The sequence below is a fragment of the Kitasatospora sp. NPDC048239 genome, from assembly GCF_043202015.1.
Classification (GTDB): Bacteria; Actinomycetota; Actinomycetes; order Streptomycetales; family Streptomycetaceae; genus Kitasatospora.
In genome coordinates this window covers 153,862-211,398 of sequence record NZ_JBICZP010000002.1, presented here as the reverse complement: position 1 = coordinate 211,398, position 57,537 = coordinate 153,862, and the positions used below count along the sequence as shown (strand labels likewise).

The 57,537-nt window shown below is 73.6% G+C and carries 43 protein-coding genes, 1 tRNA gene, 1 pseudogene and 1 riboswitch (1 of these 46 only partly in view); of the genes and pseudogenes, 13 read left to right on the top strand and 32 right to left on the bottom strand.

The features are described from left to right. A protein-coding gene (locus ACGFZP_RS04940; RefSeq protein WP_392928645.1) for a cystathionine beta-synthase crosses the window boundary here: on the bottom strand, positions 1–453 show its start. 948 nt of this gene lie to the left of the window's left edge; the window shows 453 of its 1,401 coding nt (coding positions 1–453); it begins with the start codon at positions 451–453; the stop codon falls past the left edge of the window. Between the two features lie 233 nt (positions 454–686). Between ACGFZP_RS04940 and ACGFZP_RS04935 the strand changes: the two genes are divergently transcribed. The 3 genes from ACGFZP_RS04935 to ACGFZP_RS04925 all read left to right on the top strand — a co-directional run bounded on the left by ACGFZP_RS04935 (position 687) and on the right by ACGFZP_RS04925 (position 4,344). Continuing rightward, positions 687–1,769, top strand: a complete 1,083-nt coding sequence (locus ACGFZP_RS04935; protein ID WP_392928643.1) for an SGNH/GDSL hydrolase family protein — start codon at positions 687–689, stop codon at positions 1,767–1,769. 109 nt (positions 1,770–1,878) lie between these two features. Then, a complete protein-coding gene (locus ACGFZP_RS04930; RefSeq protein ID WP_392928640.1) occupies positions 1,879–3,099 on the top strand; it encodes an acetyl-CoA C-acetyltransferase in 1,221 nt (406 codons plus the stop codon). A 291-nt stretch (positions 3,100–3,390) separates the two neighbouring features. Continuing rightward, a complete protein-coding gene (locus ACGFZP_RS04925; RefSeq protein ID WP_392928637.1) occupies positions 3,391–4,344 on the top strand; it encodes a hypothetical protein in 954 nt (317 codons plus the stop codon). Between the two features lie 75 nt (positions 4,345–4,419). Here the strand turns inward: ACGFZP_RS04925 and ACGFZP_RS04920 are convergent, their stop codons facing one another. The 3 genes from ACGFZP_RS04920 to ACGFZP_RS04910 form a co-directional block, all read right to left on the bottom strand. Then, complete coding sequence (locus ACGFZP_RS04920; protein ID WP_392928635.1) at positions 4,420–4,878, bottom strand: hypothetical protein; 459 nt, start codon at positions 4,876–4,878, stop codon at positions 4,420–4,422. Positions 4,879–4,977: 99 nt separating this feature from the next. After that, positions 4,978–5,889, bottom strand: a complete 912-nt coding sequence (locus tag ACGFZP_RS04915; RefSeq protein WP_392928634.1) for a Bax inhibitor-1/YccA family protein — start codon at positions 5,887–5,889, stop codon at positions 4,978–4,980. Between the two features lie 138 nt (positions 5,890–6,027). Beyond that, positions 6,028–6,112: transfer RNA gene (locus ACGFZP_RS04910), tRNA-Leu, on the bottom strand. A 376-nt stretch (positions 6,113–6,488) separates the two neighbouring features. Here ACGFZP_RS04910 and ACGFZP_RS04905 point away from each other — a divergent pair. Together ACGFZP_RS04905 and ACGFZP_RS04900 are read left to right on the top strand one after the other, a co-directional pair. Beyond that, positions 6,489–7,262, top strand: coding sequence for an ABC transporter ATP-binding protein (locus ACGFZP_RS04905; protein WP_387952117.1), 774 nt, complete (start codon positions 6,489–6,491; stop codon positions 7,260–7,262). Positions 7,263–7,309: 47 nt separating this feature from the next. Beyond that, positions 7,310–9,868, top strand: a complete 2,559-nt coding sequence (locus tag ACGFZP_RS04900; RefSeq protein ID WP_392928632.1) for an ABC transporter permease — start codon at positions 7,310–7,312, stop codon at positions 9,866–9,868. Positions 9,869–10,197: 329 nt separating this feature from the next. Here the strand turns inward: ACGFZP_RS04900 and ACGFZP_RS04895 are convergent, their stop codons facing one another. From ACGFZP_RS04895 to ACGFZP_RS04865, 7 genes are all read right to left on the bottom strand, one after another. Further along, positions 10,198–11,571, bottom strand: a complete 1,374-nt coding sequence (locus ACGFZP_RS04895) for an NAD(P)/FAD-dependent oxidoreductase (protein ID WP_387952114.1) — start codon at positions 11,569–11,571, stop codon at positions 10,198–10,200. A gap of 503 nt (positions 11,572–12,074) precedes the next feature. Continuing rightward, the gene (locus ACGFZP_RS04890; RefSeq protein ID WP_392929649.1) at positions 12,075–13,010 is read right to left on the bottom strand and encodes an exopolyphosphatase; all 936 of its coding nucleotides are present in this window, start codon (positions 13,008–13,010) and stop codon (positions 12,075–12,077) included. 2 nt (positions 13,011–13,012) lie between these two features. Further along, positions 13,013–13,681 (bottom strand): DUF501 domain-containing protein, encoded by a 669-nt coding sequence (locus ACGFZP_RS04885; RefSeq protein WP_392929646.1) that lies wholly within the window; start codon positions 13,679–13,681, stop codon positions 13,013–13,015. Beyond that, positions 13,653–14,162 (bottom strand): septum formation initiator family protein, encoded by a 510-nt coding sequence (locus ACGFZP_RS04880; RefSeq protein WP_392928629.1) that lies wholly within the window; start codon positions 14,160–14,162, stop codon positions 13,653–13,655. Before ACGFZP_RS04880 ends, ACGFZP_RS04885 begins: the two co-directional genes overlap by 29 nt. 144 nt (positions 14,163–14,306) lie before the next feature. Beyond that, on the bottom strand, positions 14,307–15,593 hold the full coding sequence (eno, locus tag ACGFZP_RS04875) for a phosphopyruvate hydratase (protein WP_387952110.1): 1,287 nt from the start codon (positions 15,591–15,593) through the stop codon (positions 14,307–14,309). Between the two features lie 327 nt (positions 15,594–15,920). Then, complete coding sequence (locus tag ACGFZP_RS04870; RefSeq protein ID WP_392928627.1) at positions 15,921–16,829, bottom strand: transglycosylase family protein; 909 nt, start codon at positions 16,827–16,829, stop codon at positions 15,921–15,923. A 5-nt stretch (positions 16,830–16,834) separates the two neighbouring features. Further along, positions 16,835–17,006, bottom strand: a riboswitch (cyclic di-AMP (ydaO/yuaA leader). A gap of 210 nt (positions 17,007–17,216) precedes the next feature. Beyond that, positions 17,217–18,767: a cytochrome P450 gene (locus ACGFZP_RS04865; RefSeq protein WP_392928625.1), complete on the bottom strand. Its 1,551-nt coding sequence runs from the start codon at positions 18,765–18,767 to the stop codon at positions 17,217–17,219. A gap of 156 nt (positions 18,768–18,923) precedes the next feature. Between ACGFZP_RS04865 and ACGFZP_RS04860 the strand changes: the two genes are divergently transcribed. After that, positions 18,924–19,358 (top strand): SDR family NAD(P)-dependent oxidoreductase, encoded by a 435-nt coding sequence (locus tag ACGFZP_RS04860; protein WP_392928623.1) that lies wholly within the window; start codon positions 18,924–18,926, stop codon positions 19,356–19,358. 140 nt (positions 19,359–19,498) lie between these two features. On the opposite strand, the gene ACGFZP_RS04855 is transcribed toward ACGFZP_RS04860, so the two are convergent. From ACGFZP_RS04855 to ACGFZP_RS04845, 3 genes are all read right to left on the bottom strand, one after another. Then, positions 19,499–20,515 carry a MazG family protein gene (locus tag ACGFZP_RS04855; protein ID WP_392928622.1) on the bottom strand — a complete coding sequence of 339 codons (1,017 nt, stop codon included), beginning with the start codon at positions 20,513–20,515 and terminating at the stop codon, positions 19,499–19,501. A 307-nt stretch (positions 20,516–20,822) separates the two neighbouring features. Next, positions 20,823–21,425 carry a hypothetical protein gene (locus ACGFZP_RS04850; RefSeq protein WP_392928619.1) on the bottom strand — a complete coding sequence of 201 codons (603 nt, stop codon included), beginning with the start codon at positions 21,423–21,425 and terminating at the stop codon, positions 20,823–20,825. Positions 21,426–21,851: 426 nt separating this feature from the next. Beyond that, the gene (locus ACGFZP_RS04845) at positions 21,852–22,073 is read right to left on the bottom strand and encodes a hypothetical protein (RefSeq protein WP_392929694.1); all 222 of its coding nucleotides are present in this window, start codon (positions 22,071–22,073) and stop codon (positions 21,852–21,854) included. Between ACGFZP_RS04845 and ACGFZP_RS04840 the strand changes: the two are divergent. Continuing rightward, positions 22,033–22,311, top strand: a pseudogene (locus ACGFZP_RS04840) (phosphatase PAP2 family protein); the annotation flags it as partial. The gene ACGFZP_RS04845 and the pseudogene ACGFZP_RS04840 sit on opposite strands and share 41 nt — an antisense overlap. Before the next feature lie 111 nt (positions 22,312–22,422). On the opposite strand, the gene ACGFZP_RS04835 reads toward ACGFZP_RS04840, so the two are convergent. The 5 genes from ACGFZP_RS04835 to ACGFZP_RS04815 all read right to left on the bottom strand — a co-directional run bounded on the left by ACGFZP_RS04835 (position 22,423) and on the right by ACGFZP_RS04815 (position 30,279). Then, complete coding sequence (locus tag ACGFZP_RS04835) at positions 22,423–23,148, bottom strand: response regulator (RefSeq protein WP_392928617.1); 726 nt, start codon at positions 23,146–23,148, stop codon at positions 22,423–22,425. A 7-nt stretch (positions 23,149–23,155) separates the two neighbouring features. Then, positions 23,156–24,574, bottom strand: a complete 1,419-nt coding sequence (locus ACGFZP_RS04830) for a sensor histidine kinase (protein ID WP_392928616.1) — start codon at positions 24,572–24,574, stop codon at positions 23,156–23,158. A gap of 188 nt (positions 24,575–24,762) precedes the next feature. Next, the gene (locus ACGFZP_RS04825; RefSeq protein WP_392928614.1) at positions 24,763–26,589 is read right to left on the bottom strand and encodes a protein kinase; all 1,827 of its coding nucleotides are present in this window, start codon (positions 26,587–26,589) and stop codon (positions 24,763–24,765) included. Then, positions 26,586–27,170: a hypothetical protein gene (locus tag ACGFZP_RS04820; protein ID WP_392928612.1), complete on the bottom strand. Its 585-nt coding sequence runs from the start codon at positions 27,168–27,170 to the stop codon at positions 26,586–26,588. The genes ACGFZP_RS04825 and ACGFZP_RS04820 overlap by 4 nt, the downstream gene beginning before the upstream one ends. A gap of 892 nt (positions 27,171–28,062) precedes the next feature. After that, positions 28,063–30,279: an N-6 DNA methylase gene (locus ACGFZP_RS04815; protein WP_392928610.1), complete on the bottom strand. Its 2,217-nt coding sequence runs from the start codon at positions 30,277–30,279 to the stop codon at positions 28,063–28,065. A gap of 227 nt (positions 30,280–30,506) precedes the next feature. Here ACGFZP_RS04815 and ACGFZP_RS04810 point away from each other — a divergent pair, with 227 nt between their 5' ends. Next, positions 30,507–31,124 (top strand): DUF4352 domain-containing protein, encoded by a 618-nt coding sequence (locus ACGFZP_RS04810; protein ID WP_392928608.1) that lies wholly within the window; start codon positions 30,507–30,509, stop codon positions 31,122–31,124. Positions 31,125–31,378: 254 nt separating this feature from the next. Here the strand turns inward: ACGFZP_RS04810 and mfd are convergent, their stop codons facing one another. Next, a complete protein-coding gene (gene mfd / locus ACGFZP_RS04805; protein ID WP_392928606.1) occupies positions 31,379–35,005 on the bottom strand; it encodes a transcription-repair coupling factor in 3,627 nt (1,208 codons plus the stop codon). Between the two features lie 670 nt (positions 35,006–35,675). On the opposite strand from mfd, the gene ACGFZP_RS04800 reads away from it, so the two are divergent. Beyond that, positions 35,676–36,989, top strand: coding sequence for a nucleotide sugar dehydrogenase (locus tag ACGFZP_RS04800; protein WP_392928605.1), 1,314 nt, complete (start codon positions 35,676–35,678; stop codon positions 36,987–36,989). Positions 36,990–37,113: 124 nt separating this feature from the next. Here the strand turns inward: ACGFZP_RS04800 and ACGFZP_RS04795 are convergent, their stop codons facing one another. Beyond that, the gene (locus ACGFZP_RS04795; RefSeq protein ID WP_392928603.1) at positions 37,114–37,455 is read right to left on the bottom strand and encodes a beta/gamma crystallin domain-containing protein; all 342 of its coding nucleotides are present in this window, start codon (positions 37,453–37,455) and stop codon (positions 37,114–37,116) included. 388 nt (positions 37,456–37,843) lie between these two features. On the opposite strand from ACGFZP_RS04795, the gene ACGFZP_RS04790 reads away from it, so the two are divergent. Beyond that, entirely contained in the window at positions 37,844–38,560 is a 717-nt protein-coding gene (locus ACGFZP_RS04790) for a hypothetical protein (protein ID WP_392928602.1), read from the top strand. Positions 38,561–38,620: 60 nt separating this feature from the next. Here ACGFZP_RS04790 and ACGFZP_RS04785 read toward each other — a convergent pair whose 3' ends face one another. From ACGFZP_RS04785 to ACGFZP_RS04755, 7 genes are all read right to left on the bottom strand, one after another. Beyond that, positions 38,621–40,120: a hypothetical protein gene (locus tag ACGFZP_RS04785; protein ID WP_392928600.1), complete on the bottom strand. Its 1,500-nt coding sequence runs from the start codon at positions 40,118–40,120 to the stop codon at positions 38,621–38,623. A gap of 265 nt (positions 40,121–40,385) precedes the next feature. Continuing rightward, positions 40,386–43,136, bottom strand: coding sequence for an SUKH-4 family immunity protein (locus ACGFZP_RS04780; RefSeq protein ID WP_392928598.1), 2,751 nt, complete (start codon positions 43,134–43,136; stop codon positions 40,386–40,388). A 177-nt stretch (positions 43,137–43,313) separates the two neighbouring features. Next, positions 43,314–44,315 carry an SMI1/KNR4 family protein gene (locus ACGFZP_RS04775; RefSeq protein WP_392928596.1) on the bottom strand — a complete coding sequence of 334 codons (1,002 nt, stop codon included), beginning with the start codon at positions 44,313–44,315 and terminating at the stop codon, positions 43,314–43,316. A gap of 195 nt (positions 44,316–44,510) precedes the next feature. After that, positions 44,511–45,623 (bottom strand): DegT/DnrJ/EryC1/StrS family aminotransferase, encoded by a 1,113-nt coding sequence (locus ACGFZP_RS04770; RefSeq protein WP_392928594.1) that lies wholly within the window; start codon positions 45,621–45,623, stop codon positions 44,511–44,513. A gap of 188 nt (positions 45,624–45,811) precedes the next feature. Continuing rightward, a complete protein-coding gene (locus tag ACGFZP_RS04765; protein WP_392928592.1) occupies positions 45,812–46,963 on the bottom strand; it encodes a DegT/DnrJ/EryC1/StrS family aminotransferase in 1,152 nt (383 codons plus the stop codon). 51 nt (positions 46,964–47,014) lie between these two features. Beyond that, on the bottom strand, positions 47,015–47,995 hold the full coding sequence (locus tag ACGFZP_RS04760; RefSeq protein ID WP_392928590.1) for an NAD-dependent epimerase/dehydratase family protein: 981 nt from the start codon (positions 47,993–47,995) through the stop codon (positions 47,015–47,017). Then, positions 47,992–49,305 carry a Gfo/Idh/MocA family protein gene (locus tag ACGFZP_RS04755; protein ID WP_392928588.1) on the bottom strand — a complete coding sequence of 438 codons (1,314 nt, stop codon included), beginning with the start codon at positions 49,303–49,305 and terminating at the stop codon, positions 47,992–47,994. Before ACGFZP_RS04755 ends, ACGFZP_RS04760 begins: the two co-directional genes overlap by 4 nt. Positions 49,306–49,669: 364 nt before the next feature. On the opposite strand from ACGFZP_RS04755, the gene ACGFZP_RS04750 reads away from it, so the two are divergent. Further along, positions 49,670–50,131 (top strand): YwqJ-related putative deaminase, encoded by a 462-nt coding sequence (locus ACGFZP_RS04750; RefSeq protein ID WP_392928587.1) that lies wholly within the window; start codon positions 49,670–49,672, stop codon positions 50,129–50,131. Between the two features lie 44 nt (positions 50,132–50,175). Then, on the top strand, positions 50,176–50,721 hold the full coding sequence (locus ACGFZP_RS04745) for an SUKH-3 domain-containing protein (RefSeq protein WP_392929644.1): 546 nt from the start codon (positions 50,176–50,178) through the stop codon (positions 50,719–50,721). 96 nt (positions 50,722–50,817) lie between these two features. Here the strand turns inward: ACGFZP_RS04745 and ACGFZP_RS04740 are convergent, their stop codons facing one another. Then, positions 50,818–52,086: a sensor histidine kinase gene (locus tag ACGFZP_RS04740; protein ID WP_392928586.1), complete on the bottom strand. Its 1,269-nt coding sequence runs from the start codon at positions 52,084–52,086 to the stop codon at positions 50,818–50,820. Positions 52,087–52,346: 260 nt separating this feature from the next. Here ACGFZP_RS04740 and ppc point away from each other — a divergent pair, with 260 nt between their 5' ends. Beyond that, complete coding sequence (gene ppc, locus ACGFZP_RS04735; protein WP_392928585.1) at positions 52,347–55,145, top strand: phosphoenolpyruvate carboxylase; 2,799 nt, start codon at positions 52,347–52,349, stop codon at positions 55,143–55,145. A 185-nt stretch (positions 55,146–55,330) separates the two neighbouring features. Here the strand turns inward: ppc and ACGFZP_RS04730 are convergent, their stop codons facing one another. The 3 genes from ACGFZP_RS04730 to ACGFZP_RS04720 all read right to left on the bottom strand — a co-directional run bounded on the left by ACGFZP_RS04730 (position 55,331) and on the right by ACGFZP_RS04720 (position 57,177). Beyond that, on the bottom strand, positions 55,331–55,663 hold the full coding sequence (locus ACGFZP_RS04730; protein ID WP_392928583.1) for a hypothetical protein: 333 nt from the start codon (positions 55,661–55,663) through the stop codon (positions 55,331–55,333). A 142-nt stretch (positions 55,664–55,805) separates the two neighbouring features. Continuing rightward, positions 55,806–56,387 (bottom strand): aminoacyl-tRNA hydrolase, encoded by a 582-nt coding sequence (gene pth, locus ACGFZP_RS04725; RefSeq protein WP_392928581.1) that lies wholly within the window; start codon positions 56,385–56,387, stop codon positions 55,806–55,808. Positions 56,388–56,580: 193 nt separating this feature from the next. After that, a complete protein-coding gene (locus ACGFZP_RS04720) occupies positions 56,581–57,177 on the bottom strand; it encodes a 50S ribosomal protein L25/general stress protein Ctc (protein WP_392928578.1) in 597 nt (198 codons plus the stop codon). Between the last annotated feature and the right edge of the window lie 360 nt (positions 57,178–57,537).

Sequence of the window (57,537 nt, the reverse complement as noted above, 5' to 3'; positions counted from 1 at the left end):
CGGGTTGGAGTACTGGTCCGGCTTCCAGGCGTTCGGGGTCTCCCGGACCAGCCGGTCGGAGACGTTGTAGTACGAGTCCGGGTGCTCCGGGGCGACGGCGGTCGGACAGACGACCACCTCGGCGCCGTACGCGCGCAGCGTGTTGATCTTGTCAGTGGACACCTTGTCCGGACAGACGAAGATGCACTTGTAGCCCTTCTGCTGGGCCACGATCGCCAGCCCGACACCCGTGTTGCCGGAGGTCGGCTCCACGATCGTGCCGCCGGGCTTGAGCGCGCCCGAGGCCTCCGCGGCCTCGATCATGCGCATCGCGATGCGGTCCTTGACCGAGCCGCCGGGGTTGAAGTACTCGACCTTGGCCAGCACGGTCGCGCTGATGCCCTCGGTGACCTTGTTCAGCTTGACCAGCGGCGTGTTGCCGACCAGGTCGATGATCGAGTTGTGGTACCGCACGGGGGTCCTCCCGGTCTGTGGGCATGCAAGTGCATTCGGTACTGCAAAGCCTAGGGCGTGCCACCGGCCCCAGCCCGCCCTTGCGTCACACCGCCCCCGGACCGGCCGCCGGGCGGCCGCCCCACGGATGGCCCACGCCCGCCGATAGCTTGCGGCCGGGGACGGGTAGGAGGGGGGTGCAGGCAACGGGAGCGCCCCGCAGGGGCGGCACGAGGACGTGGAGGGGGCACCGGATGTCAGGGACACAGGAGTCGCGGGCCCGGGTGGCCCGCCGGATCGCCACCGCGGCGGCGTACGGCGGCGGCGGGCTGGGCCTGCTGGGGGTGGGCCTGGTGGGCCTGCTGCTCACCGAGAGCAAGCTGGCCGTGCAGGCCATCGGCATCCTGGAGGGCGACCCTCCCAAGGCCGACGGCGTCTACGGCGAGGCCTTCGCGGACACCGGCACCGAGCCGCAGCCACCGCTGGTGCTCGCCTTCCTCGGCGACTCCACCGCCGCCGGCCTGGGGGTGCTGCGCGCCCGCGAGACCCCGGGCGCCCTGCTCGCCGCGGGCCTCGCCTCGGTGGCCGAGCGGCCGGTCCGGCTGATCAACGTGGCCCGCTCCGGCGGGCGCTCGGCGAACCTCTCCGGCCAGTTGGAGCTGGCCCTGCCGCACCGCCCCGACATCGCCGTGATCATGATCGGCGCCAACGACGTCACCCGGCACAGCCCGGCCCAGCTCGCCGTCCGCCAGCTCGGCGAGGCGGTCGCGGCGCTGCGCGCCAACGGCTGCGAGGTGGTGGTCGGCACCTGCCCGGACCTCGGGACGATCAAGCCGGTCCACCCGCCGCTGCGCTGGGTGGCCCGGCGCCTGAGCCGCCAGCTGGCCGCCGCCCAGACCATCGCCGTGGTGGAGGCGGGCGGCCGGACGGTCTCGCTCGGCTCGCTGCTCGGGCCGGAGTTCGCGGCCCGCCCGGAGATGTTCGCCGCCGACCGCTACCACCCCTCGGCGCAGGGCTACGCGACCGCCGCGATGGCCGTCCTGCCCTCGCTCTGCGCGGCGCTCGGCCTGTGGCCGGAGGAGGACCGCCCGAGCGGCCCGGTGCCCGGCGACACGGTGCTGCCGGTGGCGGTGGCCGCCGCGGCCGCGGCCGACCGGGCCGGCACCGAGGTGGCCGCCGTCGGAGCCGAGGGTGCGGCCCGGCGCTGGGCGCTGCTGCGCCACCGGCTGCGGGTCGGCCTGCCCGGCTCCCTGGCGGCCGAGGCGACCGTCGCCCGCCCGCCGGAAACGGACGGGAACACGTCGGCGAGCTCACACGCCGGGGCGGGTGACGCCTGACCTACCAGGCGGTAACTTTCCTCCCGGGCGTCCGACCGTCCCGCCCGGCCGCCCGTCGGCCCGGGACGGGGCGCCCCCAGCCCGAAGGTCACTCAGCGAGGAGCACGCCATGCCCGAAGCCGTCATCGTCAGCGCCGCCCGTTCGCCGATCGGCCGGGCGTTCAAGGGTTCGCTCAAGGACGTCCGCCCGGACGACCTGACCGCGCACATCATCGGCGCCGCGCTGGCCAAGGTGCCCCAGCTCGACCCGCGCGACATCGACGACCTGATGCTGGGCTGCGGCCTGCCCGGCGGCGAGCAGGGCCACAACCTGGCCCGCATCGTGGCCGTCCAGATGGGCATGGACTACCTGCCCGGCGCCACCATCACCCGGTACTGCTCGTCCTCGCTGCAGACCACCCGGATGGCACTGCACGCGATCAAGGCGGGCGAGGGCGACGTCTTCATCTCGGCCGGTGTGGAGACCGTCTCGCGCAGCATCAACGGCACCTCGGACGGCATGCCGGGCACCATGAACCCGCTCTTCGACACGGCCCAGGCCCGGACCGCCAAGCGGGCCGAGGTGGGCGGCGGCGAGTGGCACGACCCGCGCGAGGACGGCCTCGTCCCGGACGCCTACATCGCGATGGGCCAGACCGCCGAGAACCTGGCCGCGCTCAAGGGCATCACCCGGGCCGAGCAGGACGAGTTCGGCGTGCGCTCGCAGAACCTCGCCGAGGCCGCCATCAAGGCCGGCTTCTGGGAGCGCGAGATCACCCCGGTCACGCTGCCGGACGGCACCGTGGTCAGCACCGACGACGGCCCGCGCGCGGGCGTCACCGTGGAGGGCGTCTCCGGCCTGAAGCCGGTGTTCCGCCCCGACGGCACCGTGACCGCCGGTAACTGCTGCCCGCTGAACGACGGCGCCGCCGCGCTGGTCATCATGTCCGACACCAAGGCCCGCGAGCTGGGCATCACCCCGCTCGCCCGGGTCGTCTCCACCGGTGTCAGCGGCCTCTCCCCCGAGATCATGGGCTACGGCCCGGTCGAGGCCTCCAAGCAGGCGCTGCGCCGCGCCGGGCTGAGCATCGGCGACATCGACCTGGTCGAGATCAACGAGGCCTTCGCCGCCCAGGTCATCCCGTCCTACCGGGACCTCGGCATCGACCTCGACCGGCTGAACGTCAACGGCGGTGCGATCGCGGTCGGCCACCCCTTCGGCATGACCGGCGCCCGGATCACCACCACCCTGATCAACTCCCTGCAGTGGCACGACAAGCAGTTCGGCCTGGAGACCATGTGCGTCGGCGGCGGCCAGGGCATGGCGATGGTCATCGAGCGGCTCAGCTGACCCTCCCGCGTCAAGCCCGCGCGGTCCAGACCACCCGTTTGGAGTGACGCAGAGTAATTGAGGGCTGGATCACACCGCGAGGTCGATCCGGCCCTCTTTCCTTTCGAAAACGGCCCGGAAATCGACAGTGCGGAGCGGATCAACTCCGCAGCGTAGAACGGTGTTACCTAACAATTTGGGGACAAGTGCGAAAGTCACGGACAAATTAGACATTCGCCACTGCGGTAACACCCCCGCATGCGGCAGTGTGGAGAGGTAACCCCGTTCCACTCCTCCCTAGGAGTACGTTCCGTGAGCGCCGTCTACACCATCCTGCTGCTGATCCTGATCACCGTGTCGACCACCGTGCTGTTCCACGTCCGGGGGCTCTCCCGCCGGCTGGACGCGCAGGCCCCGGCCGAGCCCGCACCCGTCGACGAGGCCGCGATACGCCGGGCCGTGACCGAGGCCCTCGCCGCCGACCGCGAGCGCGAGATCACCGAGGCCCGTGCGTTCTGGGCCGAGCAGGAGGCCCGCGCGGCCGAGGACGCGCCGCTGTTCGACTCCCCCTTCGCGAGCGTGCTCGGCAGCACCGAGGAGTGGCCGCTCTTCTTCCCCCGGCCGACCGGCCCGCAGGACGCCGTCGACAACTCCGGCACCATGGACCCGGAGTTCGGCGAGGCGCTGCGCTCCGCGCTGGAGGACCTGATCAACGAGGGCGGCACCGGCCCGGTCGACCCGGGAGCGGGCCCCGAGGGCGGCGCCCCGCTGCGCCCCGGGCACCCGGCGGGCGCGCCCGCCGCCGAGACCGGCGGTGACGCCCGGGCCCGGCGCGAGGCGGACCTGCTGGCCACCGGTCTGGAGGCCGGGCTGCTGGACACCGAGTCGGCCGTCGAGGAGGCCCCGGTGGCCGCCCCCGACCCGCGCCGCCACCCCTCGCACCCCGACTTCGTGCCCAGCCAGGCGCCGTCCCGCGAGTGGACCGACACCCGGCTGGCCACGCTCGCCGAGGAGTGCGTCGCCCTGACCGACGTCCGCCCCGGCCCGCTCGGCACCCTGGACGTCTACGCCTTCGCCGACGGCACCACGCTCTGCGTGGCCCCGGGCGACCGCGAGGCCGCCTACCGGCTGATCGACGCCGTCCGGGCCGGCGAGGACGTCCGACTGCTCGGCGGCTCGCGGTTCTCCGGCTCGTACTCGCTGACCTTCTCCACCGACGAGGACGCCGTGTACGTGCTCGCCGACCGGGTGGTCGCGAGCATCTGACACCTCACCAGGAGGCCGGCCGGATCGGGGGGTTACCGATCCGGGCGGCCTTTCGCCTGTCCGGGCCCGCGCCGCTCAGGCGCAGAGGCCGGCGGTGGCGGCCACCTCGGCCAGGGCCCCGGCCAGCACCGCCGCACCGTCGACCCCCGCACCGTCGCCCCCCGCACCGTCGCCCCCCGTGCCGTCGACCCCCGTGCCGTCGGCCGTGGTGCCGTTGAAGGCGGCCGGTCCGTCCGCCGGTCCGGGCAGCAGCACCCGGGCACCCTCCGGCAGGACCGCCAGCGCGGCCGCCAGATCGTGCCCGGCCACCGCGAGCTGGTCGCCGACCGCGAACGCCCCGGCGTCCGGGAAGTCCCGCACCGGCAGCCCCTCCACCGCCTGCGCCGCCCCGGCCAGCCACCTGGCCAGCGCCAGCGCGGCCGCCGCCCGCGAGGCGTGGCCGGGCACCGCGCCCAGCAGTCGGCTCTGCGGCATGGAGCGGAAACGATCCGCCAGGGAGTCGACGGCTTCCACGAGGGGCGTTGCTTCGGGCATGCGGCGAGCCTAACGAACGCCGCCGGGCCCCGGAGCGGGAGGCTCCGGGGCCCGGCGGGCCGTGCACAGTGCGGTGGGGCTACGAGGGCCGGACAGGGCCTAGTCGTCGCCGCGCAGGCTCGCGATCAGCCGCAGCATCTCGATGTAGATCCAGACCAGCGACAGGGTCAGCCCGAAGGCGGCCCGCCAGGCCTCCTTCTGCGGGGCGCCCTGGGCGATCGCCCGCTCGATCTCGCTGAAGTCCAGCGAGAGGTAGAAGGCGCCGATGGCGATACCGACCAGCCCGACCACGACGCCCAGCGGGCCCTGCCAGAGGTTCAGGCCGGAGCCGAACACCCCCGCGAGCACGTTGACCAGCATCAGGATCGCGAAGCCCATGCCGATCGCGATGCCGATCCGCTGGTAGCGGGCGGTCACCCGGATCCGGCCGGACTTGTAGGCGAGCAGCATCGCGGCGAAGACCGCCGCGGTGCCCAGCACCGCCTGGATCGCGATGCCCTCCCAGATGGTGTTGAGGAAGTGCGTCATCGCCCCGAGCGCGAAGCCCTGCAGACCCGCGTACACGAGGATCAGCGCCGGGCTGACGTTCGGCTTGAACGTGATGAACAGGCCGACCACAAGGGCGATCAACGAGGCGCCGGTCGCGTAGCCGTAGTTCTCGGTCGGCAGCACGAACCAGGCGACCGCGCCGGCGGCGACCAGGGTGAGCAGCGTCATGGCGGTACGCGCGACCACGTCGTCGAGCGTCATCCGACCCGTCGCCAGCGGACCGGCCGACGGCGCCTGGTACATCTCGACGAGCTGCTCGTCGGTCAGCGGGCCCTGTCCCTGCGGCTGCTGGCCGTACGGGCTGCCCGCGTACGGGTTGTTGCCGTACGGGTTGCCCTGCCCACCGGGCTGGTTCGCGTACGGGCTCCCGGCCGGCGGGGCCTGCGTGGTGCCGAAACCCGCGTAGCCGGGCTCGCGGGTGAAGGATCCCTCCCGCGAGAAGACCGGGTTGCTGCTTCTCATTGCTCATTCCCTCCGTGGCGGCACTGGCGCCGCCCGAAGCACAAGGGTAATGGCTTGGCAAAAAAATAGGGATACGCCGCGAGGAGGATCTACCGGGGGGCGCTCGGCGGGGACGCCCGGCGGCGCCCCCGCTTCGAGTGGTGCCCGGAGCCGGACTCGAACCGGCACGGCCTCACGGCCAAGCAGTTTTAAGCTGCCCGTGTCTGCGTTCCACCATCCGGGCGCGCTGCGGACCGGCACCGCCGCCGGCCGGAGGTAAGCCGCTCCGGGGCGGGCCACCCCTGAGCCTAGTCGCCCGCCTCCCCCTTTCGCATGTTCCCGGCCAGGGAAGTTGTCATGTTTCCTTGCCATCTGACGAACAGTCCGTGATTTGGCCACCGGAAGCGTGGGTTCCGGCCAACGGCCCCCGCTCAGGGTCCGTGTCATACCGGAGGATGAGGCCTTCATCAGGGCGTACGCCCAGCGGCGGTCCCGCCAACCGTCCCGCGGAGCGACGAACAACCATGATCACGTAGCGGAGTATGGGGATACCGCCGGAACCCCCGGGGATCCGGCCGTCCAGCCCCTCTCCCCCAGTCCGCTACACAAGGAGCACCCCCGTGACCACGTCGACCGCAACCGCCGTCCGCACCGGCCGGGCGGCCGCCCGCGCCACCGGCCTCAACAAGGTCTACGGGGAGGGGGAGACCCGCGTCGTCGCCCTGGACAACGTCAGCGTGACCTTCCCGCAGGGCGAGTTCACCGCCATCATGGGCCCCTCCGGCTCCGGCAAGTCCACCCTCATGCACTGCATGGCCGGCCTGGACACCGTCACCTCCGGCTCCTCCACCATCGGCGACACCGAGCTGGTCGGCCTCAAGGACAAGCAGCTCACCCAGCTGCGCCGCGACCACATCGGCTTCATCTTCCAGGCCTTCAACCTGCTCCCCACGCTGACCGCGCTGGAGAACATCACCCTCCCCATGGACATCGCCGGCCGCAAGGCCGACAAGCCCTGGCTCGACCGCGTCGTCGACACCGTCGGCCTCTCCGGCCGCCTTTCCCACCGCCCCAGCCAGCTCTCCGGCGGCCAGCAGCAGCGCGTCGCCTGCGCCCGCGCCCTCGCCGGAAAGCCCGACATCATCTTCGCCGACGAACCGACCGGCAACCTCGACTCCCGCTCCGGCGCCGAGATCCTCTCCTTCCTGCGCAACTCCGTACGCGAACTCGGCCAGACCGTCGTCATGGTCACCCACGACCCCGTCGCCGCCGCCTACGCGGACCGCGTCGTCTTCCTCGCCGACGGCCGCATCGTCGACGAGCTCACCAACCCCACCGCCGACACCGTCCTGGACCGCATGCGCCGCTTCGACGCCAAGGGCCGGACGAGCTGACGCTCCGCCGGTAGCAGCCCGTCCCTCCTCGAAACCCAGGACACCCCATGTACCGCACCGCACTGCGCAATGTGCTGGCCCACAAGGGCCGACTCCTGATGACGGCTCTGGCCGTCATGCTGGGCACCGCCTTCGTGGCGGGCACCATGGTCTTCTCCGACACCTTCGGCAAGGCCATGGAGGACAGCAACTCCAAGAGCTACTCCGACGTGTCGGTGCAGATCGTGGACCGGGCCGCCGGCTCCGGCGCGAGTGCCCGGGACAAGAGCGAGAAGAGCCAGGCCACCCTGACCGACGCGACCGTCCAGCAGCTCGCCGCGCTGCCCGGCGCCGCCGGCGCCCGCGGCGTGGTCAGCGGCTTCACCGGCGTCGCCGACCGCAGCGGCAACCTGATCGGCCAGGCCTGGACCTCCAAGGGCGCCAACTTCGCCCCCGGCCCGGACGGCAGGGACGCGCGCTACCCGATAGCCGAGGGCCAGGGCCCGAAGACGGCCAAGGAGATCGCACTCGACCGCAAGACCGCCGACAAGGGCGGCTACAAGGTCGGCGACACCGTCCGCGTCGCCTCCAACGGCCCGGTCGTCGAGGCCCGGCTGACCGGCATCTTCACCACCGACGACCCGGTGGTCAACACCGGCGGCACGCTGACCCTGTTCGACCGCGGCACCGCCCAGCAGCTGCTGCTGGAGCCCGGCCGCTACAGCAGCATCGTGCTCACCGCCAAGCCCGGCACCACCGAGGACGCCCTGCTCGCCCAGGCCCAGCAGAAGCTCCCGACCGGCCAGCAGATCCACGTCGAGACCGGTCAGCAGCTCAAGGACGAAGACCAGAAGATGATCGCCCAGGGCACCGACGGCATGCGCACCATGCTGCTCGCGTTCGCCGGGATCTCGCTCTTCGTCGGCATCTTCATCATCGCCAACACCTTCACCATGCTGGTCGCCCAGCGCACCAAGGAGCTCGCGCTGCTGCGGGCGATCGGTGCCAGCCGCAAGCAGGTCACCGCGTCCGTGCTGATCGAGGCCCTGGCGATCGGGACGGGCTCCGCCGTGGCCGGCCTGGTGGCCGGCGTCGGCATCGGCGCCGGGATGCAGTCCCTGATCGGCGCACTGGGCACCGACATGCCCTCCGGCTCGCTGGTGATCAAGCCGCTCACCGTCGTGGTCACCCTGGTGGTCGGCGTCCTGGTGACGGTGCTCTCCGCCCTGCTGCCCGCCCTGCGCGCCGCCCGGATCGCCCCGGTGGCCGCGATGAGCAGCGGCGACCAGCCGAGCAGCCAGAAGAGCCTGGTGGTCCGCAACGCGATCGGCTCGGTCGGCGCGGCCGGCGGCGTCGCCCTGATCGCCTTCGGCGCCTCCACCGGCAACGGGGACGGCCGGATGCCGGTCGCCCTCGGCGCCTTCCTGACCCTGGTCAGCGTCTTCGTCCTGCTGCCGCTGCTCTCCCGGCCGGTGATCGCCCTGCTCGGCCCGGTGCTCGCCAAGCTGGCCGGCACCCCGGGCACGCTCGCCCGGCGCAACGCGGTGCGCAACCCGCGCCGCACCGCCTCCACCGCCGCCGCGCTCACCATCGGCCTGACCCTGGTCTCCGGCCTCACGGTGATCGGCGCCTCGGTCGGCGGCGCGCTCGACAAGGCCGTCACCAGCTCGATGAACGCCGACTACCTGGTCTCGGCCGCCAACGGGATGAGCCTCTCGGCGAAGGTCCCGGCCGAGATCGCCAAGGCCCCGGGGGTGGCGGCCTCCTCGCCGCTCACCACCGTCTACTGGGACCTGAACGGCACCCAGAAGTCGATCACCGGCCTGAACACCGACAGCTTCGACAAGCTCGTCGCGGTCAAGCTGACCAGCGGCTCCACCGCCGGGCTCGCCAAGGGCCAGATCCTGGTCGACGCGGACTACGCCAAGAAGAACACGCTCAGCCCCGGGTCCACCATGACCGTCACCTACTCGGACGACAGCACCGGGCAGGTCACCGTCGGCGGTGTCTACGAGGCGAGCGCGATGCTCGGCCCGGTCATGATGGCCAACTCGGAGATCGCCAAGCACGAGCCCGAGCCGTACATCAGCGACGTCCTGGTCAAGGGTGCCGACGGCGCCTCCGGCTCGCTGAAGCAGGCCCTCAAGGACGCCACCGGCGCCAACCCGGTCATCGAGGTCAAGTCCAAGCAGGACGTCCGGGACGACTTCAGCCAGATCATCACCTTCGCCCTGAACATGATGTACGGCCTGCTGGCGATGTCGGTGATCGTCGCGATCCTCGGTGTGGTCAACACGCTGGCGATGTCGGTCTTCGAGCGCAAGCGCGAGATCGGGATGCTGCGGGCGATCGGCCTGGACCGCGGCGGCATCAAGCGGATGGTCCGTCTGGAGTCCGTGGTGATCTCGGTCTTCGGCGCCGGCGTCGGCCTGCTGCTCGGCTGCTTCATCGCCTGGGCGATCAACGGCACCCTGAAGTCCAGCATGACCGGTCTGACCACCGTGCTGCCCTTCGGCCAGCTGCTGCTCTTCCTCGCCCTGGCCGGTCTGGTCGGCCTGGTGGCCGCGATCTGGCCCGCCCGCCGGGCCTCCAAGCTGGACATCCTGGAGAGCATCAAGACCGACTGACCCATCCGGGCCGCCCCACCGCCCGGACCGCCCGGACCGCCACCCAGGCGGTCCGGGCGGTGGTCCGTTCCACGGGCCCGCACCACCGGACCGCTCGCGCGATCCGCTCGCACGATCCGGCCGCACGGACCGCTCGAACGGTCCACTCGCACGGTCCGCACAAACGGGAAGTCCCCCACCGGAGGGTTCGGTGGGGGACTTCCCGTACTTCTGTACTCCGCCCGGTCGCACGGCCGGCTGAGCACCACGGAGGTCGTGGTCCGGCGACGCTGCCGGGCGGAGGGCCTCCGACTCATTTCCCGGTGCTCCCACACCGGGATCTCAGTCGCTTACTTGCTGGTGGCGAGTTCCTTGTCGGCGGCCGGCTTGGCGGCCTCGACGGGCTTCGGCGCGGGCGCCGCAGCCTCCTGGAACGCCTCGAACGGCTTCTCCATCTGGGCCAGGCCGACGGCCTCGCGCTTCAGGAACACGGCCAGGGTCCAGTCGGTGAACACGCGGACCTTGCGGTTCATGGTCGGGACCATGGCGCCGTGGTACAGGCGGTGGAACCACCAGGCCGGACGGCCCTTCAGCTTGTACTTGCCGAAGAGGATCGCCACACCCTTGTGCAGACCGAGACCGGCAACCGCACCCAGGTTCTTGTGCTTGTACTCCTGCTGCGGGAAGCCGCGCATGCCGGAGATCACGTTGTCGCCGAGGACGGCGGCCTGACGGACGGCGTGCTGCGCGTTCGGCGGGCACCAGGCGCCCTCACCGGCGGCGAGGTCCGGGACCTGCGCGTTGTCACCGGCGGACCAGACGTAGTCGAAGCCCTGGACCTGCAGGGTCGGCGCGGTGTCGACGTGGCCGCGCGGGCCCAGCGGCAGGCCGAAGTTGGCCAGCACCGGGTTCGGCTTCACGCCCGCCGTCCACACGATGGTGGAGGCGTCCGCCTCGACGCCGTTCTTCAGCACGACGTGCTGGTCGACGCAGGAGTCCATCGAGGTCTCGATGTAGATCTCGATGTTGCGCTCTTCGAGCTTCTCCTTGGTCCACAGACCGAGGTCCGGGCCCATCTCCGGGAGGATGCGGTTGGCCGCCTCCACCAGGATGAAGCGCATGTCGTCGCGGCTGACGGTCCGGTAGATCTTGGCGGCGTCGCGCGCCATGTCCTCGATCTCGGCGATCGTCTCGACGCCGGCGAAGCCGCCGCCGACGACGACGAAGGTCAGCGCCTTGCGGCGGACCGCCTCGTCGGTGGTGGACTCGGCCTTGTCCAGCTGCGCCATGACGTGGTTGCGGAGGCTGATGGCCTCTTCAACCGTCTTCATGCCGATGCCGTGCTCCGCCAGACCCGGGATCGGGAAGGTGCGGGAGACCGAGCCGGTCGCGACGACCAGGTACTCGAAGGGCAGCTCGTACGAGTCGCCTGCCGCCGGCTGGATCGTGGCGACCTTGCGGGCGTGGTCCACACCGGTGACAGCACCGGTGAGCACCTCCGCCTTCTTCAGGGCGCTGCGCAGCGGGGCGACGAGGTTGCGAGGCGCGACGTTGCCGCCGGCCGCCTCGGGGAGGAAGGGCAGGTACGTCATGTACGACCGCGGGTCGACGACCGTGACGGTCGCCTCCCCGTAGCGCATCTTCTTGAGGATGCGCATCGCGGCATACAGGCCGACGTAACCACCGCCGACAATGAGGATGCGAGGACGCTCCGTGGTGCTCATATCCGAAAGTATCCAGCACCGCCCGGAGCAGCCTTCGTGAGCCCGGTCACAAGCTCCTGGACACCCTGTGCTACACTTCGCGGCCCCTTTTCAGGGTGCCGGGTGCCGGACCTCCGACCGAAGGGGCGTCCGGCGGGCACCCGGGCGGGAATGACCCGGCTGAGCAGCAACGATCCGTACCAGGCCTGGGTTCCCGCATGTGATTTCGATTTTCAAACCTGCAGGGGGGTGCCACCTGCGATCCAGCGGTCGGCGCGCCGAGCAGGCCTTCGGTCCCACATTTCGGACGTAGCGGACCATCGGGTGCAACGAATGGCCCGATCGCCATGTGAAGAAATTCACGAACTTTCCCGCGGAGCCCCGGGCGCGGCGCGGCCCCGGGCCCCTGAACGGGGCTCCGGGGCCGAAAACGTAAGGCCCGCACACGGTCTGGAGACCGTACCGGCCGCACTCCGCCGTACCGGCCGGGAGGCCCCCGGGGGGCGGCCCGGCCGGTCCGCTGCTCAGGAGGCGATGCTCCAGGCGATGCCGTCGAGGATGTCGTGCTCGCTGACCACCAGCTCGGCGGCGCCCGTCCGCTCCATGATCTCCAGCAGCTCCAGCGCACCGGCCGCGATCACGTCCACCCGGCCCGGGTGCATCGACGGGATGGCCGCCCGCTGGGCGTGGGTGGAGCCGAGCAGGTCGGCGGCGATCGCGGCCACCCGCTCCCGGCTGATCCGCGAGTGGTGGATCGCCTCGCTGTCGTACGCGGGCAGGTCCTGGGCGATCGCGGAGACCGTGGTGACCGTCCCGGCGAGACCCACCAGGGTGGCCGCACCGGTCAGCGGGACGGCCTGCTCGGCCTTGTCCAGCTCGGCCCGGACGTGCGCCCGGGCCTCCTCGACCTGCTCCGGCGTCGGCAGCTCGGCGCCGCCGAAGTGGCGCTCGGTCAGCCGGACGCAGCCGATGTCCACCGAGCGGGCCGCCTGGACGTCCTGCGCCCCGAGTACGAACTCGGTGGAGCCGCCGCCGAGGTCGAAGACGAGATAGGGCGCCGGGAACTGACCGCCGGTGAGCTCCTTGGTCGCCCCGACGAAGGAGAGGTGCGCCTCCTCCTCGCCGCTGACCACCTCGGGGCGGACACCGAGGACGTCGTGCACGCCCTGGGCGTACTCCTCGCTGTTCTCGGCGTCCCGGGAGGCGCTGGTGGCGACGAAGCGGATCCGGTCCGGGCCGACCCCGTGGGCGGCGATCACCTCGGCGTACTCACGGCAGGCCGCGAAGGTGCGGGCCAGCGCGTCCGGGTGCAGCCGACCGGTCCGGTCCACGCCCTGGCCGAGCCGGTTGATGACCATCCGGCGGTCGAGGTCGGTGATCTCCCCGGTCTCCGGGTCCAGGTCGGCGACCAGCAGCCGGATCGAGTTGGTGCCGCAGTCGATCGCGGCGACCCGGGTCATGCTCATTCGCCGGCCTCCTCGGCGCCCTCGGCCGCGGCGGCCTTCTTTGCCGCGCGCTCGGCGGCCTTCTGCTGCTTGGCCGCGATGACCGCCTCGTGGTCCTGCGCCTTGGCGCGGTTGCGCGCCACCCGCTCACCGGCGGCCTCGACCTCGGCGGCGGAGACACACGGGCCCTTGGCCCACCAGTCCTCCAGCATGCCGATCGCCTCGTCGCCGAGCGGGTTGACGCCCTCGCCGGCCGCCAGCGAGTGGCCGACCAGCACGTGCAGGCACTTCACCCGGTCCGGCATGCCGCCGGCGCTCGGGAAGCCCTCCAGCACCTCGATGGCGTCGCGCCGGGCGATGTAGTCCTCGTGCGCCTTCTGGTAGGCGGCGGCCAGCTCCGGGTCCTCGGCGAGCCGGGCGGTCTGCTCCTTCATCACGCCGTCCGCCTCCAGGGTGCCGATCAGCGAGGCGGCCTTGGGGCAGGTCAGGTAGTACAGGGTCGGGAACGGCGTACCGTCCGCGAGCCGGGGGGCCGTCTCCACGACGTCCGGGTTGCCGCAGGGGCAGCGGTGCGCCACCCCGCGCAGGCCGCGCGGGACACGGCCGAGCTGCGCGGCGATGGCCGCGACGTCGGTGTCGGAGACGTTGGGGTGGTTCTCAGTGGTCATGGGGGGAGCTGTCTCCAGCGGAGGCGGGGGCGGGGACTGTTGGGGCGGGCGGGGCGAGGGCGGCGGTATCGGCGGCATCCACCGAGTCCCAGACGCTCGCGTACCAGGGCTTGGCGGCCTTCACCGGCCCGGTCGAGCCGGACGGACCGGACGAACCGGGTGCGGAGGGGTTGGCGGGGGGCGGTCCGGCTGGCGCGGAGGAGCCGACGGCACCCTGGCCGGCCGGGGGCACCGAGATGTACGGGGTCTCCCCCGGCATCGCGTAGTGCAGCCGGGCGCGGGCCTGCGCCTTGACGTACTCCGGGTCCTGCCAGCGGGCCTTGTCCCGGCGCAGCTGCTCGACCTGCTGCCTGGCGTGCTCGGCCTTCGCCCGCTGGGCGGAGATCTCGGAACGCTGGGAGATGAACTGCCGCGTCGGATAGGCCAGGATCGCCACCAGCGAGCAGAGCACCAGGACGAGGACGGTCGCCCGGCTCGTGAAGCGAGGCCGGGCCGCCAAGCCCGGGATCCTCCAGCCTGCCATCTCCCGTATCCCCTCCTGGTCGCGACGGTGCCCCGCCGCCCACCCTACGGGGTGAACGGCGGGGCACCGGTCAGGCGTGCGCTACCGGACGGGCTCGGCCCCCGGGCTCGGCCGTCGTGCTCAGCCCTCGTGCTTGAACCGCGGGAAGGCGCCGCGGCCGGCGTACTCGGCGGCGTCGTCGAGGATCTCCTCGATGCGCAGCAGCTGGTTGTACTTGGCGACGCGCTCGGAGCGGGCCGGGGCGCCGGTCTTGATCTGACCGCAGTTGGTCGCGACGGCCAGGTCGGCGATGGTGACGTCCTCGGTCTCGCCGGAGCGGTGCGACATCATGCAGCGGTAGCCGTTGCGCTGGGCCAGCTCGACGGCGTCCAGGGTCTCGGTCAGCGAGCCGATCTGGTTCACCTTCACCAGCAGCGCGTTGGCGGTGCCGGTCTCGATGCCCTTGGCCAGGCGGGCCGGGTTGGTGACGAACAGGTCGTCGCCGACCAGCTGGACCTTGTCGCCCAGCTTGACGGTCATGGCCTTCCAGCCGTCCCAGTCCGACTCGTCCAGCGGGTCCTCGATGGAGACCAGCGGGTACGCGGCGACCAGCTCGGCGTAGTACTCGATGAGCTCGGCGGCGGAGATCGCCTTGCCCTCGAACTGGTAGGCGCCGTCCTTGTAGAACTCGGAGGCGGCGACGTCCAGGGCCAGCGCGATGTCCTTGCCGGGCACGTAGCCGGCCTTCTTGATGGCCTCGGTGATGAGGTCCAGGGCCTCGCGGTTGCTGTCCAGGTTCGGCGCGAAGCCGCCCTCGTCGCCGAGGCCGGTGGACAGGCCGCGCTCCTTCAGCACGCCCTTGAGCGTGTGGTAGACCTCGACGCCCCAGCGGACGGCCTCGGAGAAGGACTCCGCGCCGATCGGAGCGATCATGAACTCCTGGATGTCGACGTTGGAGTCCGCGTGCGAGCCGCCGTTGAGGATGTTCATCATCGGGACGGGCAGGACGTGCGCGTTCGGGCCGCCCAGGTAGCGGAACAGCGGCAGGTCGCTGGCCTCGGAGGCGGCGTGCGCGACGGCCAGCGAGACGCCCAGGATGGCGTTGGCGCCGAGCGAGGACTTGTCCGGGGTGGCGTCCAGGTCGAGCATGGCCTGGTCGATCAGGCGCTGCTCGGTGGCGTCGTAGCCCACCAGCTCCGGGCCGATCTGCTCGATGACGGCCAGGACGGCCTTCTCCACGCCCTTGCCGAAGTAGCGGTTCTTGTCACCGTCGCGAAGCTCCAGGGCCTCGAAGGCCCCGGTGGAGGCACCCGACGGGACAGCGGCACGGCCGGTGCTGCCGTCGTCGAGGCCGACCTCGACCTCGACCGTGGGGTTGCCACGCGAGTCGAGAATCTCACGGGCTACGACGACATCGATGGACGGCACGAGGCATCTCCTAGCGGAAGCAGGGGTCCCGCTGACGGTGGTGATGTCGGCGGGACGATTGCGGAGTCGTTACGAACCAGAGCCTAACCGCACGGGCTCCCAGGGCCACGTCGGCCTCGGTCCCGTCTCAGCGTGTGGCCTGGCTACCCACCGGTAGTTCACCTGGTTGACCGATGGGATGTACCCAGAGGCGGACGAAGGGGGCCGAACCGGCCCCCTTCGTGACACCGCGTCGGTGGTCGCGGCTGCGGAGCTCGCGGGGTGCCGCGCTCCTGGCTGCCGTGGGCGCCGTGGTTGCGGCGGGTGCGGGCGGCCGGGGTGCGGCGGTCAGCCGAGGGTGAGCACCTGGCCGGGGACGATCAGGTCCGGGTCGCCGCCGACGGTGCCCCGGTTGCCGTCGTACAGCGCCTGCCAGCCGCCGGAGAGGTTCTGGCCGGCGGCGATGGTGGACAGCGTGTCGCCGGACTGGACGGTGTAGCCGTGACCGCTCCTCGGCGCGGCGGCCTGGGCGGCGGGAGCAGCCGGAGCGGCCGGGGCGGCGGCCGGGCGGGTGTCCTGGCTCGCGCCCTGGTACCCGGCCTGGCCGGCGTACTGCTGGTAGACGCTCTGGTGGCTGGTCCAGTACCAGGCGCCGTTGTTCTGGTACCAGAACACCTTGGCGTCGGCGTCCCAGCCGGACTGGCCGGAGAAGCCGGGGGTCTGGGTGTACTGCTGCACGGGCTGCTGCGCGGCGGGCTTCTGGGCCGCCGGCTTCTGGACCGGCTTGGGGGCCACCGGCTGCTGGGCGGCGGGCTTCTGAGCCGGCTTCGGGGCGGCGGGCTTGGCGTCCGTCGAGGTGTCGACGGAGGCCGGCGCGCCGCCCTTGCTCAGCCCGGCCTTCTGCGAGCAGACGGGCCAGGCGCCCGGGCCCTGCGAGGCGAGGACCTTCTCGGCCACGGAGATCTGCTGGGCCTTGCTGGCCTGGTTGGCCTGCGGGGCGTAGGAGCCGCCGCCGTACGCCTTCCAGGTGCTCGGGGTGAACTGCAGACCGCCGTAGAAGCCGTTGCCGGTGTTGATGCTCCAGTTGCCACCGCTCTCGCACTGTGCGACCGCGTCCCAGGTGGAGACGGGGGCCGCCGAGGCGCCGGTGGCGGAGAGGAGCGGCAGTGCGAGTCCGACGCCTGCCACGCCTGCGACGGCGATGGCCTTCTCGGTCTGGGTGCGACGACGGTGACGGCCGGTTCCAACGAACAGCATGAAGGTGTCCCTCTCCGCACGCCTGCGAGGTGAGCTGTCGGGTTCGGACCGGGAGGTGGCCCGGCCGCGTCGCGCGGAAGGCTGTCAGCCCGCGCGGGCGGCTTCACCCCAAGCCGTGGGGAACGGCACTAAACCTGGGTCCCCCGCCCCTGCCCAAGGGTCTGGTCGGTTTCCCGTGAAGCGGCGGGCAGGATTCGGCGTTCCGCACACGAGGTCCGCAGCTGCGAACTTCAGGGAGAGTAGACAGATCCTCACATCAATCACAAGCTCATATCGCCGGTATCACATAGAAATTACGGCGCGTGGCCGATCGCCTACCAACGGAGCAGATATGTCCGGATTGATGGCGGTTCAGATCGGCCATACCGGGGTAGCGGCGACGTCCCGTCAGCGCGTCGAGGTCTCGGAGGGGTCGCCGGACGGGTCCTCCGGCGGGCCCTCGGACTGCACGTCAGCCGATGTGCCGACCGGGATCTCCGGCGTGAATTCCACCGGCAGTTCGCGAAGCCCGCGCATGATCAGACCGCCCCGCCAGCGCAGGTTCTCCGGAGTCTCGGCGAGCCTCAGATCGGGCAGCCGGGTGAACAGGGTGGACAGCGCGGCGCGGCCCTCCAGCCGGGCCAGCGGAGCGCCGATGCAGTAGTGGATGCCATGGCCGAAACCGAGGTGCGGGTTGTCGGCGCGGGCCAGGTCGAGGGTGTTCTCGGCGGCGAACCGCGCCGGGTCCCGGTCCGCCGCCGCGAGCACCACCAGCACCGGGTCGCCGACCGGGATCTCCACCCCGCCGATGGTCAGCGGACTGGTCGCGAACCGCCAGGTCGCCAGCTCCACCGGCCCGTCGTAGCGCAGGAGTTCCTCGATGCCGGTGTCCAGCAGGCCGGTCTCGCCGCGGGCGATCGACCCCTGGAGCAGTGCCCGCTGGTCCGGGTTGCGGAACAGCGCGTACATGCCATTACCGATGAGGTTGATGGTCGTCTCGAAGCCGGCGAACAAGAGTACGAAGCACATCGCCGCGGCCTCGTTCTCGGTCAGGTGCTCACCGTGGTCGCTGGCGCGGATCAGGCCGGAGATCAGGTCGTCGCCGAGGTCCGCCCGCTTGCGGTGGATCAGGTCCGCCAGGTACGCCCGCATCCGCTTGACCGCGCGCGCCACGCCGCCGCGCGGGCCTCCGCCGTGGCGGATCATCATCCCGGCCCAGTCCCGGAAGTCGTCCTGGTCCTCGGGCGGCACACCGAGCAGGTCGCAGATCGCGTAGATCGGCAGCGGGAAGGCGAACTCGTGGATCAGATCCGCCGAGCCGCGCTGCGCGAAGCCGTCGATCAGCCGGTCGGTGAGCTGCTGCACCCGGGGCTCGAACGCGGCGATCCGGCGCGGCGTGAACGCCTTCGACACCAGGCGGCGCAGCCGGGTGTGGTCCGGCGGGTCGATGTTCAGCAGGTGGGTCATCAGGTCGGCCTGGCGTTCGCCCGGGATGCCGACCCGTCCGGTGCGGTGCGCCTGCCCGCTGTGGTGGGCGGGGTTCTTGGAGAGCCTGCTGTCGGCGAGCGCCTGCCTGGCGTCGGTGTACCTGGTCACCAGCCAGGCGTCCACCCCGCTCGGCAGGGTGGTGCGGTGTACCGGCGCGTGCTCGCGCAGCCAGGCGTACGCCGGGTAGGGGTCGGCGGCGAACTCCCACGTGAAGAGTGGGGGGCGGGGGGTTTCGGCGGGGGGTCCGGGGGTGTCGGCCTCGGGAGTGGAGGCTGCGGAGGTCGGGGCCTCCGGCGCGGGGGTCTCGGAGGTGGGGGTCTCCGAGGCGGGGGTCTCCGAGGCGGGGTAGGCGGCGACCGGGCAGGTGGGGGCCGGGGAGGCAGGGGCCGGGGAGGCAGGGGTCGACGGGCTCGGCTGGGCCTGGCTCGGTCGGCCCCCGCTCGGCTGGTCGGAATCGGGCTGAACTGGCATGCGACGACCGTATCCGGTGGATGATCGTCGACCGTGAGGCGTGAGCCTGGTCACCTGAGGGGTAATCCCTGTTGCGGAGGGTCAGGACCTGCCTACGATCCTCCGACGGAAATCGTGGGCGCCGGTGCGGAGTCGCCCACCAGGGAGGAGCCCAGCATGCGGGTAACCGGGGCGGTCGTAATCATCGCCGTACTGGAAGGCGGGTCGGGTGCCGACCTCGCCCGCCGCTTCACCGCCGCCGGCGCCGCCGGGGCACTCATCGCCGACCAGCGGGTCGGCATCGCGGAGGACCTCGCCGCGGAGCTCGATCGGCCGGGCTGCCCGGTCGTCGGCGTGTCCGCCGACATCCGGCGCCCGAGCGACGTCGCGGCCCTGGTCGACACCGCCGAGAAGCACCTCGGCCCGATCGACCTGTTCTGCGTGGCCGGGCCCGACGGCGAGCGGATCATCTCGCTCGCCGAGCTGCCCGCCCACCTCGACCTGGAGCGCCTCGTCGAGCTGGTCGCCCTGGTCGGCGAGGCGATCGGAGAGGTCATCGGCCAGGTCGTGCCGCGGCAGCGCCGGTCGGTCGAGGACCGGGCCGCCGTCTAGGACCTGTCCGTGTCCGGTACGCCGTGAGGGCGCGGCCCGAGGTGTTTCCTCGGGCCGCGCCCTCACGGCGTGTCGTCACTGTGTGCCCTCACCGCGTGTCCTCACGGCGTGTCCTCAGGACGTGTCTCCAGGACGTGTCCTCAGGGCTTGAGGCCCTCGGCCGCCCGGACCGCGTCCCGGTAGCCGCGGGCGGCTGCGCGCAGTGCGGCGTCCACGTCCACATCGGCGTCGTGCGCCCGCTGCGCCACCGCGAGCAGCAGCCTGCCCGCCGACTCCGCGGTGAGCGCGGCAGGCAGCACGTACTCCTCGTCCGGTACGCCCGTGAAGCCTGACCGGCGTACCCGCGAGACCAGCTTCGCCGCGTACGCCAGCGACGGGAGCCCGGCCGGGACCCCGTCCAGCACCGACTCGCGATCCGACTTCTCGGCGGCCTTCAGCTGCTCCCAGTTCGCCTCCACCTCGGCGGCGCCCTCCGCCTCGACGTCGCCGAACACGTGCGGGTGGCGGTACATCAGCTTCTCCACGATGTCGCCGGCCACGTCGTCAACGGAGAAGGGGTCGGTGGGGTGCTCCTCGGCGATCCGGGCGTGGAAGAAGACCTGGAGCAGGACGTCCCCCAGCTCCTCGCGAAGGGTGTCGCGATCCCCCTCCTCGATCGCCTCGACCAGCTCGTAGGCCTCCTCGACCAGGTACTTCACCAGGCTGCCGTGGGTCTGCTCGGCGTCCCAGGGGCAGCCGCCGGGCGAGCGCAGCCGGTCCATGACGGAGGCCAGGTCGAGCAGCCGCGCGCCGGGCAGGTCGTACGAACCGGGCAGCACCTCGATCTCCGGCACCTCGCCCGCGTGCTCGACCGCGAGGCGCGCGAGTGCGTCGGTGAGCCCGGGGTCGCCGTCCGGACTGCCCAGCCAGACCACGGGACCGGCCTCCGGGGACCCTCCGGTCAACAGCCGGGCGAGGGCCGGCGCGGAACCGGGCGCCACGACCTCCACCTCGACCCCGGCCTGCCGCACCGCCGCCAGCTGGGGGTGCTCGGCGTCCCCCGCCAGCACCCGGCCGGCCGTACGCAACGCCTCCCAGGCGGGCCACGCCAGCAGCCCGGGAGCCACCCGGTGGGTGGTGGTGAGCAGGATCAACTTCGCGCCCGGAAGATTCGTCACGCTCCGAACCTACCCGGCCGGGGCGGCGCCCTGCGCGGGGGTTTCGGCGGTCCTGCCGCGCGCGGCAGGCTGCGGTGGGGGCGAGGCGGGTGGGGGGTGGCGCGGCAGTACGGGCAGTGGCGACAGTGCCGGGCGGCGGCGACGGCAGTGGGCGGGCGGCTGAGCTCAAAATATGTAGACCGGTCTACCGACTTTGTCCTCTGTAGACCGGTCTGCTGATTCCAGCATCTATAGACCGGTCTACAGATTCTTCCCGCCTTCTCAGATTCTGTAGACCAGTCGAGATATTTTCTCGCCCGGGCGGTGGTCAGCCCTGCGGAGTCAGCCAGGGCGGGTTGTCCGGGAGCAAGGCGACGTGCTCCGGGTCCCAGATGCCGTAGCGGGGGTTGACGCGCAGATGCAGGGCGATGGCCGCGTCGGCCAGGGCCCGGCGGACGACCGCGTCACCCGCCAGGGTGGTGGCGTCCTGGCCGGCCTCCGCGGCAAGGCGGCGGAGGCCCAGCTGTCGGCGGTAGTAGGCGTTGATCGCCCCCTCCGGCACGCCTTCCCCGGCCAGCACGCGGCCGAGCTGTCCGGCGCCGCCGAACCTCTCCTGCTCCGCCGCCCGGGCGGCCGCGACCTCGGCGCCGGTGACGGTCAGCCGCCGGTCGGACAGTGCGCGCGCCACCACCGCGTCGAGCACCAGGTCCGTCACGGCCTGCCGCGCCGGCGCATCCGCCCGCTCGCGGGCGTCCGTCGAGGCTCCGCCCGTCCCGTCCCGCAGCTGCGCCACCCTGGCCTCGACCGCCCCGATCGAGATCCGCCGACCGTCCAGCACCGCCGCCGTTCCGGCGGTCAGTCCGCCTCCCCCGCACGCGGTCAAGGCCGAGGCGGCGAGCAGGACGCCGACGACGGCGGTCCGACGGTGCATGACTGGTCTCCCGGGTGACGGCGGCCCCCGGCCGGGCGCTCACCCGAGAGTAGGGCGGCCGGGCACCCGACGCGCGGACCGTGGCCCGAACGGGTCATCCGCGGCGGCGGCACACGGCGGCCGTCCGGGTGACCGTCTGGGTGACCGCCCGGGTGGCCGTCAACCCTGACGATCGTCCAGGTCCCGGCCTGTCTTTCGGGTCGGGTCGCCGCGCCCGCCCGCTCCTACGGTCCTGACCATGACGAACAGGGGCAGGACAACAGACAGACGGCGGCAGGGCGGCCTCGGCGTCGGCGCGCGGTCGGCGGTGGCGGTGGCGCTGCTCGGGGCGGGTACCGGGGTGGTCGGGTGGCTGGCCCCCGCACGACCACCCGACGGTGCCGAGGATGCCCCGGCGCGGGTGCTCGGCGGGGTGTCCGCCGAGGGCTACCGGCGGGTGGTCGAGGGCGTATCCGACGCGCCGCACTGGTTGGGCTCGCTGTTGGAGCCCGCCACCGAGGCCGGACTGCTGGTGCTGGGCCTCCTGCTGGCACTCTGCTGGTGGACCGCCCGGGGCCGGCGCTCGGTCCGCCTGGTCGCGGGCGCCCTGCTGGCCGGTCTCGGCACGGTGCTCGCGTACGGGGCGAGCGAGGTGCTGAAGCTCGTCATCGACGAGGAACGCCCCTGCCGCGCGCTGTCCGGTGTCCTCGCCGCCGCCGAGTGCCCGCCACCCGGCGACTGGTCGTTCCCCAGCAACCACGCCACCCTCGCCGCGGCCCTGGCCACCGGCCTGGTCCTGCTGCGGCCGCGCTGGGCGCTGCTGGTCCTCCCGGTGGGCGGCGCCACGGCCGCCCTGCGGGTGGCAGCGGGGGTGCACTACCCGCACGACGTGCTGGCCGGGGCCGTGCTCGGCGCCACCGTCACGGCGGCCGTGCTCATCGCCTTGCTCCCACTGGGCGCCGGGCTGGTGGGGACGCTGAGCGGCGTGCCGGTGCTCGGCGCGCTGCTGTCGGCCCCGTCAGTCGCGCGGCCCGCCCGCGCAGGTGCCGCCGACGGTCAGGCCGGCCTCGTGCGCGAGGACGGCGGCGGCCGCCCGGTTGGCCACCCCGAGCCGGGCCAGGACGGAGCTCACATGGGCCTTCACGGTGCCCTCCACCACGCCGATCCGGCGGGCGATCTGGCCGTTGGACAACCCGGCGGCGACCAGCGCCAGCACGTCGCGTTCCCGGGGGGTCAGCGCGGCCACCTGATCCCGGGCGGCGGTCCGGCGGTCGGCCGACCCGCCCGCCCCGCCGGCGGCCAGGTGGGCGACCACCCGGGCGGCCACCTTGGGTGACAGGTAGGCGGCTCCGTCCGCGACCGCCCGCACCCCGGCGATCAGCTCCTCGGGTTCGCCGGATTTGATCAGGAACCCGTTGGCGCCGCCACCGAGTGCCCGCAGGATGTAGTCGTCCTCGCCGAAGGTGGTCAGCATGACGATCCCGGCGGCGGCGCCGGCCCGGCGGATCTCGGCGGCCGCGGTGATGCCGTCGGTACCGGGCATCCTGATGTCCAGCACGACGACGTCCGGCCGGTGGCGCAGGACCAGGTCGACGGCCGCGCGACCGTCCCCGGCCTCCGCGACGATCTCGATGCCGGGGTCGGTGGCGAGCACCGCGCGCACGCCGGCCCGCACCATCGGCTCGTCGTCGGCGATCACCACGCGGATCCGTGCCGCGCCCTCGGCCCGCTCCTGGCCGCTCATCCGGCGGTCACGAGATCAGCGCGTCCACGGAGATCAGCACATCCCCCTGGAAGCAGAGCCGATAGGCATCCCCGGAGCGGTCGTTGTTGAACGGTTCGGCCGTGATCGCGTAGTACTCGCACGTCACTCCTTCTCCCCGGGGCGGCGGGCTCTTCTCCGACGAATGGTACGGATACTGACGCTCCGGCAGGAATCGCTGCACTGTGGCCCGGTCCTGGCCGACCCGCAGCGAGGCGTAGTCCGCCGGGTCCAGTACGGCGCGGCCGGTGGTGTAGATCGTCCATCCGCGAAGGACGGCGGTCAGCACCAACGCGGTGGCCAGCGGCACCAGGACGACCGCGGCCATCATCCGGCCCACCCGGTGGCGGGTGCGGTGCAGTTCACGGGCCGGGGACACGGTGGTGGGCCCGGGCGCCGGTTCGGCGCCGGCGCCGGCGCCCGGGAGTTGCGCGGAGACCTCGAAACCGCCGCCGTCGGCGCGGACCCCCTGGTTGAAGGTGCCGCCCGCCAGTCTGACGCGCTCGGCCAGGCCGATCAGTCCTCGGCCGCCTGCGCCCTGCGGAGCCGCCGGCCCGGTCGGTGACGGGCCGGTCGGTGACGGGCCGTTGGCCACTCGGATGCGGGCGCCGTCCGACGTGTAGGCGAGTTCCACCGTGACGGGTGCCCGCGGAGCGTGCTTGGCCGCGTTGGTCAGCGCCTCCTGGACCACCCGGAACGCGGCGTGTTCGGCCGCGCGCGGCAGGCCGTCCGGCTCCCCGGTGACGGTCAGCCGGACGTCCAGACCGGCCGCGACCGCCTCCCCGACAAGCTGGGGGACGCCGGTGTCGGCCGGACGGGCCGCCGCCTCGTCCCGCTCGTCCCGCAGGATTCCGATCACCTCGCCCAGACGCTCCACGGCCGCCGCCACACCCGCCCGGATCTCCCGCGCCGCCTCCCGATGCGGTGGCGCCAGGTCGGGCGCCAGCTTCAGCGCACCGGCCCGCAGGGCGATCAGGCTGAGGTCGTGGCCGAGGGCGTCGTGCATGTCCTGCGCGATTCTGGCCCGCTCGCGCAGCCGGGCCTGCTCCGCCACCAGTTGCTGTTCGCGCTCCAGCCGCTCGGCCCGTTCCCAGCCGGCCCGCACCAGCTCCTGCGACTGCCGCCAGAACCGGCCCACCATCCAGGGCCCCATCCCGGCGCAGACTGCCAGGGACACGAACGACGTCCCCGGCGCCATCCACTCGGGTATCAGCACCGCCGCCGCTACACCCCCGACGACCATCCCGGTCAGCACCACCAGCGCCGGCCGGGCCCGCTCCATCCGTCGGCCGGCCAGGAACGCCGCCGCGATCGCGGCCAGCACCCACCAGATGTCGACCAGGCACAACCCGATCGCAACCGCCGCCACCGCCAACAGCCCGCCGTCGGCCCACTGCCGTCTACTCATTCGCACAGGCACGACAGTACGGAGGGACGGGAGCGGACGGATCTGCCGAAAGTCATGCCCCGCGCCGCACAGGAAGTCGGCGGGTCCGACTTCCTGTGCGCGGCCAGTGGTGCGCAGCGCGGGGGCGCCCAGGGCGGACCGTGCACCTGGCGGCAGTGCCCAGGGCGGGCCGCCTTTGGGCGAGCGGGTCAGGAGCCGGGGGCGTAGGGGTTGCCGACCGGCCAGGGGGTGGCGCGGGGGTCGGGCGGCTGGGGGTTGTTGGTGGTGCGGTGCGGCTGCAGTTGGTCCAGGCTCTGCCGGAGACGGCGCACGGCCTGGTGGTGCGGACCGTCGCGGCGCTCCCGGTCGAAGAGCAGTTGCAGCAGCCACTGCCAGGCGCCCTCGGCGTCGCCGCCCGCCGCGAGCAGCAGACCGATCCGCTCGCGGAGGTCGAGCGCCCGCTCCGCGTCGGCGTCCAGCCCCGCGTCTAGGCGCGCGGTGTGGGCGGCGAGCAGCGCCCGGTACTCGGCGAGGGCCTCCGCGCCGTGGCCGAGCTGTTCGAGGCAGTCCGCCGCGCGGTAGCGGTGCTCCAGTCCCTGTGGCCCGTGCGGGCCTCCGTCGGCGGTGACCGCGAGGATCCGGTACTCGGGGAGCGCGTTCCGGTAGCGGCGCTCCTGGAGCAGCGTGCGGGCGTAGATGGTCCGGATGGTGCGGACGAGCGGTGCTCCGTCGCCGAGTTCCGCCTGGGCCCGGGGCAGCAGACGGGCCGCGAGGTCGAGCACCTCGGCGTGGCGTCCGGCGTCGACCAGGTCGGAGAGCCGGGCGCAGGCCGCCGCCAGATCCGGGGCGGAGGGCGCGTACACGGGCGTGGAGGCAGGGGCAGGGGTGGGGGTGGGGGCCGCGGTCGGCGGCGCGATCGGGACGGCCGTCATCAGCAGCGGCTGCGGCTCCACGCGCGCAGCCGCGGGCGCGGGTTGGGCGACGGGCTGCCGGGGCGTCGGGGCGGGCGCGGGCGCGGGGACCGGTACGGGGAGGGCGGGGTCCAGCGGGCGGGGCTGCGGCTGGTGCGGGTGGCGGTACGGGCGGGCGGGATCGGGCAGCGGGCCGTACCGGGGTTGCGGGGCCGCCTCGGCGGGCGGAAGCAGCGGAAGCAACCGCCCGTAGACCTGCTGGGCGTCGGCCGGGCGCTCGGCCGGCTGCTTGGCTAGTAGGTCCAGGACCAGCCGTTCGAGAGCCTCGGGCACCTCGGGGCGCAGCTCGCGCAGGGGCGTCGGCGGCTCGTCGACGTGTCGGCGCAGCACGCCGAGGGCGGTGGGCGCGCGGAACGGCTCCTCACCGGCGAGCATCTCGTGCAGCAGACAGCCGAGGGCGTAGAGGTCGCTGCGCGGATCGGCGGTCGCGGCCAGGGCTTGCTCGGGCGCCATGTAGGCGGGGCTGCCGATCGGGACGCCGGTGAGGGTGAGGCGGGTCGCATCGGTGTCGAGAGCGGTGGCGATGCCGAGGTCGAGCAGGACGGTCCGGCCGTCGTCACGGACCATCACGTTGCTGGGCTTCAGGTCGCGGTGGACCACGGGCACGGCGTGCACGGCGGCGAGGGCGCCGCAGAGCTGGGCGGCGACGGCGACCGCGCGCTCGACCGGCAGGGGCGAGTCCTCGGCGATCAGGTCGGCGAGGCTGAGGCCGGGGACGCGCTGCATGACCAGGTACAGCTCGCCGCCGTCCTCCCCGGCGTCGAAGACGGTGACCAGGCCGGGGTGGTCCAGGGCGGCGGTGATCCGGCACTCCCGCAGGAAGCGGCGGCGCAGCTCGTCGCCCCGACTGCCGCGCTCGGGGCTCTCGTCGGCGGGCAGGAGGAGCTCGGGGCGGAGCAGTTTGACGGCGACGGGGCGGTCGAGCCGCTCGTCGTAGCCGCCCCAGACCTGGCCCATGCCGCCGTGGCCGATCTTCTCGGCCAGGCGGTAGCGGCCGCCGATCACCCGGGAGCCGGTCGGCCCGGCACCGCTCGGGCCGGCGGCACTGACCGGTCCGGCGGTCACTGCCGGCCTTCGCGGGCCTGACGGCGCAGCAGTTCGCCCAGCTCACGCAGGTCGTCGGCGGGCGCGGGGGCTGCAGCGGGCGGCGTAGCGGGAGGCGCAGCGGCGGGCGGTGCGGAGGGTATGGCGGTGTGGGGCATGGGCATGGGCGTCGGGCCGGGGGTGGCATAGCCGGGCGCCGGGGAGTACGGCATGGCGGGGGCGGTCTGCGCGTAGGGCGAGGCGGCCGGCGGGTAGTACGCGGGTGCTGCGGGCAGCAAGGTCGGCTGCGGTCGGGCGGCGTTCCAGAGGGTTCGGCTGTCCATCAACAGGTAGTGCAGCGGGGCGCCGAACCACATCAGCAGCATCGCCGTCATGCCCGCGGTGTCCGCGGTGACCGCGCTCTTGTCGTTTCCCGCCACCCCGGCGCCGACCAGGTAGGTGAGGAACAGTCCGGCGAACACCACCGCGCCCAGGATGTCGAACCAGCGCCGCCGCCGGATCGCCAGCAGCAGCGAGGGGATCATGCCGAGCAGACCGACCGTCACCACCGGGGTGACGGCGCACAGCACCTTGCCGAGCACGCCGTACGGGCCGGCGGCCATCCCCGGACGCAGTGGCCGGGCGGCGGGCACGGGGCCAGGCGGTGGAAGGTGACCGGCCATGGGCATCGGGGCGGTCGGCTGTGCCGCATTCGGTATCCCGCCGGGGAAGGCGCCACCAGGAACCGCGCCACCGGGCGGCGGTCCGAACTGCCCGGGGTACTGCCCTGACATGTGCGCTCCTGAGCGGGTGAGAACGGTGGTCTGCCGGAGTACGGAGGAACCCAGCACACCGTACCGCCCGAGGCCGACGCGCTGGAGGGCTTCTCTCCGGGAGGGCGGCCTGCTGAGAACACGTCCCGGGTGACGGACTGTCCGGGTGGGGCACCCGGAGGGGCGCTGGCGGGAAGGAATATGTAGACCGGTCGAGACGGGAAGGGAATATGTCGACCGGTCTACATAGATGGAACCGCTGGACCGGTCTACATATTTGCCGTCACGCGACCGGCCAGGGCGTGGGCACAGCCTGGGGATTATGTGGACCGGTCTATAGAGAAGAGATAGGTCGACCGGTCTACATATTTGCTCGCCCCGCCCGCCTGCCGGTATCCGGCGGGCGGGCGGGGCGGACGCGCGGCGGGCACGACAGCCAGGGCGGAAGCGGCAGGCGGGCCAGGGCAGGCAGCGGCAGGCGGGGCGGGCGGGGCAGGCGGGAACGGCGGGCGGGGTGGACGCGGCAGGATCCGGCCCCGCGTCCGGCGGGCCCGGCCTGACACGGCGAGCCTGGCCGGGGCCCAGAGGAGGTCGGCAGAGCGGCCCCAATTGCCGTGGACCCGTCGCCCGGTCAGGCTCCGGACCGAATCCGGTCTACACCTGGTCGGACCAGGTCGCGCCCCAAGCCCGGCCCCGAGGAGCGAGCTCGGGCCCGGCACCGATCCGGCCCGGAGGAACGAGCTCAGGCCCCGGGGTGTGCCTCAGGAATGGGGAGAGTCCCCGTGGCGAGGCCGTCGGTGAGGGACTGCGCGAGGCCGTGCGCGAGTGCGGCGGCCTGCTGGAGGGTCGCGTCGAAGGTGGCGATCCGGGCGAAGGCCTCGCCGAGTCGGCGTTGGTCGGCGATCGGGAGGCGGGGCAGTTCGACCCGGCGGATGTCGAGGCGCGCGGTCGTGGTCGCGTGGCTGGCGGCCCGTCGCGTGCTCGCCGTGGAGCGGAGCTGGCCCGCCAGGAACTCGGGGTCGACCGCATCGAGGTCGGGCCGCAGCAGGTGCAGTTGGCGGCCGAGCGCAGCACCCACGAGCGGGCCGTCGACCTGGACGACCCGGGCCACGCCACCGCCCAGCGCGGGGACCAGCACGTCACCGGGCCGGGTCCGGACGCCGGACGCCGGGCCGGCGGCACCGCCCGGGTCGGGGGTCCCGCTCGGCGCGCCCCCGGCGATCAGGTCCTGATCCGTCAGAACGGTCACCCCCGGGCCGGTGCCAGCACCGGAGCCCGACGAGTACACCTCCAGCACCCCACTGCGGACCAGCTCCCCCACCGTGATGACCGGGGCCACCGCCGCGGTCGGCGGGACCACGGCGGGCGGCTCGGACGCCTCGGACGCCTCGGACGGCTCCGGCAGCAGACTGTCGGGCGCGGCCAGACCTGCCAGCAGCTCCGTCAACCGGCCACTCAGGTGGGCCAGTTCGGCGACTCCGCCGGCCGCGCCGGCGGGCGGGATGTGGCGGGCGGGCGAGAGGTCGGTCTCGTCGTCGAGCAGGTCGATCGCGGCCATCACCCGGTGCACGCCGGGCCGGTCGTCCGGCAGTGGCAGGCCCTCGCGCGCCGCGAGGTCGAAGGCGCGCCAGGCATCCAGGACGGTCCGGCGCAGTTCGGGCCAGTCGACCCGGTCGCGCCCACCCTCCCCGGACGAGCCGGTCAAGCCGGAGGAGCCGGGAGGGCCGGGCAACGCAGACGATCCGGCAGGCGAGACGGCAGCCGAGGAGGACGCGTCGAGCAGCAGGACCTGCCGGAAGTCCTCCCCCGGCCGGGGCGCGCGCAGCACCCACAGGTGCAGCGGCACCCCGTACGGCGGCGCGGCGCCGGCCGGGAGCGCGATCACGGCGCGCAGCGCGCCGGAGCGCAGCAGTTCGGCGCGCACCCGGCGCCCGGCCCGGCGGCCGGCGACGGCAGGCGGCAGCAGGAGGGCGGCGAGCCCGCCGGGGCCGGTCCGGGCCAGGCAGTGCAGCACCCAGGCGAGTTCGGACTCCCCGCGCGGCGGCACCTGGCCGCCGGGCCAGCGCGGGTCGAACTGCAACTGGTCGTGCCCCCAGTCCCGTTCGTTGTACGGCGGCTGGCAGAGCACGGCCTCGAAGGTGCGACCGGAGTAGGCGTCGGCGCGCAGCGAGTCGCCGCCGCGCAGGTCGAGCGGGAGCGGCCCGGGGTCGGCGGCGGGGGCGTGCAGGGCGAGCCGGAGGAGAGCGAGCGCGCTGGTCACGGGGTCGGCGTCCTGCCCGTAGCGGCCGGTGGTCGACGGGAGGGCGAGCAGTACGGCGCCGAGGCCGGTGGCGGGGTCGAGCACCGTGGCGGGGACGCCGGCCACGGCGGCGAGCAGTTCGGCGGCCTCGGGCGGGGTGGGGCTGAGCTGCCGGGTGTTGGCCTCGGCGTAGCGGGTGAGCAGTTGCTCGTACGCGCCCGCGGCTCCGGCGCCCGCGGCCAGTTCGGCGAGCAGGCGCGCCAGGTCCAACTGGGTGCTGCCGAGCAGGCCGGACAGCTGGAGCGCGGCGGCGCCCTCCGCCCCGAGGGTCTGCACCGCCACACCGGACAGCGCCCGGGGCAGCGCGGTGGCGAGGCGGGTGTCGGGTTCGGCGGTGAGCGCGGGCCAGCGGTCCGGCTCGCGGTGCAGCAGCAGGAGGACGGCGCCGGCCTGAAGCAGCGGCGCAGCCGGGTGGCCGGCGGGGTCGCGCAGGGTCTCGACCAGCCGCCAGGTCCGCTCCAGCAGCGGCAGTTCGGCGATCTTTCCCTGCCCGCGCAGCCAGGCGTCCACCTCGGTGAGCGCGAAGGTCGGGCTGCTGTCGGTACCGCCGACCGGGCGCGGGAAGTCCGGGTGGCGGCGACGCCAGTTGCTGACGGCGGCCCGCCCCACCCCTGCCAGCCGGGCGATCTCCACTGCGGTCACCTCGGAACGGTCCGGCATTGGGGGGCTCCTTCGGCGCACGGCGGGTGTGACCACACAGCATAGCCAGCGCACCCCTCGCCCCCGTTCACACGTGAACAGAGACGTTCCCCGAATCAGTGTTGACATCGTTCACAGTCGATGATGTGATTCTCTCCATCGAGGCCGCACCAACCGGCCACACCGAACGGCCGCACCAACCGGCCGAACCGAGACCGGGCGCCAAGCCCGAGAAACCGGAGAACCCCATGTCCGCCACCACCACCCGCCGCCGCACCGCCGCCCTCCTGCTGGGCGCCGCGCTGGTCACGCTCACCGCGACCGCCTGCAACTCGACCGCCGGCACCACCGTCTCCACGGAGGCCAAGCAGACCGCCCCCGCCGACAGCCCGGCCGGCACCACCGCCGCCAAGCCCGCCGAGAGCAAGCCCGCCGACGCCCCGAAGGCGGCGGCCAAGGTGGGCGACACCATCGCGCTCAAGGGCATGGACAAGGGCCTCACCGCCGACATCACCACGGTGAAGGTGGTCGACCCGGCCGAGAGCGCGAACGAGTACCTCAAGCCGGAGGCCGGCAAGCGCTACGTCGCCGTCCAGTTCCAGATCAAGGCCACCGGCACGCAGGCCTACAGCGAGATGCCGTGGAGCAGCGCCAAGGTGGTCGACACCCAGGGCCAGTCGTACGGGCCGAGCCTCGCCGACACCAAGGCCGGCCCGACCTTCCAGACGCCCACCAACATCGCCGCCGGCGAGACGGGCAAGGGCTTCGTCACCTTCGAGATCCCGACCGACGCCAAGCTCGACAAGGTGCAGTTCGCCCTGGACAACGGCTTCTCCAACCAGGTCGGCCAGTGGAAGATCGGCTGACTGCTCCGTTCACAGCCGACGCCACCCGCACCGCCCGCAACACCAGACACCGCCCGCACCAGGCACCGCCGACAGAACCAGGCGCCACCAGAACCGCCAGCACCACCCGCACCGGCCACACACGCGAAACAGCGGTCTCAGGCACCGTCGCCTGAGACCGCCGCTCACCCGGGGAGCCGGGGGAAGCCCGGGGAACCGGGGAACCCGGAAGCCCCGCCCGCTACGCCCGCTCCCCCGCTACACCAACGCCCCCGCTACTTCTTCGCCCCCGCCAGATCGTCGAACATCGCCGACAGGAACTCCCGGCACCAGCCGAGCAGTTCACGCCCGACCAGCGGCTTGCCGCCGATCCGGCCGGTGCTCGGCCGGGGCACCAGCAGCTGCTGGGTGGTGGCCTTCACCTGGCTGCGCGGGTAGAGCCGGTTCAGCCGCAGCTGCTGCGACTCGCGCAGGTCCACCGGCCCGAACCGGACGTTGGAGCCCTGCAGCGTGATGTCCGAGATGCCGCAGCGACGTGCGTACAACCGCAGCGCCGCCACCAGCAGCAGGTTCTCCACGGCCTCCGGCAACTTGCCGTAGCGGTCGACGAGTTCGTCCCGGACCTGCGTGATGTCCTGCTCCGAGTTGACCGCCGCGATCGAGCGGTACGCCTGCAGCCGCAGCCGCTCGCCCGGCGCGTAGTCGTGCGGCACGTGGGCGTCCACCGGAAGCTCGATCTTCACCTCCAGCGGCTCCTCCTCGGGCGCACCGCCACCGCCGGCCAGCGACTCGCGGAACTCCGCCACCGCCTCGCCGACCATCCGCATGTAGAGGTCGAACCCGACCCCGGCGATGTGCCCGGACTGCTCGCCGCCGAGCAGGTTGCCCGCACCGCGGATCTCCAGGTCCTTCATCGCCACGTACATACCGGCACCCATCTCGGTGTGCTGGGCGATGGTGGCGAGCCGCTCGTGCGCCGTCTCGGTCAGCGGCTTCTCCGGCGGGTACAGCATGTAGGCGTACCCGCGCTCCCGCCCGCGGCCCACCCGGCCGCGCAGCTGGTGCAGCTGGGAGAGGCCGAAGGTGTCACCACGCTCGACGATCAGGGTGTTGGCGTTGGAGATGTCGATGCCCGACTCCACGATCGTGGTCGACACCAGGACGTCGAACTCCTTCTCCCAGAAGTCGACGACCACCTTCTCCAGCGCGGTCTCCCCCATCTGCCCGTGCGCGGTGGCGACCCGCGCCTCGGGGACGAGGTCCTTCAGCCGGGCCGCCGCCTTGTCGATCGACTCCACCCGGTTGTGGATGTAGAACACCTGGCCCTCGCGCAGGAGTTCACGCCGGATCGCGGCCGAGATCTGCTTCTCGTCGTACGGTCCGACGAAGGTCAGCACCGGGTGGCGCTCCTCCGGCGGGGTGGTGATGGTGGACATCTCGCGGATCCCGGTGACGGCCATCTCCAGGGTGCGCGGGATCGGCGTCGCCGACATGGTCAGCACGTCCACGTTGGCCCGCAGCTTCTTCAGCTGCTCCTTGTGCTCGACGCCGAACCGCTGCTCCTCGTCGACGATGACCAGGCCCAGGTCCTTGAAGCGGGTCTCCGAGGAGAACAGCCGGTGGGTGCCGATGACGACGTCCACCGAGCCCTCGAACAGGCCCTCCAGCACGGCCTTCGCCTCGCTGTCGGACTGGAAGCGGGACAGCGCCTTCACCGTCACCGGGAAGTTGGCATACCGCTCGGCGAAGGTCGAGAAGTGCTGCTGCACCAGCAGCGTGGTCGGCACCAGGACGGCCACCTGCTTGCCGTCCTGCACCGCCTTGAACGCCGCCCGCACCGCGATCTCGGTCTTGCCGTAGCCGACGTCGCCGCAGATCAGCCGGTCCATCGGGACGGACTTCTCCATGTCCGACTTGACCTCGGCGATCGTGGTCAGCTGGTCGGGCGTCTCCGCGTAGGGGAAGGCGTCCTCCAGCTCGCGCTGCCAGGGGGTGTCCGGGCCGAAGGTGTGGCCGGGGGCGGCCATCCGGGCCGAGTACAGCTTGATCAGGTCGGCGGCGATCTCCTTGACCGCCTTCTTGGCCCGCTGCTTGGTCTTGGCCCAGTCCGCGCCGCCGAGCCGGTGCAGCGTCGGGGCCTCGCCGCCGACGTACTTGGTGACCTGGTCCAGCTGGTCGGTCGGCACGAACAGCCGGTCGCCGGGGTGGCCCCGCTTGGCGGGCGCGTACTCCAGCACCAGGTACTCGCGGGTCGCGCCCTGCACGGTGCGCTGCACCATCTCGACGTACCTGCCGACGCCGTGCGCCTCGTGGACGACGAAGTCGCCGGCGGCCAGCACCAGCGGGTCGATCGCGTTGCGGCGCCGGGACGGCATCCGCCGCATGTCCTTGGTGGAGGACTTCTGGCCGGACAGGTCGGTCTCGGTGATGACGGTCAGCTTCAGCGCCTCGTCCACGAAGCCGTGCTCGATCGAGCCGCAGGAGACGTAGACGACGTCCCGGGTCGGCGCCTCGGCGAGGTCGGCGACGAGCCGGGCCGGGATGCCCTCGTTGCCGAGCACCTCGGCCAGCCGGGAGGCCGGTCCGTGGCCCTCCGTCACCATGACGACCCGCCAGTCGGCGGCCAGCCGCTCCTTGGCGTCGGCGATCGCCCGCGCGGTGTCGCCCCGGTACGCCTCGACGGCGTGCATGCCCAGCGTCAGGGTGTTGGCGTCGAACTCCAGCACCTCGTGGACGGCGGACTCGCTGGTGGCGAACGGGCTGACCGACCACCAGGGCAGCCCGATCTCGGCGGCGTGCTCACGGACGTCGGCGAGCGAGCGGAGCGAGGCGGCGGAGACGTCGATGGCCTCCAGGTCGATCGGCCGGTCCCCGCCGGACGCGGCCGCGACCCAGGAGGCGTGCAGGAACTCCTGGCTGGTCGCCACCAGGTCGGCGGCCCGGGTGCGGACCCGCTCGGGGTCGCAGACCACGGTGACCGAGCCGAGCGGCAGCACGTCCAGCAGCAGCTCCATGTCGTCCACCAGGACGGGCGCCAGCGACTCCATACCCTCGACCGCGATGCCCTCGGCGATCTTGTCCAGGATCTCGGCCAGCCCGGGGTGTTCGGCCGCCAGCTCGGCGGCCCGGGCCCGGACCTCGTCGGTCAGCAGCAGCTCGCGGCAGGGCGGCGCCCACAGTCCGTGCTCGGCGATCTCCAGCGAGCGCTGGTCGGCCACCTTGAAGTAGCGGATCTCCTCGACGTCGTCGCCCCAGAACTCCACCCGCAGCGGGTGCTCCTCGGTCGGCGGGAAGACGTCCAGGATGCCGCCGCGCACCGCGAACTCGCCGCGCTTCTCGACCAGTTCGACACGGGCGTAGGCGGCCGCGGCCAGTCGTCGGGCCACCGCGTCCAGGTCGTGCGACTCGCCCCGCCGGACGGCCACCGGCTCCAGCTCGGCCAGCCCCTTCACCTGCGGCTGGAGCACCGAGCGGACCGGCGCCACGACCACCTGGACCGGGCCCGCCGCCGGGTCGTCCGCCCGCGGGTGCACGATCCGGCGCAGCACGGCCAGCCGGCGGCCGACCGTGTCCGAGCGCGGCGAGAGCCGCTCGTGCGGCAGGGTCTCCCAGGCCGGGTACTCCGCGACCGAGTCCGTCGGCAGCAGCGAGCGCAGCGAGGCGGCGAGGTCCTCCGCCTCCCGGCCGGTCGCCGTGACCGCCAGCACCGGGCGGCCGCGCTCGCCGGCCGCCTGTCCGGCGAGCGCACGGGCCAGCGCGGCGATGGCGAACGGCCGGGCGGCGGGCGGGCCGACCAGGTCCAGGTGGCGGCGGCCACCGGCGGCGGTGGCGGTCGCGGCCTCGATCGCCTCGGCGAGGGCCGCGTCCCGCGCGACGACATCGAGCAGTCCGGTCAGGCTCATCTGGAGTCTCTTCTTCGTCCCGTGGCTGGTGCTGCCCCCGGGCGGCGAAGGCCCGCCAGGGCAACGCGAACGGCCCGGCACGCCGAGCGGCCGGGGGTCTCAAGCGTACGCCGCGGCGCCGACGGCCACGCGGCGCACGGGCCCGGCGGGGCCGATGCGCGGACGAAGGACCGGCCCCCACCCGGGCAACAGGGCTCCGTGATCTGCCACGAACTGGACATACTCCTGTCACTGGCCGTCCATGGAGATCGCGCACCATGGTGAATGTGCCCGCCGCACCCAACCGTGGGGGATGGCTGCGGAGGGGCACAGTCGCACACCCGATGGGGGTCGGGAGTGCGAGGCCGGGCGACCCTGGGTGGGGGCGCCCGCCCAAGCGCCGGGAACCGTGGCGCCCCTTCCTGGGGGGCGCCACGGGTCTCGGCCTCCTTTGTCCGCGCGCCCGGTCCTTCCCGCGCCCCACCTCATCCCCTTCTCCCGTACGAAGCCCTGTGCAGCCCTTCCCCGTGCACCCCTCCCGCCCCTCCGCTGCGGGCCCAGCCGCTTTCCCCGGCGCCCTCTTTGCCGAAAACCCACGCGGCCCGGCCCCGCTCCCTACCCTGTTGTGAAGACCGTGTGGGGGCGCCCCGGAGGGGCCTGGTGGGCGTCGCGATGGAGGGGGTTCTTCGTCATGCGCGTTGTCATCGCAGGTCAGGGGTATGTGGGGCTGCCACTGGCGGTCCGGGCAGCCGAGGTCGGGCACCAGGTGGTCGGCTACGACGTGGACGAGCGCCGGATCAAAAGGCTGGCGGTCGGCGAGTCGTACGTCGAGGACATCCCCGCCGAGCGGCTGCGGCCGCTGCTGGAGAGCGGGGCCTATCTGCCGTCCGCCGAGCCGGGGGACGTGGCGGGCTTCGACATCGCCGTGATCACCGTGCCGACGCCGCTGCGCGACGGGGCGCCCGACCTGTCGTACATCGAGGCCTCCGCCCGGCTGCTCTCCCAGCACCTGCGGCCGGGGGCGACGGTGGTGCTGGAGTCGACGACCTACCCGGGCACCACCGAGGAGCTGCTCGCACCGCTGCTGGAGGATGGTTCGGGGCTGACCGCCGGCCGGGACTTCCACCTCGGCTACAGCCCCGAGCGGATCGACCCGGGCAACCCGACCTGGCGGCTGGAGAACACCCCGAAGGTGGTCTCCGGTATCGACCCGGCCGCACTGGCCGCGGTCGAGGGCTTCTACGGGCAGCTGGTCGAGCGAACGGTCCCGGTGTCCTCCTGCAAGGAGGCCGAGCTGACCAAGCTGCTGGAGAACACCTTCCGGCATGTGAACATCGCACTGGTCAACGAGCTGGCGATGTTCGCGCACGACCTCGGCATCGACGTCTGGGAGGCGATCGACGCCGCCTCGACCAAGCCGTTCGGCTATCTGCGCTTCACCCCGGGGCCGGGCGTCGGCGGCCACTGCCTGCCGATCGACCCCTCCTACCTGTCCTGGCGGGTCGAGCGCGCGCTCGGCCAGTCGTTCCGGTTCGTGGAGCTGGCCAACGACGTGAACAGCCACATGCCCGACTACGTGGTGCGGCGGCTGGCGGAGGCGCTGAACGAGCGGCAGCGCTCGGTGAAGGGCTCCCGGGTGCTGCTGCTCGGGCTCGCGTACAAGAAGAACACCGGCGACGCCCGGGAGACCCCGGCCGCCCGGGTCGCCGAACTGCTGACCCGGATGGGCGCCGAGGTCCGGGCCGCCGACCCGCACGTGGTGGTCGGGGTGCACGTCCCCGAGCCGGTGATCCCCGGCCAGCGCGCCGCCGAGCAGGACCGGCACGGCGACCCGTTCGCGGCCGTCCGCCGGGTGGAGGCGACCCCCGAGGAGCTGGCGGCCGCGGACGCGGTGGTGCTGCTCGCCGACCACGACGAGTTCGACTACGAAGCCGTCACCACGCACGCCCGGTACGTCCTGGACTGCCGCCGCCGGCTCTCGGGCGCCACGGTGGAGGTGCTGTAACCCCCGCAGCCCCGGTCGCGAACACCCTCGCCAACACGTCGCACAAGGCCCTCGGAAGACTCCGCGGAACGCGGTGCCGGGCGTCCGCACCCGCCCGGCACCGCGAAGCGCGGAAGGCGCCCGGCTACCAGCGGGAGAGGTTGATGTCGTACATCATCACCTCGTACCCCTGGTTGCCGTTGAAGTCGTACTGCTCCCAGTTGAAGACCGTCCAGGAGCCGAGGCCGCCGCCGAGATAGGTGACGACCCGGTTGTTCCCGGCGTCGATACGGTCGACGTTGTAGACGCGGACCGACATCCAGCCGTCATTGGCAAAGCACAGTTTGCTGCTGTAGCCGTAGTTGTACACCTTTGCGTAATCGCTGCGGTTTCCGCAGTCGACCCGGTTCACGGCATTGGCATCGGCCACCGGTATCAGCGCGGCCGCGGCGGCGGTCAGGACGGCGAGGACCCCGGCCCTGCCCATCCGCGCATTTCTCGGACCACGGTCGGTGCGGGGATCTGTGCGGCGAATCATGGAACCCCTCCATCGGCAACGGTTTGCGACTCCAGAGGCTGACACGGCGACCCGCCGCCGAACAGCTTCTTTCCGGCCAAGCAGGAAAGCGGATCCCCCGTCCCGACCGTCCGCAGGCGGAATGCGCTAGGGTCCGGACATCCTTGCCGCGCTTGAGGATCGGAGCACTGGATTGGCACGCCCACCCCGTTTCGGCCGATTCGCCGCGATATTCCTGGCCGCCGCTTTACCGCCTTTCGCCGCAGGCTGCTCAAGCGCCGCTAGCGGACCTTCGGAATCCGCATTGACGCCGCCCGCAATCACCACCACGAAAGCACCGGAGTCCGGGCGCGCCGGAATGACCGGACTGCCGCTCTCCGCTTATCAGGCCGACGACCTGAGCGCGGTGAAGGAGATTCAGGTCAGGAATACGCTGGTCGTCTCCTGCATGCGGCGGGCCGGATTCGCCTCGTTCGACGGCGACGGGCTCCAGCCCGCCCAGGCCCCGGACAACGCGACGGCGCTGCCGTCCGGCGCCTGGGGGTACCTGGGGCCCGAGGTCGCGGCCGTCCAGGGGTTCCACCCGCCGCAGCGGACCGCGCCCCGGCAGCCGGCGCCGCCCCAGGAGGCCTCCGAGGCGTTCGACGGTGCCCGGGTCGACTGCGACCGGCAGGCGGCCGAGCGGCTGGGCTCGCCGCCCTCCGCCGGCGCCGAACTGATCGGCCGGCTGTTCGACGAGTCGATCCAGGCAACCGGGCGGGACGGCCGGGTGGTCGCGGCGACCAAGGGGTGGTCGGACTGCATGGGCGCGGCGGGCTTCCAGGCGACTGATCCGGCGGCGCTGCCGGAGCGGTTCCGGGCCGGGCGGGAGATCACCCCGGCCGAGCTGGCCACGGCCCGCGCCGACGCCGAGTGCACCGCCGGGAGCAACCTGGCGGGGATCTGGTTCGCCGTCCTGGCCGGGTACCAGCGGCAGCAGATCGACCGCAACGCGCAGGCCCTGAACGCCCAGCGGGAGGCGGTCAGGGCCCAGGACGCGAAGCTCTCGCAGCTGCTCGCGGGGGACGGCTCCTGAGCACCCGCCCAGGAGCCGTCCAGGAGCCGTCCGACGGTCGCGGCCGTCGGCCGCCGTCCGTCAGTGGCGCTTGTTGTAGCTCACCGTGTTCGGGGTGGCGTAGTCGCTGCCGTCGTCCACGATCACGATCTTCGGGATGATCCGGGTCTCCTCCTCCGGCTGCCGCGCCGCGGCCGGAACGCCCGCACCGCCCGCCGGGACGCCCGCACCCGAGGCGGAGGAACCGCTCGGCGGCGAGGCCGGCCGCGGCGGCACTCCGGGCACGCCCGCGGCAGGGGCCGGAGCCGAGGCCGGGACGGGCACGGACGGCACAACCGGTCCGGGCGTGACCGGGCCGGTGGAGACGGGCCCGGTGGCGACCGGAGGGTTCGCAACGGGCGAGGTGGCAACAGGTCCGGAGGAGACCGGGCCGGTGGCGACCGGAGCCGGGGTGACCGGAAGCACCGCCGTCGCCGCCTCCGTGACCACGCCGACCGCGCCGCCACCCGTACCGGCCCCGGCACCCGTACCGGCACCCGCTGCGGCGACCTCCTTGCGCAGGTTGGCCACCGCGATCTCCCCGGTGTCCGCCTCCGAGTCCACCGCCGGAGCGTCCTGCGGCGCTCCCCGCGGCACGTCCTGCGGAGCGGCGGCCTGCGCGGCCGCCGCCTCGACGGGCTCGGCGGGCTCGGCGGGCTCGATCGCGCCCACCGCCGCGCCGGTGAGCGAGGCGAGGGTGCCCTTGATGTGGTCGAGGTGCTGCTGCACCGTCTCCTGCCGGGCCGCGAACGCGACCTGCTCGCGCTCGCTCTCCGCGTTGACCACCTCGGCCTCGCGCCGGGCCTGCTCGACCAGCTGGTCGGCCCGGGCCTGCGCCTCGGCGTCCGCCTGCTTGATCCGCCCGAGCACCGTCTCCCGGTACTGCTCGGCCTCCTTGAGCCGGCGCTCGGCGGTCGCCGCGATCGCGGAGTCCTCGGCGTCCGCCTTCGCCTCGGCGGCCGCGAATGCCTCGTCGGCGTTGCGGCGCAGCTCGGCCAGCTTGGCCTCGGCCTGCTCGGACGCCTCCGCCGCGGCGACCCGCACCTTGGCGGCGTGCGCGGTGGCGGCGTCCCGGGTGGTGCGGATGTCCCGGTCCGCCTCGGCCCGGATCGCCTCCGCCTCGGCCCTGGTCCGCTCGTCGGTGCGCCGGGCGGCCTGGTCGGCCTCGGAGCGGGTGGTGGCGGCGTACTCCTTTGCGGCCCGGGCCAGTGCCTGCCCGGCCTCGTACACCTCGTCCCGGGTGTCCTCGGCGTGCCGCTCGGCGGCGTCCCGGACGGCCCTGGCCTCGTTCTCGGCCATCTTGGCGAGCCCGGCGGCCTGCTCGCTGAGCACCTCGTAGTCCGGTTCCGGGGCGTCGGCGGCGGCCTGGCGGACCTCTTCCAGGCGTCGCTCCATCTCCCGGATCCCGGCGCCGAGAATGCTCAGCCGTTCCCAGGACTCGTCGCGTTGGGCGGTCAGCGCGGCGAGCGCTCGGTCTACCTGCTCGGGCGCGTAACCGCGCCGGGCAGCGGTGAAGCCGTACTGGGGGACGGCATCGCTCATGGGCTCTTCCCCTCGGGTCGCGGGCTGCGGAGCCCATGATCGGACGGAACGGACGGACTGGGAACCCGATCGGAGACCGGGTCTGGATTCCGACGGAGTGCGGATCGGAACATGTCGAGGAATGGACGAGTAGACCCATCCTCTTGACCTATTTTGCGCAGATCGTGGCGAAACCCCAACGAGGCAGAGCCGCGACGGCATGCCGAAGGGGTCGCCCCGGACACCGGAACGACCCCTTCCACCTGCGCGGATCCGTGCCGGTCCGCTACAGCAGGCCGTCCCAGAACTGCTCCAGCAGGACGGCCCACCACGTGTCCGAGGACTGGAGGGCCGCCGGGTCGATCGCGGCGAGCTGGGCCTGGAAGTCGGTCGTCCAGCGACCGGCCTGGTCAGGAGTCAGCCCGTACCGCAGCCGCCACATCCGGCCCAGCAGGGCCATCGCGCGGACGAACTCCGGTACACCGCTGTTGACGAAGCGCGGCGGCTCGCCGGTTCCGTCGACGTCCACCGCGACCACGTGCGCTGTGCCGTACTGCACACACAGCTGGCGGCCGTAGTCGTTGCCGAGCACCAGGTACCCGCCGAAGTCCGGTCCGCCGGGCAGGCCGCGCTCCGCGGCCAGCTCGGCGAGCGTCGGGATCGGGCGCCCCTCCTGGGCCTGCGCCCAGAAGAACGGCCCGAACTCGCGCGGCAGCCCCGCCCACATCAGGGTCTGGGCCACCGGCTCGGGGACGCCCTGCCGGGAGACCGCGCGCTGCTCGAAGTGGAACACGTTCGGGCCGAAGGCCTGACCGAGCTCCTGCGCGAGCTGCTGCGGCGCGATCGGCGGCAGCGGCGGGACGGTCCCGGGGGCGGGCAGCGGCACCCGGAACGGGCGGACCCGCTGGGCGCCGGAGGCCAGCTGGTGCAGCTCGTCCAGGTGGTCGAGCAGCTGGGCCATGCCGGCCTGCCGGGAGTGGTGGTCGCGGCCGTAGTCGGCGGTGTGGGTGAGCCGGACGTTCGGCCAGGAGACGGCGATCATCCGGTTGCAGTAGCCGCCCGGCAGGTCGCAGGACTCCAGCTCGGTGTAGAGCTCCAGCACCTGCTCCGGCGGCACGTTCAGCCGCCGCAGGTCCTGGAGGATCTTCCACTCGGGGTGCGGGGTGCCGGGCTCGCTGCGGTGCAGCAGCTTCTGCTCGGAGCCGTCCGGGCCCCGGTAGCTGAGTGCCGCGAAGTAGCCCGGGCCGACCGCGGGCACGCCGGGCGGCACCGGGGCGCCCTGCGGCGGACCGGGGACGGGCGCGGGCGGGGCGGACGCCGGGGCGGGGGCGCTCGGCGAGGCCGCGCCGGGGTAGCCGTAGCCGGCCGCCGGGGCGCCGGGGCCGGGCGGCGGCGGGACGGCCGGACCGCCGGACGGCGGGGTGCCGGGGTCGGCGGGCGCGCCCCCGAGGGAGCCCAGGTCGATCGCGCCGGCCAGCTGGGTGCGCTCGTACGCCAGACCGGCGGCGGGCGCACCGGGCGCACCGGGGGCGGCGGGGGCGGGCGGCGGCGGGCCGTCCGTGCCGCGCAGACCCGCCGGGGGCGGGGGCGGCGGAGTACCGGCCGCACCGCGACCGCCCGTTCCATGGGCGGCCGGACCGGCGCCCGGGCTCTGCCGGAGCTCGCCCGGCGGGGGCGGCGGCGGGGCTCCGCCGGGGTTGCGGCCGAGTCCGACGGGGGCGGCGGACGGACCGGACGAGCCGCCGCGCAGGCCGGCGGGCGGCGGGGGCGGCGGGGCTCCGCCCGGGTTGCGGCCGAGCCCGCCCTGCGGCGCGTCGGGCGCGGGCGCGGCGGGGGCACCGGGACCGCCGGGGGCACCGGGCAGACCCATCAGTCCGGGCAGGCCGTCGGGCGAGGCCAGCATGGTCGGGGCGTGCTCCACGGCCGGACCACCGGGCGCACCCGGCCCGGGGGTACCCGGAGCACCGGGCAGACCGGCCAGTCCGGGCAGCCCGTCCGGCGGCGCCAGCATGGTCGGGGCGTGCTCCATCGCCGAGGCGGCCGGAGCCCCCGGAGCGCCGGGGACACCCGGAGCACCCGGAGCAGCAGGCGGCGCGGTCGGGACACCGGGCGCACCCGGCAGGCCCGCCAGTCCGGGCAGCCCGTCCGGCGGCGCCAGCAGGGTCGGCGCGGGCTCGGCCGCCGGAGCGGCCGGCGGCGGCACCGGGGCCATGCCGTAGCCGCCCTCGGGCAGCAGCACGGTGGCCGCTTCGGCACCGGGCGCGGGCGTGCCCGGCAGACCGGCGCCGTTGGTCCGCAGGCCGTCCGGCAGCAGGACGGTCGCCGCCTCGGCACCGGGCGCGGGCGCCGGGGCGGGCGGAGCGGCCGGAGCCTCGGCCGGCGGCGCCCCGAACGGGACCGCGGGCGCGGCGGGCGGAACGGGCGCGGCGGGCGGCGGGAAGGCCGGCTGGTCGTGCCCGGGGGGCGGGGCGAGCATGGTCGGCGCGTCCCCGGCAGGCCGCTCGGAGACCGGCGGCGTGGTCAGCACGGCAGGCGCGGGCACCGGCGCAGGCGCAGGCGCGGGCGCAGGCGCAGGCACGGGCGCCGGAGAAGGCGCGGGTGAAGGCGCAGCCGCGGCCTCCGGAGCCGGAGCCGCTCCCAGCCGCTCCGCCTCGGCCGCGATCGCCGCGGCACCGGCCTCCTGGAGCCACTGCGGCGGACTGAGCAGGAAGGAGGTCGCCTCGACCGGCCCGGGTGCGGGCTTCGCCGCACCCGCCGGGTTGGCCGCGACCGGTCGGCCGTAGACCTCCTCGTACTGCCGGACCACCTCGTTGACCGGCAGGGCCGGCCAGAGCGTGCTGGCACCGGAGTCCCGGGCGATCACCAGCCGCGCCTCACCGGAGGCGCCGTCGTCCGCGGCGCCGTCGGCCGGCTGGACCGCCCAGCAGACGAAGCCCAGGTCGAACTCCCGGACCCGCACCTCGCGCTGTTGCGAACGCGGTACCCCGCCGTTGATCCACTCGTCGGCGAGCTCCTGCGCCTGCGCGTACGTCACCACGCCCGGTTCACCCCTGTCCCCTTCGTCCCCGCTCGATCTCCCACGACCACGACCACGACCACGGCCCCGGGCTCAGCCCCGGGCTCAGCCCCGGCCTCAGTCCCGGCCGGAGCCGCGACCCCGGCCGTACCCGGCGCCGCGACCGGCACCGCGGCCCTCACCGCCACCGACACCGCGTCAGCCCACCGGCACGGCGCGGGCGAACCCGCCGTCCACCATCAGCTCCGCGACCGTCTCCAGCTCCGGCGGGCTGCCGGCCAGCCGGAGCAGGAAGGCGTCGAAGTCCTCGCCGCACGGCAGCAGCAGCCGGGCGACCCGGTCCTCCGGGGCCTCGGACCCACCGGAGTCGCGGGCGTCGTCGTAGAGGCAGAACCAGACCGAGCCGGTCTGCTCGCCACGCACCTTGATCGCCACGATGCCGCCCTGGGCGTAGGCGATGCCGAGGTAGTCCTTGGTGAAGTGGTCGCGCAGGCACTTGTTGGCGTACACCAGGTCCTCGGTGCCGTACTCCTCGCTGAGGGTGAGGAACGGCTGGTCGAGCAGCATCCCGAGCTCGGTGTCGAGCGCCACCCCCACGGGGGCGCGGCCGCCGCCGAGCTTGAGGAAGGTCCGGTAGGCGCCGGGCAGCCGGTAGCCGAGGCGCTCCTCGGCGCGCTGCACGAGGTCCTCGGGCACGCCGATCGGGTCGCTGCCGTCCAGGGCGAGCTGGAAGTGCACCGGCCGCTTCTCCTGGAGCGGACGGGTGCCGCGCCGGCCGTGGTCGGCGGAGGAGGTGGCCAGGCCGCCGTGGTGCCGCAGCAGGGCCTTCACCTCGACCGGGACGAGCTCCATCCGGCGCCAGCCGGGTGCGGCCCGTCCGACCACGTGGTGCCAGGTCCAGCCGGGCGGGGTGGCGACGGCGGTCTCCAGGTCGGCCCAGAGCGGATGGCCCTGGGTGAACAGCGCCGCGTTGGCCGAGACGTAGTCGGTCAGCCGGAGCTCGTCGACGCCGAAGCCGTCCGGCGGGTCGGCGACCTCGGCCGCCGCGGCCGCGTACGAGCCGAAGTCGGGGTGGCCGTACTCGTCCACCCTGACCCCCGCGGGGTGTCGCTCCGCGCGGACCGGGTCCGGGAACTGCACCACCTGACCTGCGTACGCCGCGTTTGGCGCGGCGACGACGCCGGGCCGACCTGTCGTCATCTGGGAGCCCCCACTGGCTGCTGCACACTCTCCCGCGCTCATGCGCGATTGCTGGACACCAGGGTAGGGGGTCTGTCCCGGGCCCGACCCCCCGCCCGGGAAGACGCCGGGAAGACAGGGGGGCCGGGAGGACGGCGGGGAGCCCGGGCCGGGCGGCCGCAGGGCCGCGGCCGTCGGGGGACCAGGCGTCGGGGATCAGGCCGCGAGCGCCTTGGCCAGCGCCTCGGCGACCCGCTCCTGCTGGGCCTCGGTGATCTGCGGGAAGAGCGGCAGGGTCAGGACCTCCCGGGCGGCCCGCTCGGCCACCGGGAAGGCGCCCGCGTCGTGGCCGAGCTCCCGGAAGGCGGGCTGGAGGTGGACCGGCACGGGGTAGTGGACGCCCGCGCCGATGCCGGCGGCGTTCAGCGCGGCCAGCACCGTGTCCCGGTCGCGGCCGGGGCCGACGCGCACCGCGTAGAGGTGCCAGACGTGCTCGTTGCCGGGCGCGGTCCGCGGCAGACCGACGCCGTCGAGGTCGGCCAGCAGCCGGTGGTAGCGCTCGGCGGCGGCCCGGCGGGCCTCGTTCCAGGCGGGCAGCCGGCGCAGCTTGGCGCGCAGCACGACGGCCTGCAGGGCGTCCATCCGGGAGTTGAAGCCGAACCGCTCGTGCACGTACTTGCGGGCCGAGCCGTGGTCGCCGATCAGCCGGACGGCGCCGGCCAGTTCGTCGTCGTCGGTGACGACCGCGCCCGCGTCGCCGTAGGCGCCGAGGTTCTTGCCGGGGTAGAAGCTGGTGGCGGAGATCCGGCCGTGAAAGGCCCGGCCGTGCTGCCGGGCGCCCTGGGACTGCGCCGCGTCCTCGACCACCGGCAGCTCCCCGGCGAGGTCGAGCAGCGCCGCCATCGGGGCGAGTTGGCCGTTCAGGTGGACGGGCAGCAGCGCCACCGCGCCGGGCAGGGCGTCCGCTACCCCGGCCGGGTCGATCAGGAGGGTCTCGGGGTCGGCGTCGACCAGCACCGGGCGCAGGCCGGCCCGGACCACGGCCTCGGCGGTGGCGACGAAGGTGTTGGCGGGCAGCACCACGCCGCCGCCGGGCGGCAGCCCGAGGGCGCGCAGGGCGAGTTCGAGGGCGTCGGTGCCGTTGGCGGCGCCCACGCAGTGCCGGGTGCCGGAGAAGGCCGCGTACTCCTCCTCGAACCCGGCCACCTCCGGGCCCTTGATGTAGCCGCCGGTGGCGAGCACCCGGTCGAAGCCGTCCCTGACCTCCTCGGCGACCTCGGCGTGCGCGGCCTTGAGGTCCACGAGCGGGACGGGCTGGTCGGTGGTCATCCTTGGTCTCCCCCTGGGTCGTCTCGGCGGATCGGGTCGGACGTACGGCGGCAGGGCCTCAGACCCGCGCGGGTCGGGTCGGACATACGGCAACGGCCCCCGGCCCCACGTGGGGCGAGTCGGACGTACGACGACGGGCCCTCAGGCCCGGTCCGCCCTCCGAGGCAGGGCGGACCGGGCCGGCAGGCTCAGCCGAGGGCGGTGCGCAGCGCCTCGACCACCCGGTCCTGCTGCTGCTCGGTGAGCGCGTGGAAGAGCGGCAGGATCAGCGAGCGGCGGGTCAGCAGCTCGGTGGCGGGCAGCGGCACCCGGGCGGTGCCCTTGTACGGGGCCTCCAGATGGGCCGCCATGATGCCGCGCCGGGCGGAGACGCCGGCCGCGGCGAGCCGGGCGAGCAGCTCGGTCCGCTCGGGGGCGCCGTCGGCCGGCAGCAGCCAGCAGGACTGGTAGTTGGTGGTGCCGTGCGCCGGATCGGCGACCAGCCGGGCGCCGGTGCCGGTGCCGGCCAGCAGCTCCCGGTAGCGCCCGGCGAGTTCGCGGCGCCGCGCCACCATCTCCGGGAGCCTGCGCAGCTGGACCAGGCCGATCGCGGCCTGGATGTCGGTCATCCGGTAGTTGAAGCCGATCTCGTCGTACGTCTCCGGCAGGCTCGCGCCGCCCGCGGTGTGCCGGTCGGCGGCCGAGACGCTCATCCCGTGCTCGCGCAGCCGCCGCAGCCGGGCGGCGAGCTCACCGTCCTGGCAGGTGACCATGCCGCCCTCGCCCGTGGTGAGCAGCTTGCGCGGGTGGAAGGAGTACGCGGCGATCGCGGCGTCGGCGCCCACCGGCCGGCCCCGGTACACCGATCCCGCCCCGCAGGCGGCGTCCTCGACCACCGTGATGCCGCGCGGTTCGACCAGCTCGCCGATGCCGTCCAGGTCGACCGGTACGCCGCCCTGGTCGACGGCGATGACGGCCCTGGTCCGCGCGGTGAGCAGCGGTTCGACCGTCCCGGCGGTGAGGTTGCCGGTCTCGGCGTCCACGTCGGCGAAGACGGGCACCGCGCCGAGGTAGGTGACGGCGTTGGCGGTGGCGATGAAGGAGAGCGAGGGGACGACCACCTCGTCACCCGGCCCGACCCCGGCGCCGATCAGCGCCAGGTGCAGGGCGGTGGTGCAGGAGGAGACGGCGACCGCGTGCGGGGCGCCGAGGTGCTCGGCGAAGGCCCGTTCGAACTCGGCGACCCGGGGGCCCTGGGCCACCCAGCCCGAGCGGACGGCCTCGGCGGCGGCCTGGGCCTCCTCCTCGCCGAGCCAGGGCAGCATCACGGGAATGGTGGGCGGGACGGGGGCGGTGGACACAGGTGTACTCCGAACTGCCGTGCAGACAAGGGGACCGGGGCCCGGCCGGCGCTACTGCTCGCGCCACCAGCCGACCAGCTTGCGCAGGCCGTCGTCGAGGCCGAGTTCGGGCTTCCAGCCGAGGTCGCGCTCGGCGGCGGTGACGTCCGCCAGCCGCCGCACCACGCCGCCGGCCGTGCCGCGGGCCGGGCCGTGCTCGACGTCCAGGTCCGGGCGGTCCATCGCGGTGAGCAGCGCGTCGGCCAGGCCGCGCAGCGAGACCTCGGTGCTGCTGGCGATGTTGTAGACCCGGTCGGTGACGGGGGCCGCGGCGGCCAGCAGGTTGGCCCGGGCGATGTCCTCGGTGTAGACGAAGTCCATGGTCTGCGCGCCGTCGCCGAAGATCAGCGGCGGCTGCCCGGCGGCGATCCGCTCCATCCAGCGGATGAACACCTCGGTGTACTTGCCGTGCACGTCCATCCGGGGCCCGTACACGTTGAAGTAGCGCAGGGCGACGTAGTCCAGCCCGTACATGGCGTGGAAGCTGCGCAGCAGTCCCTCGTTGAAGACCTTGGCCGCTCCGTAGAGGGTGTCGTTGTGGTACGGGTGCTGGGTCTCGGGGGTCGGGAACTCGTCGGCGAGGCCGTAGACGGAGGCGGTCGAGGAGGCGACGACCTTGCCGACACCGGTCTCGGCGGCGGCCTCGACCACGTCGAAGGCGCCGTCCACCATGACCTCCAGCGCGAGCCGGGGCTCGGTGGCGCACTGGGTGATCCGGATCGCGGCGAGGTGGAACAGCAGGTCGGTGCCGGGGTTGAGCAGTTCGCGCAGCAGGGCGCGGTCGCGGATGTCGCCGTCGACGACCCGCAGCCGGCCGGGTGCGGCGATCTCCTGGGCGTAGGCCAGGTTGGCCATCCGGCCGCGGACGAGGTTGTCGAGCACGACGACCTCTCGGGCGCCCGCCTCGATCAGCTGGTCGACCACGGTGGAGCCGATGGTTCCGGCCCCGCCCGTGACCAGGCAGCGCGAGCCCTCGATCTGTACAGCGTTCACCGCGTCGCGGCCCTCTCGTGTGCGTCGGACAGTCGGTTGGCCGGCCCCGCCTCGGCGATCCCGGAGGCACTGCTCCCGGAGGCGCTGGTCCCGGAGGCGCTGATCCCCGCCTCGGCGAGCCCGGAGACCTCGCGGCCGGACACCTCGCGGCCGGAGGCGTCGCGGCCGCAGGCGTCGAGCCCGCCCTCGGCGATCCCGGCGCCCACCGGGACGGTGGCGCCGCCGAGTTCGAGGCTGAGCGAGGCGGCCTCCAGCAGCTGCAGCACGCGCAGCCCGGAGCGCCCGTCGGTGAGCGGGGCCCGGCCCTCGGTGATGGCGGCGGCGAACTCGGCCATCACGTTGCGCAACGCCTCCTGCTCGACCAGCGCGGGCGCGACCATCTCGCCGACCCGGTAGGAGATCAGCGCCTGGTGGCGGATCGCGTCGGTCAGCTCGTCGGGCGGGGTGAGGTCCACCCCGCGGTCGTGCACCGCCAGCCGGGCCTGCGGGTTGAGGTCGTCCCAGACCAGGGTGCGACGCGAGCCGCCGATCATGGTGGTGCGGACCTTGGTCGGGGAGAGCCAGTTGACGTGGCAGTGCGCCAGCGCGCCGTTGCTCAGCCGCACCGCCAGGTACGCCACGCAGGCGCGGCCGGCACCGATCGGATCGGCCCCCTGGGCGGACACCCCGACCGGTTCGACGCCCGGCGGCAGCACGAAGTCGAGGATGGACAGGTCGTGCGGGGCGAGGTCCCACAGCACGTCGACGTCCGGCTGGACCAGCCCGAGGTTGATCCGTACCGAGTCGAAGAACTGGACGTCGCCGATCTCCCCGCCGTGCACCAGTTCGCGGATCCGGCGCACCACCGGGGTGTAGCAGAAGGTGTGGTCGCACATCAGCACCAGCCCGCGCTCCTCGGCGAGCGCGACCAGTTCGGCCGCCTCCGCGGCGGAGGTGGTGATCGGCTTCTCCACCAGGACGTGCTTGCCGGCCTCCAGCGCGGCCCGGACCAGCCGGTAGTGCGCGGCGGCGGGCGTGGCCACGGCGACGGCGCCGACCCGCTCGTCGGCGAGCACCTGCTCGAAGGAGGTGGTGGCCCGGACGGTGCTGTACTCGCCCAGGACCCGCCGGGACTTCGCCTCGTCCAGGTCGCAGAGCCAGTGCAGGCGCAGCGCCGGCGTCTGCTGCGCGTTGCGGACCAGGTTCGGTCCCCAGTAGCCGGCCCCGACCACGGCGACGCCGATCGGGTGCGCGGGTGCGGGCTGCGGCGGCGCGCCCGGCGTGGGCACGTGCTCGCCGGGCGCCTCATTGGCGGTTTCCGTCTCCGTCATCGCAAGACCCCCCTTGCTCGACGCCGGGGCACCCTCGCCTCGGCGGCCTCAACGGCCAGACAGAGCAAAGGAGTTGTAGTCAACGACCGGCCATCCCCATGGACCGGCCGCCCCCTTGGCTCGCTGCTGGAACGCTACCGGCCGCCGCGACCGACCGGAGGTGGATTCGGGAAACCCGGGGACGAGTCGTGACGATCGCGTGCGGATCCGGCCACGATTGCGTGCCCTACCGGTCGGTCCCGGAAGCCGATCGGACACCCTCGCACCCCGGTTGTGCGAATGTCAGGGCCATTTGACAGGCTTGCCCCGTACTGACCCCGTCAGCCGTGCCATCAGCGGAAAGCAGTGAGGAGGAGGGCGACCTATGACCACCGGGGACCGGACCGACCCGCCCGTGCTGCGCCACCACCGGGACAGCCTGCTGCCCGCCGTCGCCGCCGCCCTGTCGCTGCGCGGCGGGGAGGTGCACACCCTGGCCGGCGACAAGCCGTCCCGCCGTCCCGTCCTGCACCCGCTGGTCGGCGACTTCCTGGACGACCTGCCGGTCGAGCACCGCGAGCGCTTCACCGGCCGCTGCCCGGAGGCCGTCCTGCTCTCCCAGTACCTCACCGCCGTGGACGGCAGGCGCTCCAAGCGCGCCGCCCGCAAGCCGATGAGCCTGCACGAGGCCCGCAAGGCGCTGAAGGGCTCCCGGCTGACCACCGTCCGGATCCGCGAGGAGCACGACCCGGCGCACGGCACCCACGCCCCGCCCTGCCGGTCCTGCGTACCGCTGCTGGAGCACTTCACCGTGCAGAGCGTCGCGGTCGGACCGCCCGCCGGCTGACCGCGCCCTCGTACGCCCCCCGTCCCCGAGCCCTGGAGCCCGCCCTGAACCCGCCCAGCCCGCCCCCGCCCCCGCCGGCCACCCTCGGTGGACCGGCCACCCGGACCCGCCCGCGCTTCCCCGCCGACGTCGCCGCCGAGCTCAAGTCGGCCGGCTGGCACCCCGGCCGGTGGGAGATCCGGCAGGCCGAGGAGTGGGCGGACGCCCTGGCGGGGTACGGCAACCCGGCCGGGGCGCGGCACGCGGTGTTCCCGGCGGCCGTGGAGGCCTGGGCCGAGTTCGGCGGCCTGGCCTTCGACATCGGCGGGCCCGGCCGGCAGCAGGCGCGGACGCCGTTCCTGGTGGACCCGCTCTGCGGACTGCACCAGCCGCGCACCCTGGCCGACCTCGGCCGGGCCCTGGGCACCAAGCTCGCCCCGCTCGGCGAGGAGCTCTACGGGCAGGCGCTGCTGGCCGTCGACGAGGAGGGCCGGGTCTACAGCCTGGACCACGCCGGCGAGTGGTTCCTCGGCCACGGCATCGACCAGGCCGTCTCCGCCCTGATCCTGGGCACCGCCCCCGAGCGGCTGCGCACCGCCGACGAGGACTGAGCCGCCCGGCCGGCACCCCCGGGCCCGGTCCGGCACCGTCCGGCTCGGACCGGAGGGTCGGCCCGGACCGGAGGCCGGCTCAGACCGGAGGCCGGCTCAGACCAGCCGGTCGGTGCGCACCGCGAGCCGGGAGGGCAGCACCGCCTCCACCCGGAACCCGCCGTCCCGCTCCGGGCCCGCCGAGAAGCTGCCGCCGAGGGCGACCACCCGCTCGCGCATCCCGACCAGCCCGTTGCCGCCGCTGGGCAGCCCCGCGGCGACCCGCTCGCCGCCGGGGCAGCCGTTCACCACGGCCACCCGCACACCGTTGGGCGCGTACGCCAGCAGCACGGCCACCTGCGCCCCGCCCGCGTGCTTGTGCGCGTTGGTCAGGCCCTCCTGGACCACCCGGTACGCGGTCTGCTCGGCCTCGGTGGTGAACTCCTGGCGGCTGCCGCTGACCGTCAGGGTGACGGCCATCCCGGCCGCCCGCGACTGGTCGACCAGTCGCGGCAGCGCCACCAGCGAGTCCGGCTCCGGCGCGGCCTCCTCCGACATCCGCAGCACCCCGAGGATCTCGCGCAGCTCGTTCAGCGCCTGCCGGCCGACCTCGCCCATCAGCTTGGCGCTCTGCGCCGCCTTCTCCGGGTCCTTGGCCACGATCCGCTCCAGCGCCCCGGCGTGCACCACCATCAGCGACACCCGGTGCGCGACCACGTCGTGCATCTCCCGGGCGATCCGGGTGCGCTCCTCCAGCCGGGCCCGCCGGGCGCGCTCGCGGGCCTGCTCGGCCAGCAGGTCCAGCTCGGTCTCCAGGCCGTGCGCACGGTCCTTCAGCGACTCGATCAGCCGCCGCCGCGCCCCCACGTACAGGCCGGTCACCACCGGCGGCACGGTCAGCCCGACGGCCACCAGCACCGCCAGCAGCACCTGGCCCCAGAGCGGCGGCTGCTCCACCGACCCGTCGGAGGGGGTGAGCATCGAGACCAGCATCACGCCGACCGCCTCGACGAAGGCCAGCGCGGACAGCGCCACCACCCGCCGGCGCCGCGAGGGCCACTCCCAGGTCTCCGCCAGCGTGTACAGCGACACCACCAGCAGGATGACGCCGAGCATGCCGGGCATCGCCACCAGTGCCACCAGCACCGGGACGGCGGGCCAGCGCCGCCGCACCACCAGGCTGGCGCCCGAGAGCGCGCCCACCAGCGCGACCCCGACGATCGCCAGTGTCCCCAGGTGGACCCGGGGCGCCAGGAACGCGACGGCGCTCGCCGCACACTCCAGTGCCGCGAGCGCGGCCAGCGCGATGTCCAGGAGGGCGCTGCGCCGGCGCTCCCACCACCAGAACGACCGGTTCGGCACGCGCTCCCCAGGCGACTTGCTCATAGTCCTACAGACTAGGGCCCAACCTTGATCCATCCCCACTGGGATTCACCGCAACACTCCCCAGACCCTTAAGTGGTCCAGACCACATGCCCAGCCCGGCGATCGTGTCCGCCATCCGGCCACCTCGCGGACAGCGACCCCCTCGACACCTATGCTGGTCGCGTCGGACAGCGCGGTCCGCACGCGTCACACGCGACACACGTACGCGGGCACTGTGACGATGAGCCGTTGCCGAACCCCACCACCACAGGGAGCCAGCCGTGACCGCTCCGGTCCCCACCCCGGCGGACAGCCCCACCCCCGCCGTCGCCGACAACGCAGCCCTGCGGGCGGACATCCGCCGTCTCGGCGACCTGCTCGGCGAGACGCTGGTCCGTCAGGAGGGCCCCCAGCTCCTGGGCCTGGTCGAACAGGTCCGGCTGCTCAGCCGCACCGACGGCGAGGCGACCGCCGAGCTCCTCTCCGACATCGACCTGGACACCGCGGCCAAGCTGGTCCGCGCCTTCTCCACCTACTTCCACCTCGCCAACGTCACCGAGCAGGTGCACCGCGGCCGCGAGCTCGCCACCCGCCGCGCCCGCGAGGGCTCGCTGCTCGCCCAGACCGCCGACCAGCTGGCCGAGGCCGACCCCAAGCACCTTGAGGACACCCTCGCCCACCTGGCCGTCCGCCCGGTCTTCACCGCCCACCCCACCGAGGCCGCCCGCCGCAGCGTCCTCAACAAGCTCCGCCGGATCGGCGAACTCCTCGACCGCATCCACCGCGAGCAGATCGCCGCCGGCCTCTCGCACGCCGACCCGGCCCGCACCTCCTCCGCCAAGCGCCAGGCCGACCGCCGGCTGGCCGAGGTCATCGACCTGCTCTGGCAGACCGACGAGCTGCGGATCGCCCGCCCCGAGCCCACCGACGAGGCCCGCAACGCCGTCTACTACCTGGACGAGCTCTACCGCGAGGCCGTCCCGGCGGTCTTGGAGGAGCTGCACGAGGAGCTCGCCCGGGTCGGCCTCACCCTCCCCGAGGGCGTCCGCCCGCTGACCTTCGGCACCTGGATCGGCGGCGACCGCGACGGCAACCCGAACGTCACCCCGCAGGTGACCTGGGACGTCCTCAACCTCCAGCACGAGTACGGCATCAAGGACGCCCTCGCGGCGATCGACGACCTGCGCAACTCGCTCTCCACCTCCGAGCGGCTGGCCGGCGCCTCGGTCGAGCTGCTCGCCTCGCTCAACACCGACCTGAGCCTGCTCCCCGAACTCAGCCCGCGCTACAAGCGGATGAACGCCGAGGAGCCCTACCGCCTCAAGGCCACCTGCGTCCGGCTCAAGCTGGAGAACACCCGCGAGCGCCTCTCCGCCGGCACCCCGCACGTCGAGGGCCGCGACTACCTCGGCACCCGCGAGCTGATCGCCGACCTGCGGCTCGTCCAGGACTCCCTGCGCACCCACCGCGGCGGTCTGATCGCCGACGGCCGGCTCGCCCGCGCCATCCGCACCATCGAGGCCTTCGGCCTCCAGCTCGCCACCATGGACGTCCGCGAGCACGCCGAGGCGCACCACCACGCGCTCGGCCAGCTGTTCGACCGGCTCGGCGAGGAGGCCTGGCGCTACGCCGACATGCCGCGCGAGTACCGGCAGAAGCTGCTCGCCAAGGAGCTCCGCTCGCGCCGGCCGCTCGCCCCCACCCCGGCCCCGCTGGACGCCGCCGGCACCAAGACCCTCGGCGTCTTCAACACCATCCGCGAGGGCTTCGACCGGTTCGGCGACGAGATCGTCGAGAGCTACATCATCTCGATGTGCCAGGGCGCCGACGACGTCTTCGCCGCCACCGTCCTCGCCCGCGAGGCCGGTCTGATCGACCTGCACGCCGGAATCGCCAAGATCGGCATCGTGCCGCTGCTGGAGACCACCGACGAGCTCCAGGAGGCCGACCGCATCCTGGACGAGATGCTCTCCGACCCCTCCTACCGCCTGCTGGTCTCGCTGCGCGGCGACGTCCAGGAGGTCATGCTCGGCTACTCCGACTCCTCCAAGTTCGGCGGCATCACCACCTCCCAGTGGGAGATCCACCGCGCCCAGCGCCGGCTGCGCGACGTCGCCCACCGCTACGGCATCCGGCTGCGCCTCTTCCACGGCCGCGGCGGCACCGTCGGCCGCGGCGGCGGCCCCTCGCACGAGGCCATCCTGGCCCAGCCCTGGGGCACCCTGGAGGGCGAGATCAAGGTCACCGAGCAGGGCGAGGTCATCTCCGACAAGTACCTGCTGCCGTCGCTGGCCCGGGAGAACCTCGAACTGACCATCTCCGCCACCCTCTCCGCCTCCGCGCTGCACACCGCGCCGCGCCAGGCCCCCGAGGAGCTGGCCCGCTGGGACGCCGCGATGGACAGGGTCTCCGAGGCCGCCCACACCGCCTACCGCGGCCTGGTCGACCAGGAGGACCTGCCGAAGTACTTCTTCGCCGCCACCCCGGTCGACCAGCTCGCCTCGCTGCACCTGGGCTCCCGCCCGTCCCGCCGCCCCGACTCGGGCGCCGGGCTGGACGGCCTGCGGGCCATCCCGTGGGTGTTCGGCTGGACCCAGTCCCGCCAGATCGTCCCCGGCTGGTACGGCGTCGGCTCCGGCCTCGCCGCCGCCCGCGAGGCCGGCCTCGGCGACGTGCTGGACGAGATGTACGGCCAGTGGCACTTCTTCCGCAACTTCCTGTCCAACGTCGCCATGACGCTGGCCAAGACCGACCTGCGGATCGCCCGCCACTACGTCGAGCAGCTCGTCCCCGCCGACCTGCGCCACATCTTCGACCAGATCGTCACCGAGCACGAGCTCACCCTGCGCGAGGTGCTGCGGCTCACCGGTGAGAGCGAACTGCTGGAGCACAACCCGGTGCTGAAGCAGACCTTCACCGTCCGCGACGCCTACCTCGACCCGATCTCCTACCTCCAGGTCGCCCTGCTGCGCCGCCAGCGCGAGGAGGTCGCCACCGGCCGCCCGGAGGACCCGCTGCGCGCCCGCGCCCTGCTGCTGACCGTCAACGGCATCGCCGCCGGTCTGCGCAACACCGGCTGACCGGTCCCACGGCACACCGAGGGCCCCGCGGCACCCCCCAATTCGGGGGTGCCGCGGGGCCCTTCGCTTCACCTTCCACCAACGGACGACGGGTCACGGACGACGACGGGTCACGACTGACGCCCGACGGACAACGCCGAAAGGGCCGGTGCCCGGTTCCCCGGACCCGGCCCCCTTCGGAGGGGTCACTCCCCCAGATCGCCCGCGCGTCGGCGCCGCACCCACAGGGCCGCTCCGCCGGCCGCCACGACCAGGCCGCCGCCGACGGCCAACAGGCCCGCGTCACCGCCGACCGAGCCGCCGAGCACCGGGCCGAACTGGGCCGCGGCCGGATCCGGGGACACCACACCCGGATCCGGCTCCGCCACCGATTCGGCGTGCGCCACCCCGGCACCCGCACCTGACAACAGCACTCCGGCCGCTCCCAGCGCGCCGGCCTTGCCGACCCGCCGTCCGAGCTGCCTCAGCCGTACCACCCGGATCCGCCGCAGGCGCCGGACCGGCCGCAAACTCCGCATCGAGAACTCCCCAGGACCCGTTCGCGTACTGGCCCGACGCTATCGGATCCCGCACAGGGTTCTCACACCAATTCAGGTTTGGTCACCAAGCGTTGTACGACTGTTGCGTACCCGCTCGATGAACTGACGCCTGGTCAACACCTCAGGAGTTGTACGTCCCCTGCGCCCGCTCCAGCCCCTCCGACAGAAGCGCCTCCACGGCGTCGGCGGAGCGGTCCACGAACCACTCCAGCTCCTTGCGCTCGGTGCCGGAGAAGTCCTTCAGCACGAAGTCCGCGACCTCCATCCGGCCCGGCGGGCGGCCGATCCCGCAGCGCACCCGGTAGTACTCCGGGCCCAGCGACTTGGTGATCGACTTCAGCCCGTTGTGGCCGTTGTCCCCACCGCCGAGCTTCAGCCGCAGCGCCGCGTAGTCGATGTCCAGCTCGTCGTGGACGGCCACCAGGGCCGACGCCGGCGCCTTGTAGAAGTCCCGCAGGGCCGTCACCGGCCCGCCCGAGAGGTTCATGAAGGACATCGGCTTCGCCAGCACCACCCGCCGGCCCGCCAGCCGCCCCTCGGCCACCTGGGCGCGGCTCTTGTGCGCCTTGAACTTCGCACCCATCCGCTGCGCCAGCAGGTCCGCCACCATGAACCCGATGTTGTGCCGGTTCCGGGCGTACTGCTCACCCGGGTTGCCGAGCCCGACCACCAGCCAGGGGCCCTCGTACGCGTCCTCGCTCATCCCACCGCTCCTCGCACTCACGCTCATCGCCATCATCTCGAACACACCGCGCCGGGACCTGCCGGGCCCCGGACAGACCACTGCCCCGGCCGCTCCAGTACGGAGCGACCGGGGCAGCGGTCCTCAGGCAGATACCTCAGGCAGACGCCTCAGGCTGATGCCTCAGGCTGATGCCTCAGGCAGAGCGCTGGGCTCAGGCCTCGGCGCCGGCCTCGGCCTCGGCGGCCTCGGCGTCCGCGTCGGCCTGCGAGGCCTGGGCGCCGATGACCTGCAGCACGACGGTGTCGGCCTCGACGGCCAGCGAGGTGCCCTTGGGCAGGGTGATCTCACCGGCGGTGATCGAGGCACCGGCCTCCAGGCCCTCGACCGAGACGGTCACGGACTCGGGCAGGTGGGTGGCCTCGGCCTCGATCGGGAGGGCGTTGAGGACGTGCTCCAGCAGGTTGCCGCCGGGGGCCAGCTCGCCCTCGGTGTGCACCGGGATCTCGACGGTGACCTTCTCGCCGCGCTTCACGAGGAGCAGGTCGACGTGCTCGATGGTGCGCTTGATGGCCTGACGCTGGATCGCCTTCGGCAGGACGTACTCGTCCTTGCCCTCGATCGGAACGACCAGCAGGGCGTTCGGGGTCTTCAGGGCCATCATCAGGTCGTGGCCGGGCAGGTTCAGGTGAACCGGGGCGTGGCCGTGGCCGTAGACGACACCGGGGACCAGGCCGGCACGACGGGCACGACGGGCGGCACCCTTGCCGAACTCGGAACGGGTCTCAGCGGCGATGCGGATCTCGGACACGACTGCACTCCTCGTGAAAACTGGCGCGGGGGTGCAGGCAACGCGAAAACCGCCGGGACCACACCCACAAGAACGTTCGGGGGTCACTCGGCGGCGCACGACCTCTGCCGGCAGTGGAGAAATCCGGCACCGGCAGCGCGTCGATCACGGAGCGGGCACCCGTCGAGCAGGCACACGGCATCCCTCGCCGAGCATTTTCACGAGTCTAACCGCACCGGCGGCCTCCCGTGAAATCGGCGGGGGGGCCCCGGCCCCCGGGGCCCGGGGCCCCCCCCCCGGGGGGGGGGGGGGCCCCCCCCCCCCGGGGGGGGGCCGGGGGGGGGGGGGGGGGTGGGCCCCCCCCCCCCCCCCGGGCCACCA

What these genes read in the sequence shown, in the direction of transcription:
- ACGFZP_RS04835 (WP_392928617.1), bottom strand. Translation starts at nt 23,148, where the DNA reads ATGAGCGGCCAGGAGCGGGCCGAGGGCGCGGCACGGATCCGCGTGGTG.
- ACGFZP_RS04810 (WP_392928608.1), top strand. Translation starts at nt 30,507, where the DNA reads ATGTCCGCCACCACCACCCGCCGCCGCACCGCCGCCCTCCTGCTGGGC.
- ACGFZP_RS04865 (WP_392928625.1), bottom strand. Translation starts at nt 18,767, where the DNA reads ATGCCAGTTCAGCCCGATTCCGACCAGCCGAGCGGGGGCCGACCGAGC.
- ACGFZP_RS04775 (WP_392928596.1), bottom strand. Translation starts at nt 44,315, where the DNA reads ATGACGACAGGTCGGCCCGGCGTCGTCGCCGCGCCAAACGCGGCGTAC.
- ACGFZP_RS04900 (WP_392928632.1), top strand. Translation starts at nt 7,310, where the DNA reads ATGTACCGCACCGCACTGCGCAATGTGCTGGCCCACAAGGGCCGACTC.
- ACGFZP_RS04730 (WP_392928583.1), bottom strand. Translation starts at nt 55,663, where the DNA reads ATGCGGAGTTTGCGGCCGGTCCGGCGCCTGCGGCGGATCCGGGTGGTA.
- ACGFZP_RS04785 (WP_392928600.1), bottom strand. Translation starts at nt 40,120, where the DNA reads ATGAGCGATGCCGTCCCCCAGTACGGCTTCACCGCTGCCCGGCGCGGT.
- ACGFZP_RS04790 (WP_392928602.1), top strand. Translation starts at nt 37,844, where the DNA reads ATGACCGGACTGCCGCTCTCCGCTTATCAGGCCGACGACCTGAGCGCG.
- ACGFZP_RS04845 (WP_392929694.1), bottom strand. Translation starts at nt 22,073, where the DNA reads ATGACGAGCTTCAGCACCTCGCTCGCCCCGTACGCGAGCACCGTGCCG.
- ACGFZP_RS04920 (WP_392928635.1), bottom strand. Translation starts at nt 4,878, where the DNA reads ATGCCCGAAGCAACGCCCCTCGTGGAAGCCGTCGACTCCCTGGCGGAT.
- pth (WP_392928581.1), bottom strand. Translation starts at nt 56,387, where the DNA reads ATGAGCGAGGACGCGTACGAGGGCCCCTGGCTGGTGGTCGGGCTCGGC.
- ACGFZP_RS04740 (WP_392928586.1), bottom strand. Translation starts at nt 52,086, where the DNA reads ATGAGCAAGTCGCCTGGGGAGCGCGTGCCGAACCGGTCGTTCTGGTGG.
- ACGFZP_RS04820 (WP_392928612.1), bottom strand. Translation starts at nt 27,170, where the DNA reads ATGGCCGCCGGCCCGTACGGCGTGCTCGGCAAGGTGCTGTGCGCCGTC.
- ACGFZP_RS04930 (WP_392928640.1), top strand. Translation starts at nt 1,879, where the DNA reads ATGCCCGAAGCCGTCATCGTCAGCGCCGCCCGTTCGCCGATCGGCCGG.
- ACGFZP_RS04870 (WP_392928627.1), bottom strand. Translation starts at nt 16,829, where the DNA reads ATGCTGTTCGTTGGAACCGGCCGTCACCGTCGTCGCACCCAGACCGAG.
- ACGFZP_RS04860 (WP_392928623.1), top strand. Translation starts at nt 18,924, where the DNA reads ATGCGGGTAACCGGGGCGGTCGTAATCATCGCCGTACTGGAAGGCGGG.
- ACGFZP_RS04850 (WP_392928619.1), bottom strand. Translation starts at nt 21,425, where the DNA reads ATGCACCGTCGGACCGCCGTCGTCGGCGTCCTGCTCGCCGCCTCGGCC.
- ACGFZP_RS04935 (WP_392928643.1), top strand. Translation starts at nt 687, where the DNA reads ATGTCAGGGACACAGGAGTCGCGGGCCCGGGTGGCCCGCCGGATCGCC.
- ACGFZP_RS04830 (WP_392928616.1), bottom strand. Translation starts at nt 24,574, where the DNA reads ATGAGTAGACGGCAGTGGGCCGACGGCGGGCTGTTGGCGGTGGCGGCG.
- ACGFZP_RS04800 (WP_392928605.1), top strand. Translation starts at nt 35,676, where the DNA reads ATGCGCGTTGTCATCGCAGGTCAGGGGTATGTGGGGCTGCCACTGGCG.
- ACGFZP_RS04815 (WP_392928610.1), bottom strand. Translation starts at nt 30,279, where the DNA reads ATGCCGGACCGTTCCGAGGTGACCGCAGTGGAGATCGCCCGGCTGGCA.
- ACGFZP_RS04795 (WP_392928603.1), bottom strand. Translation starts at nt 37,455, where the DNA reads ATGGGCAGGGCCGGGGTCCTCGCCGTCCTGACCGCCGCCGCGGCCGCG.
- ACGFZP_RS04915 (WP_392928634.1), bottom strand. Translation starts at nt 5,889, where the DNA reads ATGAGAAGCAGCAACCCGGTCTTCTCGCGGGAGGGATCCTTCACCCGC.
- ACGFZP_RS04770 (WP_392928594.1), bottom strand. Translation starts at nt 45,623, where the DNA reads ATGACCACCGACCAGCCCGTCCCGCTCGTGGACCTCAAGGCCGCGCAC.
- ACGFZP_RS04895 (WP_387952114.1), bottom strand. Translation starts at nt 11,571, where the DNA reads ATGAGCACCACGGAGCGTCCTCGCATCCTCATTGTCGGCGGTGGTTAC.
- ACGFZP_RS04890 (WP_392929649.1), bottom strand. Translation starts at nt 13,010, where the DNA reads ATGACCCGGGTCGCCGCGATCGACTGCGGCACCAACTCGATCCGGCTG.
- ACGFZP_RS04755 (WP_392928588.1), bottom strand. Translation starts at nt 49,305, where the DNA reads ATGACGGAGACGGAAACCGCCAATGAGGCGCCCGGCGAGCACGTGCCC.
- mfd (WP_392928606.1), bottom strand. Translation starts at nt 35,005, where the DNA reads ATGAGCCTGACCGGACTGCTCGATGTCGTCGCGCGGGACGCGGCCCTC.
- ACGFZP_RS04750 (WP_392928587.1), top strand. Translation starts at nt 49,670, where the DNA reads ATGACCACCGGGGACCGGACCGACCCGCCCGTGCTGCGCCACCACCGG.